This window comes from Xanthobacter sp. 91 (assembly GCF_000702385.1).
Lineage (GTDB): Bacteria > Pseudomonadota > Alphaproteobacteria > Rhizobiales > Xanthobacteraceae > Xanthobacter > Xanthobacter aminoxidans.
Genome location: NZ_JNIB01000001.1, coordinates 1,350,012 through 1,407,682, shown reverse-complemented (window position 1 = coordinate 1,407,682; position 57,671 = coordinate 1,350,012). Strand labels below are relative to the sequence as shown.

40 protein-coding genes (2 of these 40 cut by a window edge) are annotated in these 57,671 nt (G+C 69.1%); 23 read left to right on the top strand and 17 right to left on the bottom strand.

Going from position 1 to position 57,671, the window contains the following annotated elements:
* The 3 genes from A37E_RS0106680 to nifH all read right to left on the bottom strand — a co-directional run.
* Nucleotides 1-622 carry the 5' portion of an electron transfer flavoprotein subunit alpha/FixB family protein gene (locus tag A37E_RS0106680; RefSeq protein WP_029555903.1) on the bottom strand. The gene continues 488 nt to the left of window position 1, outside the view, so only the first 622 of its 1,110 coding nucleotides appear in the window; its start codon is at nt 620-622; its stop codon lies off the left edge, out of view.
* A gap of 60 nt (nt 623-682) precedes the next feature.
* A complete protein-coding gene (locus A37E_RS0106675) occupies nt 683-1,531 on the bottom strand; it encodes an electron transfer flavoprotein subunit beta/FixA family protein (RefSeq protein WP_029555902.1) in 849 nt (282 codons plus the stop codon).
* Nucleotides 1,532-2,083: 552 nt separating this feature from the next.
* Complete coding sequence (gene nifH, locus A37E_RS0106670) at nt 2,084-2,968, bottom strand: nitrogenase iron protein (protein WP_029555901.1); 885 nt, start codon at nt 2,966-2,968, stop codon at nt 2,084-2,086.
* A gap of 516 nt (nt 2,969-3,484) precedes the next feature.
* On the opposite strand from nifH, the gene A37E_RS0106665 reads away from it, so the two are divergent.
* The 15 genes from A37E_RS0106665 (at nt 3,485) to lpdA (ending at nt 21,185) form a co-directional block, all read left to right on the top strand.
* A complete protein-coding gene (locus A37E_RS0106665; protein WP_024281020.1) occupies nt 3,485-3,919 on the top strand; it encodes a response regulator in 435 nt (144 codons plus the stop codon).
* 6 nt (nt 3,920-3,925) lie between these two features.
* A complete protein-coding gene (locus A37E_RS0106660) occupies nt 3,926-4,363 on the top strand; it encodes an ArsC/Spx/MgsR family protein (RefSeq protein WP_029555900.1) in 438 nt (145 codons plus the stop codon).
* Between the two features lie 2 nt (nt 4,364-4,365).
* Nucleotides 4,366-6,030, top strand: a complete 1,665-nt coding sequence (locus A37E_RS0106655; RefSeq protein ID WP_029555899.1) for a nitroreductase family protein — start codon at nt 4,366-4,368, stop codon at nt 6,028-6,030.
* A 32-nt stretch (nt 6,031-6,062) separates the two neighbouring features.
* Complete coding sequence (locus tag A37E_RS0106650) at nt 6,063-6,860, top strand: ankyrin repeat domain-containing protein (protein ID WP_081837484.1); 798 nt, start codon at nt 6,063-6,065, stop codon at nt 6,858-6,860.
* A gap of 91 nt (nt 6,861-6,951) precedes the next feature.
* Nucleotides 6,952-7,794 carry a ModD protein gene (gene modD / locus A37E_RS0106645; RefSeq protein ID WP_029555897.1) on the top strand — a complete coding sequence of 281 codons (843 nt, stop codon included), beginning with the start codon at nt 6,952-6,954 and terminating at the stop codon, nt 7,792-7,794.
* Nucleotides 7,795-8,175: 381 nt separating this feature from the next.
* The gene (nifV, locus tag A37E_RS0106640) at nt 8,176-9,423 is read left to right on the top strand and encodes a homocitrate synthase (RefSeq protein ID WP_029555896.1); all 1,248 of its coding nucleotides are present in this window, start codon (nt 8,176-8,178) and stop codon (nt 9,421-9,423) included.
* Nucleotides 9,424-9,426: 3 nt separating this feature from the next.
* Entirely contained in the window at nt 9,427-10,206 is a 780-nt protein-coding gene (cysE, locus tag A37E_RS0106635; RefSeq protein ID WP_029555895.1) for a serine O-acetyltransferase, read from the top strand.
* 69 nt (nt 10,207-10,275) lie between these two features.
* Entirely contained in the window at nt 10,276-10,617 is a 342-nt protein-coding gene (nifW, locus tag A37E_RS0106630; RefSeq protein WP_029555894.1) for a nitrogenase stabilizing/protective protein NifW, read from the top strand.
* 750 nt (nt 10,618-11,367) lie between these two features.
* On the top strand, nt 11,368-12,333 hold the full coding sequence (mdh, locus tag A37E_RS0106625) for a malate dehydrogenase (RefSeq protein WP_029555893.1): 966 nt from the start codon (nt 11,368-11,370) through the stop codon (nt 12,331-12,333).
* 252 nt (nt 12,334-12,585) lie between these two features.
* The gene (sucC, locus tag A37E_RS0106620) at nt 12,586-13,788 is read left to right on the top strand and encodes an ADP-forming succinate--CoA ligase subunit beta (RefSeq protein WP_029555892.1); all 1,203 of its coding nucleotides are present in this window, start codon (nt 12,586-12,588) and stop codon (nt 13,786-13,788) included.
* Entirely contained in the window at nt 13,788-14,672 is an 885-nt protein-coding gene (gene sucD, locus A37E_RS0106615; RefSeq protein WP_024281008.1) for a succinate--CoA ligase subunit alpha, read from the top strand. The genes sucC and sucD overlap by 1 nt, the downstream gene beginning before the upstream one ends.
* 365 nt (nt 14,673-15,037) lie before the next feature.
* Nucleotides 15,038-17,992, top strand: a complete 2,955-nt coding sequence (locus A37E_RS0106605) for a 2-oxoglutarate dehydrogenase E1 component (protein WP_029555891.1) — start codon at nt 15,038-15,040, stop codon at nt 17,990-17,992.
* 38 nt (nt 17,993-18,030) lie between these two features.
* Complete coding sequence (locus A37E_RS0106600; RefSeq protein ID WP_024281006.1) at nt 18,031-18,357, top strand: YciI family protein; 327 nt, start codon at nt 18,031-18,033, stop codon at nt 18,355-18,357.
* A gap of 27 nt (nt 18,358-18,384) precedes the next feature.
* The gene (gene odhB / locus A37E_RS0106595) at nt 18,385-19,608 is read left to right on the top strand and encodes a 2-oxoglutarate dehydrogenase complex dihydrolipoyllysine-residue succinyltransferase (protein ID WP_029555890.1); all 1,224 of its coding nucleotides are present in this window, start codon (nt 18,385-18,387) and stop codon (nt 19,606-19,608) included.
* A 173-nt stretch (nt 19,609-19,781) separates the two neighbouring features.
* Complete coding sequence (gene lpdA, locus A37E_RS0106590) at nt 19,782-21,185, top strand: dihydrolipoyl dehydrogenase (protein WP_029555889.1); 1,404 nt, start codon at nt 19,782-19,784, stop codon at nt 21,183-21,185.
* Between the two features lie 168 nt (nt 21,186-21,353).
* Here lpdA and A37E_RS26825 read toward each other — a convergent pair whose 3' ends face one another.
* The 3 genes from A37E_RS26825 to A37E_RS0106575 all read right to left on the bottom strand — a co-directional run bounded on the left by A37E_RS26825 (nt 21,354) and on the right by A37E_RS0106575 (nt 24,769).
* Nucleotides 21,354-21,491, bottom strand: coding sequence for a hypothetical protein (locus A37E_RS26825; RefSeq protein ID WP_156026258.1), 138 nt, complete (start codon nt 21,489-21,491; stop codon nt 21,354-21,356).
* Between the two features lie 223 nt (nt 21,492-21,714).
* Nucleotides 21,715-22,254: a CAP domain-containing protein gene (locus A37E_RS0106580; protein ID WP_029555888.1), complete on the bottom strand. Its 540-nt coding sequence runs from the start codon at nt 22,252-22,254 to the stop codon at nt 21,715-21,717.
* 124 nt (nt 22,255-22,378) lie between these two features.
* Complete coding sequence (locus A37E_RS0106575; protein ID WP_051678842.1) at nt 22,379-24,769, bottom strand: DUF3772 domain-containing protein; 2,391 nt, start codon at nt 24,767-24,769, stop codon at nt 22,379-22,381.
* A gap of 404 nt (nt 24,770-25,173) precedes the next feature.
* Here A37E_RS0106575 and dapE point away from each other — a divergent pair, with 404 nt between their 5' ends.
* Both dapE and A37E_RS0106565 read left to right on the top strand, forming a co-directional pair.
* The gene (gene dapE, locus A37E_RS0106570) at nt 25,174-26,355 is read left to right on the top strand and encodes a succinyl-diaminopimelate desuccinylase (RefSeq protein ID WP_038192716.1); all 1,182 of its coding nucleotides are present in this window, start codon (nt 25,174-25,176) and stop codon (nt 26,353-26,355) included.
* 12 nt (nt 26,356-26,367) lie between these two features.
* On the top strand, nt 26,368-27,138 hold the full coding sequence (locus A37E_RS0106565; RefSeq protein WP_029555885.1) for an alpha/beta hydrolase: 771 nt from the start codon (nt 26,368-26,370) through the stop codon (nt 27,136-27,138).
* A gap of 195 nt (nt 27,139-27,333) precedes the next feature.
* Here the strand turns inward: A37E_RS0106565 and A37E_RS0106560 are convergent, their stop codons facing one another.
* Complete coding sequence (locus A37E_RS0106560) at nt 27,334-28,659, bottom strand: lytic murein transglycosylase (RefSeq protein ID WP_029555884.1); 1,326 nt, start codon at nt 28,657-28,659, stop codon at nt 27,334-27,336.
* A 296-nt stretch (nt 28,660-28,955) separates the two neighbouring features.
* Between A37E_RS0106560 and galU the strand changes: the two genes are divergently transcribed.
* Nucleotides 28,956-29,855 carry a UTP--glucose-1-phosphate uridylyltransferase GalU gene (galU, locus tag A37E_RS0106555; RefSeq protein WP_029555883.1) on the top strand — a complete coding sequence of 300 codons (900 nt, stop codon included), beginning with the start codon at nt 28,956-28,958 and terminating at the stop codon, nt 29,853-29,855.
* Between the two features lie 178 nt (nt 29,856-30,033).
* On the opposite strand, the gene A37E_RS0106550 is transcribed toward galU, so the two are convergent.
* The 10 genes from A37E_RS0106550 to A37E_RS0106505 form a co-directional block, all read right to left on the bottom strand.
* Nucleotides 30,034-33,513, bottom strand: coding sequence for an indolepyruvate ferredoxin oxidoreductase family protein (locus A37E_RS0106550; RefSeq protein ID WP_029555882.1), 3,480 nt, complete (start codon nt 33,511-33,513; stop codon nt 30,034-30,036).
* A 194-nt stretch (nt 33,514-33,707) separates the two neighbouring features.
* On the bottom strand, nt 33,708-34,700 hold the full coding sequence (locus A37E_RS0106545) for a nickel/cobalt transporter (protein ID WP_038192715.1): 993 nt from the start codon (nt 34,698-34,700) through the stop codon (nt 33,708-33,710).
* 44 nt (nt 34,701-34,744) lie between these two features.
* Nucleotides 34,745-35,380 (bottom strand): DUF1007 family protein, encoded by a 636-nt coding sequence (locus A37E_RS0106540; RefSeq protein ID WP_029555880.1) that lies wholly within the window; start codon nt 35,378-35,380, stop codon nt 34,745-34,747.
* Nucleotides 35,381-35,545: 165 nt separating this feature from the next.
* On the bottom strand, nt 35,546-36,487 hold the full coding sequence (locus tag A37E_RS0106535) for a prephenate/arogenate dehydrogenase family protein (protein WP_029555879.1): 942 nt from the start codon (nt 36,485-36,487) through the stop codon (nt 35,546-35,548).
* Complete coding sequence (gene hisC, locus A37E_RS0106530) at nt 36,484-37,626, bottom strand: histidinol-phosphate transaminase (RefSeq protein ID WP_029555878.1); 1,143 nt, start codon at nt 37,624-37,626, stop codon at nt 36,484-36,486. Before hisC ends, A37E_RS0106535 begins: the two co-directional genes overlap by 4 nt.
* Before the next feature lie 26 nt (nt 37,627-37,652).
* Entirely contained in the window at nt 37,653-38,528 is an 876-nt protein-coding gene (locus A37E_RS0106525) for a chorismate mutase (RefSeq protein WP_029555877.1), read from the bottom strand.
* Nucleotides 38,529-38,733: 205 nt separating this feature from the next.
* Nucleotides 38,734-39,462 carry a hypothetical protein gene (locus tag A37E_RS0106520; protein WP_029555876.1) on the bottom strand — a complete coding sequence of 243 codons (729 nt, stop codon included), beginning with the start codon at nt 39,460-39,462 and terminating at the stop codon, nt 38,734-38,736.
* Between the two features lie 17 nt (nt 39,463-39,479).
* Complete coding sequence (locus A37E_RS0106515; protein ID WP_029555875.1) at nt 39,480-40,748, bottom strand: cytochrome P450; 1,269 nt, start codon at nt 40,746-40,748, stop codon at nt 39,480-39,482.
* Complete coding sequence (locus A37E_RS0106510) at nt 40,735-42,474, bottom strand: di-heme-cytochrome C peroxidase (protein WP_029555874.1); 1,740 nt, start codon at nt 42,472-42,474, stop codon at nt 40,735-40,737. The genes A37E_RS0106515 and A37E_RS0106510 overlap by 14 nt, the downstream gene beginning before the upstream one ends.
* A 148-nt stretch (nt 42,475-42,622) precedes the next feature.
* Nucleotides 42,623-43,759 (bottom strand): hypothetical protein, encoded by a 1,137-nt coding sequence (locus A37E_RS0106505; protein ID WP_029555873.1) that lies wholly within the window; start codon nt 43,757-43,759, stop codon nt 42,623-42,625.
* A gap of 337 nt (nt 43,760-44,096) precedes the next feature.
* On the opposite strand from A37E_RS0106505, the gene A37E_RS0106500 reads away from it, so the two are divergent.
* The 5 genes from A37E_RS0106500 to A37E_RS0106480 form a co-directional block, all read left to right on the top strand.
* Complete coding sequence (locus A37E_RS0106500; RefSeq protein WP_029555872.1) at nt 44,097-45,575, top strand: hypothetical protein; 1,479 nt, start codon at nt 44,097-44,099, stop codon at nt 45,573-45,575.
* A gap of 292 nt (nt 45,576-45,867) precedes the next feature.
* The gene (locus tag A37E_RS0106495; RefSeq protein ID WP_029555871.1) at nt 45,868-55,113 is read left to right on the top strand and encodes a type I polyketide synthase; all 9,246 of its coding nucleotides are present in this window, start codon (nt 45,868-45,870) and stop codon (nt 55,111-55,113) included.
* 52 nt (nt 55,114-55,165) lie between these two features.
* Nucleotides 55,166-56,356: an efflux RND transporter periplasmic adaptor subunit gene (locus A37E_RS0106490; RefSeq protein WP_051678840.1), complete on the top strand. Its 1,191-nt coding sequence runs from the start codon at nt 55,166-55,168 to the stop codon at nt 56,354-56,356.
* A gap of 10 nt (nt 56,357-56,366) precedes the next feature.
* Nucleotides 56,367-57,512, top strand: coding sequence for an ABC transporter permease (locus tag A37E_RS0106485; protein WP_024280980.1), 1,146 nt, complete (start codon nt 56,367-56,369; stop codon nt 57,510-57,512).
* A protein-coding gene (locus tag A37E_RS0106480; protein ID WP_081837482.1) for an ABC transporter ATP-binding protein crosses the window boundary here: on the top strand, nt 57,509-57,671 show its 5' end (the start). The gene runs 599 nt beyond the window's last position; the window shows 163 of its 762 coding nt (coding positions 1-163); the start codon lies at nt 57,509-57,511; the stop codon falls past the right edge of the window. Before A37E_RS0106485 ends, A37E_RS0106480 begins: the two co-directional genes overlap by 4 nt.

Here is a 57,671-nt window from a genome sequence, read left to right as displayed (position 1 = left end):
TGACCCGGCCGATGGGCTTCTCCACCCGGATCGGCATGGGCATCACGCGCGGGCGCACCGTCGCCATCTGCGGGCGGTAGTTCAGCGTGTAGATGGTGCAGAGGAGCGAGCCGCCGAAGGTCGGGCGGGTGGCGGCCAGCGAGCCGTCGGCGTCCACGTCCAGCTCGGTGGAATCGGCGGTGAGGCCGGTGAGCAGCGTGGTCGCCACGGCGCCGGCGAGGTCGCGGCCGAGCGTGGTGGCGCCGAGCAGCAGGATCTCCGGCTTGTAGGTATTCACGAGGTCGGTCATCGCGGCCGTATAGGCCTCGTTGCGATAGTCCGTGAGCACCGGGTCGGCCACCACATAGGCGAGGTCGGCGCCGTAGCAGAAGGATTCGGCCACCGCGCCGCGCACGGTCTCGCCCTCGGCACCGACCACGACTGCGGCCAGTTCCACGCCCAGCTTGTCGGCGAGCTTGCGGCCCGCGCCCATGAGTTCCCAGGACACGGGATGGACCTGGCCACGCTCCTGCTCGATGAACACCCAGACGTGCTTGTACGCCTTGAAGTGTTCCGGCAGCTCTTTCTTGGTGGACGCACGTCCACCGGCGGCGGGGGCTGGGGGTGTCTTGGGCTCGCTCATGATGGTCGGCTCACTGATCTTGGTGCAACGAAGGGCGCGCGGGCTCTGCGGCGGAGGCCGTCAGAAGCCGCGCGCCAGCGCGGTCAGGTCGGCTTCCAGACTGGGCTGGCGGGAGAAGATTTCGGCGATCAGCGCCTCGGAGAGGTTGCCGCCCTCGCCGGCCTCGATGAACTTGGCCTTCTCGGAGCGCGCGCTCGGTGCGAACACGCGCTTCACGATGGTGGGCGAGCCCTTGAGGCCGCACATGTTGAGATCGGTGACGCCGGCGTCCTTGGCGTTCCACTTCACCACCTCGGCGCGGGCGGCGCGCAGGGCGTCCACCATGGTGCCGCGGCGCATCTCGTTGGTGGCTTCCAGCATGGCGACCAGGCAGGGCAGCTTGGACTTCAGCACCTGCGTGCCGCCCTCGGCGCGCCGCTCCAGGGTGATGGTGCGCTCGGCGGGATCGAACTCGGCGATCTTCGCCACATAGGTGATCTGCATCAGGCCAAGACGCTTGGCGATGCCGGGGCCGACCTGGGCGGTGTCGCCGTCGATGGTCTGCTTGCCGGTAAAGACAAGATCCGGCACGCCCCAGGTCTGGCCGACCTTGGTGATGGCGGTGGCCAGCGCGAAGCTGGTGGCCAGCGTGTCCGAGCCGGCGAAGAAGCGGTCGGTCAGCAGCACGGCGCGGTCGGCACCGAAGGTCAGGGCCTTGCGCAGGGAATCTTCCGCGGAGGGCGGGCCCATGGTGAGCACCGTGACTTCGCCGCCGAACTTGTCGCGCAGCCGAAGCGCTTCTTCCAGCGCGAACAGATCATAAGGGTTGATGATCGTCGGCACGCCCTGCCGCATGATCGTGTTGGTGACGGGATGGACGCGGATCTGCGCCGAATCCGGAACCTGTTTGATGCAGACGACGATGTGCATGAATTCGCTCCGAGCCAAACCCAACGGCTCCTGAGCCCTGACTGGCAAGCGGCGTGCCAAGCCGGCGTCACTTGTGAATCGCTCGCATTTTCAGTGATTTGTCATGCCGATCAGCCGATTGTCGGGTCTCGACGACACGCGAATACATGGAACAACGCGCGTCCGTGTCGGGAAGGTGACAGATGGGCGTCGCTGTGGGGTGATGAGCGGAGTGTCGTATTTGCGCACATCGGCGGCGCGTCGCGAACGCGACGTCGGGGCTGATCGGCGATGTGTCGGGGAGGGGACGATGGGCCGAAGCCCCTTGGGGGCGAGGAGGCCGCAATGCGTGAGGGAAGACTTTGAAGTATTGGCCGTCGCCGCGGGGAGGTTCTCGCAAAAGGTCCCCCGCCTTGCGGCGAGGGACCGGAACCTAAAATAGTCTTCAGCGTACGGTGTGTGAAAAGGCGTATTCGCAAAGGTCACGCCCTGTCCCGTTGAAATGTGCGCGGCAGGCCGCGGGGACGGACGTCGGGTGGACGGGCCGGCGGGGGCCGGCCCGTCGATCCTCGTTCAGCCGACGGCGAGTTCGGCGGCGGTCTTGCCGATCTGGCTCTCGTCCACGGCCTTCATGATGCCGTGCTCCATGAGCAGGTCTTCCAGCTCGTCCATGGTGATCGGGGTCGGGATGATGCCGTTGCCCGAGTTGCCATGCACCTTGGTGGCGAGGTTGCGGTAGTGCTGGGCCTGCGCGGAATCCGGCGCATACTCGATCACCGTCATGCGGCGCAGCTCGGCGTGCTGCACGATGTTGTCGCGCGGCACGAAATAGATCAGCTGCGTGCCGAGCTTCTTCGCCAGCGACTCCGCCAGCTCGTACTCCTTGTCGGTCTGGCGCTCGTTGCACACCAGGCCGCCCAGGCGCACGCCGCCGGAGTTCGCATACTTCAGGATGCCCTTGGAGATGTTGTTGGCCGCATACATGGCCATCATCTCGCCGGACATGACGATGTAGATTTCCTGCGCCTTGTTCTCGCGGATCGGCATCGCGAAGCCGCCGCACACCACGTCGCCCAGCACGTCGTAGGACACGTAGTCGATGTCCTCGTAGGCGCCGTTCTCCTCAAGGAAGTTGATCGAGGTGATCACGCCACGGCCGGCGCAGCCGACGCCCGGCTCCGGGCCACCCGACTCCACGCAGCGGATGTCGTTGTAGCCGACCTTCATCACGTCCTCGAGCTCGAGGTCTTCCACCGAACCCGCGTTGGCGGCCAGCGAAAGGATGGTGTCCTGCGCCTTGGCGTGCAGGATCAGGCGGGTCGAGTCCGCCTTCGGGTCGCAGCCCACGATGAGGATGCGCTGACCAAGCTCGGTCAGGGCCGCAAGCGTGTTCTGGGACGTGGTGGACTTGCCGATGCCACCCTTGCCGTAAAACGCGATCTGTCGCAGCGAAGCCATCTTGCTCTCCTTCGAACCTACTTTGGAAGACCACCGCGCGAATTGGCGCGAGGCCGTTTCTCTCGTCAGCAATATCGATCGGAAACGCCCCGCGGGTTACGGGAAGGAGCGCATCGCTGGCGGCGGCCTAGGCGTGCACTCAGCCCTCACTCGCTGTTGCGCCATGGCAGGAGCAACCAGCGTGCCACTCGCCCCAACACCCCGCAGGCCTTTGATCTCAATCAAATTCCGGGGGTGCGAGGGGGCCTTCCTTGGTCTTTCGAATGGTGTGTCGAACCCGACAGGTACGGGTCGTGTGTCGGGATTGGGACATATGCCGTGCGCTCGACGCGCCGTCGCCGGAGCAATCCCGTCCAGGACTGTGGTTGCGGGCGAGGAACGGAACTTGCTTGACGGTCCATCAACCCGCTCGCGCGCGGACGGCCGTGGTCCCGAACCCGGCCCGCCGCAGCAGGCGGGCGGTGCCGACGACGGGGATCGGCGCGCGATAAACGCAAGTCATGAGCGAGGCGACAGATGCAGATCGGCGTTGAGACGTCCAAGGCGGTGGACCAGCGGCGTGTCTTCGTGGTGGACGAGGACGAGATCACTCGCGCGGCGCTCCAGTTCATGCTGCACGACGAGATCGAGACCCACGAGCTCGCCACCCCCGAGGAGGCCTATGAGAAGGGTCAGGGCTGGCTGATGCCGCACGTGGTCCTGCTCGGCGTCGGCCTGCTCAAGGCGCGTGGCGATGCGTTGATCGGCGAGATGAAGACGAAGTTTCCCGGCGTGCGCATCCTCATCGTCACCGACAAGTCGGAAGAGGCGGTGGCGGTGAGCGGGCTGAAGGCCGGCGCCCATGGCGCGGTGGTGAAGCCGCTGACGCTGGAGGGCGTGCGCAAGAAGGTGGATACGGTGCTCGGCCGCGACGGCGGCGCGCAGCTCGTGCAGCTCTCCGTGATGAAGTAGGGCGCCGTGGCCCACGTCACCTTCTGGGAGAAGCCGGGCTGCGGCACCAATGCCCGGCAGAAGCTCGCCCTCGCCAATGCCGGCCACACGCTGGACGTCCGCAGCCTCCTGACCGAGCCGTGGACGGCCGAGCGCCTGAAGAGCTTCTTCGGCGCGACGCCGGTCGCCACCTGGTTCAATCCGGCGGCGCCGAAGGTGAAGTCGGGCGAGGTCAAGCCCGAGGCGGTGGAGGCCGAGGCCGCCATCGCGCTGATGCTGGCGGAGCCATTGCTCATCCGCCGCCCCTTGGTGGAGGTGGAGGGCGCCCGCTGCGCCGGCTTCGACCGTGAGCCCGTCACCTCCCTGCTGGGGTCGGTCGCGCCGGGGGCGAGGCCGCTTGAGGGCTGCTCCCATCCCGGCGAGGCCCATCCCTGTCCGGACCCCGGCGAACGGAAGGCGTCCTGAACATGAACGCGCTGCTGCCCCCCGCGCGTCCCTTCGAGGCGGCGCTGGCCTACCACGCCCGCACCAAGCACAGCCTGAAGGGTTATGCCGCCGGCCCCGAGACGCTGGACTGGGACATGCAGCCCAATCCGTTTCGGGAGTATGAGGGCGCGCCGCGCACCGCCCTGCCGCTGGCGGCGGAAGGACTCGACGTCTCCTTTTCGGAAATGGTGTCGGGAACGGTGGCGCCCGCGCCGCTGGACCTTGCCGGCGTCGCCTTGCTGCTGGAACTCTCTTTCGGCCTTGCGGCCTGGAAGCAGCTCGGCCCCGACCGCTGGGCTCTGCGCTGCAATCCCTCCAGCGGCAATCTGCACCCCACCGAGGCTTATGTGATCGCCGGGCGCATCGCCGGTCTCGACGATGGCGTGCACCACTATGTCAGCCGCGACCATGCGCTGGAGCATCGCTTCGCGCCGTCGGGACCGGATGTGGTGGTGGTGGCGGGCGCCTCCGGCTTCGCTATGGAGCAGAGGTTCGGGCCGGCCGGCGGGGCGCCGTCTCTGTTCCTCGCGCTGTCGTCCATCCATTGGCGCGAGGCGTGGAAATATGGCGAGCGCGCCTTCCGCTATTGCCAGCTGGATCTCGGCCACGCGCTGGCCGCCGTGCGCTATGCCGCCGCGTGCCTCGGCTGGACCGCGCGACTGGTGGAGACCATCCCCAGCGCCGACATCGCCCGCCGCATCGGCCTCGACCGGGCGGCGGACTTCGCCGGGGCCGAGCGGGAGGATCCCGACATCCTGATCGCGCTGGCTCCGGCCGGCGGCGATCTGTCGGCTTTGCCGCCGCTGCCGTCGGGGGGGCGGTGGATGGGGCGGGCCAATGTGCTGGACCGGCATCCGCTCTATCGCTGGCCGGTGATTGATCAGGTGAGCCTTGCCACCCATCGCGCCGGCGCCGATGCGGAGGAAGCGGCGACGGCTCCCGCCCTTCCGCCTCGCGCGGCGACCGGCGAGGCGCGGGCGGCGTCGGTCATCCTCGGCCGGCGCAGCGCCCAGCGCTTCACGGCCAAGGGCAGCATCATGCCCCGCGACGTGTTCCTCGGCCTCATGGATGCGCTGCTGCCGCGCGCGGCGGCGCCGTTCGATGCCGCCCCCTTCGAGGCCCGCGTCCATCCGCTTCTGTTCGTCCACCGGGTGGAGGGGCTCGCCTCCGGCCTCTATGCCCTGCCGCGCCGGGACGGCGTGCTCGCCGCTCTCAAGGCCGCGCTGCGCTCCGACTTCACCTGGGAAAAGCCGGAGGGCGTGCCGGCGCACCTGCCGCTCTATCGGCTGGTGGAAACCGACTGCCGCGCCATCGCCCGCACCGTGAGCTGCCATCAGGCCATCGCCAGCGACAGCTCGTTCGCCCTGGCCATGCTGGCGGAGTTCGAGCCGCTGGTGACGGCGGAGGCGTGGCGCTACCGCCAGCTCCATTGGGAGGCGGGCATGGTCGGCCAGTCGCTCTATTTGGAAGCGGAGGCGGCGGGCTTCCGGGGCACCGGCATCGGCTGCTTCTTCGACGACGATCTGCACCAGCTGCTGGGGCTCGAAGGCGGGGCCTTCCAGTCCATCTACCACTTCACCGTCGGGCGCGCCGCCGTCGACGACCGCATCACCACCGAGCCGGCCTATCCAGGCCGGGGCGCCTGAGCGGGATCGGCGCCGGATTTGGGGAGACCATCATGAAACAGCGCACGCCCTTCCGCCGCATCGGCGTCGCGGAGGCGGTGGCCATCGTCGGCACGGGCAAGGCCCTGCTGCTCGATGTGCGCGACGCCAATTCCTACGCCGCCGGCCATGTGGCGGGCGCGCGGAACATGGCGTTCGGCAATCTCGGCGACATCATCGGCATGACGCCGAAGGCGCAGCCAGTGGTCATCTATTGCTATCACGGCAATGCCAGCCAGGAGTATGCGCAGGCCTTGTCGGATTTCGGCTTCTCCGACGTGACGAGCGTGGACGGCGGCTATGAGGCCTGGTCCAACCACGCGCAGGCGCAACAGTCCGCCGCCGCGCTCGATCCGGCGCTCTCGGCCTGGATCGCCAGCCGTGGCTTTCCCCCGGACGGGCTGAACGCTACCGCCGAGAACGGCATGACGCCGCTGATGAAAGCCTGCGCGGAGGGGCTCGGCGAGACGGTCGCGGCCCTCATCGCTGCCGGTGCCGCCCTCGACATCCGCAATGCGGACGGCAACACCGCGCTGTGGATCGCCTGCGTGGGGGATCATCTCGACATCATCGACGCGCTCGTGGATGCGGGCATCGCCATCGACAGCGCCAACGACAATGGCGCCACGGCGCTGATGTATGCGGCCTCCGCCGGCAAGGCCGGCGTGGTGGAGAAACTGCTCGCGCGTGGGGCTGATCCGCGGCCGGAGACCCTGGACGGCTTCTCCGCGCTGGACCTCGCCTCCACCATCGAATGCCTCACGCTGCTGCGGCGCGCGACCAAAGAGGCCCGGGCCGCGGCACCGGTCTGACGTCCAAGTGTCGCGTCGCGCTTTGTCTCGTGGACCCTGCGGTCTGCCCACGCTAATCCTGCTGTATCGGGACTGAGCGAGGATACGGCGCATGACCTACCGCTGGTGGACACAGGCCATGGTGGACGCCCTCCTCGCCGAGGATGCGCCCTATGGCGATCTGACGACCGAAAGCCTCGGCCTCGCCGGGCGCGACGCGCGCCTCTCCATGGCCGTGCGCGGCGACACCACGCTCTGTGGCGTGGAGCTGGCGCGCGAACTGTTCCTCACGGCCGGTGCCAAGGCCGATCTGCTGGCGGCGAGCGGCGCGCGGGTGCCGCAGGGCGACACCTTCCTCCTCGCCGAGGGCGCGGCCGGCCCCATCTTCCGGGCGTGGAAGGTGGCGCAGACGCTGGTGGAATATCTCTCCGGCATCGCCACCCTCACCGCCGACATCGTGGCCGCCGCGCGGGCGGTGTCGCCCGAGGTGGCGGTGGTGACGACGCGCAAGACCCTGCCCGGCGCCAAGGCGCAGATGATCGCCGCCATCCGCGCCGGCGGCGCCTTCCCGCACCGGCTCGGCCTCTCCGAGACGCTGCTGCTGTTTCCCGAACATGCCGCCTTCCTCGCGGACCCCGCCGAGGGCATCGCGCTTTTGCGCCGAAAGGCGCCGGAGAAGAAGGTGGTGGTGGAGGTGAAGACGCCGGAGGAGGCCGAGGCCGTGCTCCCCGCGCGGCCGGACGTGCTCCAGTGCGAGAAGATGACGCCGGACGACATCCGGCAGGTGGTCGCCCTCACCGCGGAACATTCTCCCGGCACGAAGGTGGCGGCGGCCGGCGGCGTCAACCTCTCCAACGCCGCCGCCTATGCCGCGGCCGGCGCCCATGTGCTGGTGACGTCGGCCCCCTATTGGGCGAAGCCCGCCGACGTGAAGGTGGTGATCGGCCCGGCCTGAGCGGCGCCTGCCGCCGGCTCTCGCACCGGATGATCTGCCCTCACCCGTGAATTCGTCCGGCCCCGGCAAGAAATGACCGGACGGGAATGGGCGACTACGTAATTATACGTATGTTCGATACCGACAACACGGTGTGTCGCACGTGTCTCGTCTGTCGTGATCCTGTCGAACCTCGGACAAGCTTGCCGGCTGTCGGCTTTGCGACAGCTGGGCGCTCCCTGATTTCCATCGATTCCAGAATGGCTTGCGGCAATGGCACGCGGTTTGCGTGATCTCTGTCAGGCGCTGCTGGCGAATGGTGGGCGGCTTCGATGCTCCGGCTCACCACAGGCGCGGTTCAGGGCCAAGGGACTTAGGGTCACGGGACTTGAGGAAGACACCATGCTCGCGAAGTCTCCATCGGTGACATCTGGGCGCTCCGGCCGGTCCTCGGCGGAGGCTGGCGGTTCGGCGGCAGGGGCTGCGGCCGCCCGCACGGTCTTCCTCAACGACACCACGCTCCGCGATGGCGAGCAGGCGCCGGGCGTCGCCTTCACCCGCAAGGAGAAGATCGAGATCGCCGAGGCGCTCGCCGCCGCCGGCGTGCCCGAGATCGAGGCCGGCACGCCCGCCATGGGCGACGAGGAGATCGAGACGCTGCGCTCCATCGTCTCCCTCAAGCTGCCGCTCCGCGTCGCCGCCTGGTGCCGCATGAGCGAGGAAGACCTGTTCGCGGCGGTCTCCGCCGGGGTCAGCTACGTCAATCTCTCCATTCCCACTTCCGACCGCCAGCTCAAGGGCAAATTGAACCGCGACCGCGACTGGGCGCTCGCAGCCCTGAAGCATGTGGCGACGCTGGCCACCAAGCTCGGCTTCACGGTGGCCATCGGCTGCGAGGACGCCTCCCGCGCCGATCCCGATTTCCTGTGCCGGGTGGCCGAGGTGGCGCGGGAGGCGGGCGCGTTCCGCCTGCGCCTCGCCGACACGCTGGGCGTGCTCGATCCCTTCTCCACCTATGCGCTGGTGCGGCGCGTCGCCAATGCCACGGACCTCGAGATCGAGTTCCACGCCCACGACGATCTGGGCCTTGCCACCGCCAACACCCTCGCCGCCGTCACCGGCGGCGCCCGCCATGCCAGCGTGACCGTGGTCGGGCTCGGCGAGCGGGCCGGCAATGCGGCGCTGGAGGAAGTGGCCATCGCCCTGCGCCAGACCGCCCGCGCCGAAAGCGGCATCGACCCGCGCGCCCTGCGCCCGCTGGCCGAGAAGGTGATGGCCGCTGCCGGCCGCGCCATGCCGCGCACCAAGGCCATCGTGGGCGAGGACGTTTTCACCCACGAGAGCGGCATCCATGTTGCCGGCCTGCTGAAGGATCGCGGCACCTACGAGGCGCTGAACCCGGAACTGCTCGGCCGCTCCCACCGCGTGGTGCTGGGCAAGCATTCCGGCCTTGCCGCCATCTCCAAGGCCCTCGCCGACGAGGGGCTGGCGGTGGACGAGGCGCGGGGTCGCGCCATCCTCGCCCGGGTGCGCGACTTCTCGGTGCGCACCAAGGAGACGGTGACGCCCCAGGTGCTGCGTCGCCTCTACGAGGACAGCTTCACCGAAGAAGCGCTGAAGCGCCGCCACGCCGCCGTGATGGGAGCCTGATCCATGATCATGGGAAGCCCCAAGTGGCACGGTACCGAGGTGCCCCTCGCCACGGCGACCGCGCTGGATGCGCCGGCTGCGTCCTTCACGGTGTGGCAGCTGATCCGCGAGGACGTGAACTGCGTGAAGGCGCGGGACCCGGCGGCCCGGCACACGTTCGAGATCGTGCTCACCTATCCCGGCGTCCACGCCATCATCTGGCATCGGCTCGCCAGCCGGCTGTGGCGGCGGGGGGTGAAGTTCCCGGCCCGCTTCCTCTCCTGGCTGGGCCGTTTCCTGACCAATGTAGACATCCACCCCGGCGCCACCATTGGCCGGCGCTTCTTCATCGATCACGGCGCGTGCGTGGTGATCGGCGAGACCGCCGAGATCGGCGATGATGTCACCCTGTACCATGGCGTGACCCTGGGCGGCACGTCCTGGACGGCGGGCAAGCGCCATCCCACCCTGCGCAACGGCGTGCTGGTGGGCGCGGGCGCCAAGATCCTCGGGCCGATCACGGTGGGGGCCGGCTGCCGGGTCGGCGCCAATTCGGTGGTGATCGAGGATGTCCCGCCGGCCATGACGGTGGTGGGTATTCCCGGCCGGGTGGTGAAGCCCACCTCGGACCGCCGCAAGCTCGGCGACGGCCGCATCGACCTTGAGCACCATCTGATGCCGGACCCGGTGGGCGAGGCCATCGTCTCCCTGCTGGACCGGATCGAGTTCCTCGAGGCCCGCCTCACCCACCTGCAGGGCGAGCGCCAGCGCGGCCGGCCGGCGAGCGCGGACGAGGCGGCCTGACATCCCGGATTTGGGTTGACCAGACTTGGGTTGACCAGACTTGGGCTGATCGACAGGAGAAAGAGCGACATGTCCATCATCGACAAGCTGAAGTCTCTCGGAAGCGCCGAGGAGTTCTTCGAGGTGCTGCAGGTGGAATACCAGCCGGAAGTGCTGCAGGTGCTGCGCCTCCATATCCTGCGGCGCATGGGCCAGTACCTCGTCTCCGCCGAGTTCGACGGCATGAGCGAGGAGGAGATCTATTCCGCCGCCCAGACCATGCTGGGGCAGGCCTATGCCGACTTCATCAAGTCCAACCCCATGGCGGAACGGGTGTTCAAGGTGCTGAAGGAGCACGATCCGAACCGCCCGGCGGCACCCGCCACCAAGCCCGCCTTCGTCCAGCTCGGTTCGCTCAAGACCGGAAGCTGAGACTGTCTCGTCCCGCCCCTCCGCGCAGCCGCGGGGAAGCATGCGGGGCCACCCTTCCGCCGGAGTGCCCCGAAGTGCTCCGGCTGGCTGCCCTCTCCCTGCTTTTTGTTCGTTGATATTGACGTTGTTTTATTTTTTTCATCCGGCTGGTCGCTCGGCCGTGTGCGGGGAGAGGGCAGATTTCCTCAAGGACCGGCGCCGATGCGCGCTGATGACCATCGCGCGGATGATCCCGGCCGCGTGCCAAGACCCCCGGGGCCGATCCCCGCGGTGGGCCGGCGTCCGGACCCGGCGCATGGGTGGCGCCAGAACCGCCCAGATCCCTTACGCAAGGCCAGAGGCCGTGTGATCCTGCCCCATTCGGGCGGACTATGCCGGCCCCCGCGCGCCTTCCCCCTCTGGCTTTCCGGGCTTTTCCAGATCGCACGGCGCTGCGCCTGTCCCTTGCCGCCTCGCCCTGCCGCCGGGCGGCACGAGCGTCATGCCGCCCGAGCGGTCGGAAGTGTTGCCGCTTCGGGCGTGGCCGGTGGTAGGCCGCTGCACCGCTCTGCGGGATGGTTTTCCGCATGGTGCAAATCAGCAGAAAATCGGCGTAAAACGACCCGTTTTTGCGGCAAAATCCCGCTCGATGCCACTATTTGTGCAGTGCGGCCGGCTTGAACCCCCGGACGGATGGGAGTAGTCAAGCGCCGCGTTCCTGCGGCGGCTCGTCTCATGTGCCGGCTCCGCAGCGGTTACCGGGGATTTGGGATGGCCCGCAACAAGATCGCCCTCATCGGGGCCGGCCAGATCGGCGGTACGCTCGCCCTTCTGGCTGGACTGAAGGAACTGGGCGACATCGTGCTGTTCGACGTCGCCGACGGCGTTCCCGACGGCAAGGCCCTGGACCTCGCCCAGCTCGCCCCCGTGGAGGGGTTCGACGCGGGCATCTGGGGCGCCTCCAGCTATGATGCCATCGCCGGTGCCGATGTGGTGATCGTCACCGCCGGCGTGCCGCGCAAGCCGGGCATGAGCCGCGACGACCTCCTCGCCATCAACCTCAAGGTGATGGAGCAGGTGGGCGCGGGCCTGCGCAAATATGCGCCTGACGCTTTCGTCATCTGCATCACCAATCCGCTCGATGCCATGGTCTGGGCGCTCCAGCGCACCAGCGGCCTGCCGCCGGAGAAGGTGGTGGGCATGGCCGGCGTGCTGGATTCGGCCCGCTTCCGCTTCTTCCTCTCCGAGGAGTTCGGTGTCTCGGTGGAGGATGTGACCGCCTTCGTCATGGGCGGGCACGGCGATACCATGGTGCCGCTGGTGCGCTATTCCGCCGTGGGCGGCATCCCGGTGCCGGACCTCATCCGCATGGGCTGGACCAGCGAGGAGCGCATCGCCGCCATCGTCCAGCGCGTGCGCGACGGCGGGGCGGAGATCGTCAACCTGCTCAAGACCGGCTCGGCCTTCTACGCGCCGGCCGCCGCCGCCATCGCCATGGCGGAGAGCTACCTGAAGGACAAGAAGCGCCTGCTCCCTGTCGCCGCACGGCTCGATGGGGAATACGGGCTCAGGGACATCTATCTCGGCGTGCCGGCCGTCATCGGCGCGCGGGGTGTGGAGCGTATCGTGGAGGTCGATCTCGACCGGTCCGAGCGCGCCATGTTCGAAAGATCGGTCGCCGCAGTCGAAGGACTGGTGGAGGCCTGCCTGAAGATCGCACCCGGCCTCGGGAAGTGATCTCGCTCATGACGGCGTGCCGCAAGGCGCGCCGTTTTCGTGCCGGGGTACAACCGGCGTGGTGAAGGAGACGAGTGTTCCCCTCCTCGGGGGAGACCGCATCCTCGCTCCAGTCCTTCGGGCCGGGGCGGTGGCGCGGGTCCCCCTTCTGCGGTGGAGGCGGTCTTGACCGGGCGGTCCCGCAATTGCGCGGGACCCGGGACGGACCGGGGCGGGGAAAGGGACACATCGCAACCCTGAGGGACACGGAAGATGAATATTCACGAGTATCAGGCCAAGGCGCTGCTGAAGAGCTTCGGCGCCCCGGTCTCGCGCGGCATTCCCGTGCTGAAGGTCGAGGAGGCGGAAGCCGCCGCCAAGGAGCTGGGTGGCCCGCTCTGGGTGGTGAAGTCGCAGATTCACGCCGGCGGCCGTGGCAAGGGCAAGTTCAAGGAGCCCGAGGCCGGCGAGAAGGGCGGCGTGCGCCTCGCCAAGTCCGTGGATGAGGTGAAGGAGTTCGTCGGCCAGATGCTCGGCCGCACCCTCGTCACCATCCAGACCGGCCCGGCCGGCAAGCAGGTGAACCGCCTCTACATCGAGGAAGGCTCGGACATCGAGAAGGAGTTCTACATCTCCCTGCTCGTGGACCGCGTCACCTCGCGCGTGGCCTTCGTGGTCTCCACCGAAGGCGGCATGGACATCGAGGAAGTCGCCCACTCCACCCCTGAGAAGATCGTCACCTTCTCGGTGGACCCGGTGACCGGCGTGCAGGGCTTCCACGGCCGCAAGATCGCCAAGGCCCTCGGCCTGTCCGGCGAACTCGCCAAGCAGGCCGGCAAGCTGGCCGAGGTGCTCTACACCGCCTTCGTCGAGACCGACATGGCGATGCTGGAGATCAACCCGCTCATCGTCACCAAGGACGGCAACCTGCGCGTGCTCGACGCCAAGGTGTCCTTCGATTCCAACTCCCTGTTCCGCCATCCCAAGCTCGTCGAGCTGCGCGACCTGACGGAAGAGGACGAGAAGGAGATCGAGGCGTCCAAGTACGACCTCGCCTACATCGCCCTCGACGGCACCATCGGCTGCATGGTCAACGGCGCGGGCCTCGCCATGGCGACCCTCGACATCATCCAGCTCTACGGCGAGAGCCCGGCGAACTTCCTCGACGTGGGCGGCGGCGCCAACGAGGAGAAGGTGACGGCGGCGTTCAAGATCATCACCGCCGACCCGAACGTGAAGGGCATCCTCGTCAACATCTTCGGCGGCATCATGAAGTGCGACGTGATCGCCAACGGCGTGATCGCGGCGGTGAAGGCGGTGGGCCTCCAGGTGCCCCTCGTGGTGCGCCTCGAAGGCACCAATGTGGAAGAAGGCAAGCAGATCATCCGTGACAGCGGGCTCAATGTGATCCCCGCCGATGATCTCGATGATGCGGCGCAGAAGATCGTCGCGGCCGTGAAGAAGGAAGCTGCGTGATGTCCGTGCTGATCGACGCCAACACCAAGGTCATCACCCAGGGCTTCACCGGCAAGAACGGCACCTTCCACGCCCAGCAGGCCATCGCCTACGGGACGAAGATGGTCGGCGGCACCTCGCCCGGCAAGGGTGGCACCACCCACCTCAACCTGCCGGTGTTCGACACCGTGATCGAGGCCAAGGAAGCCACCGGCGCCGATGCCTCGGTGATCTACGTGCCGCCTCCGGGCGCCGCCGACGCCATCCTCGAGGCGATTGACGCGGAGATCCCGCTCATCGTCTGCATCACCGAGGGCATTCCGGTGCTCGACATGGTGAAGGTGAAGCGCGCCCTGTCCGGCTCCAAGAGCCGCCTCATCGGCCCCAACTGCCCCGGCATCGTCACCGCCGGCCAGTCGAAGATCGGCATCATGCCGGCCAACATCTTCAAGACCGGCTCGGTGGGCATTGTCTCGCGCTCCGGCACGCTGACCTATGAGGCCGTGTTCCAGACCACCCAGGAAGGCCTCGGCCAGACCTCGGCGGTCGGCATCGGCGGCGACCCGGTGAAGGGCACGGAATTCATCGACGTGCTGGAGATGTTCCTGGCCGATCCCAAGACCGAGTCCATCGTCATGATCGGCGAGATCGGCGGCTCGGCCGAGGAAGATGCGGCGCAGTTCATCGCCGATGAGGCGAAGAAGGGCCGCAAGAAGCCGATGGTGGGCTTCATCGCCGGCCGCACGGCCCCTCCCGGCCGTCGCATGGGCCATGCCGGTGCCATCATCTCCGGCGGCAAGGGCGGCGCCGAGGACAAGATCGCGGCCATGGAGGCGGCGGGCATCCGCGTGTCGCCCTCGCCGGCGCGCCTCGGCAAGACCCTCGTCGAGGTGCTGAAGGGCTGAGGGCCGTCCCCCGGCCCGGCCGGGGGATCGCCAACAGGATTGACCGGGGGGCGGGGACCTGGGCGAAAGCCTTGGAATTCCGCTCCCGCAAGGGCATCCGCCGCGCAATCGCCATGAAGTTCGGCGACTGGCGAGCGCGGTTCGGACGGGGCGAGGCGCCGGCCTTTCGGCCGGTGGCCGCCCTGCCCATATGAAGGTTGTCGAGCACTGCTGTCGAAGGCCGCCACGAGCCTCGCAGGGGTGACGGGGCGTCCGGCAAGGGCCGGGCGCCGGATTTGTGGCAGACGAGCGGCCTTGGGGCTTCATTTTCCGCGCGAAATGCGCTCAAGGAGAGTGAGGCGCCACGGTCTTCCGGGAACAAGCCCATGTCGCGCGCGGAACAGAACGACGTATTCCTGAACACCTCCTTCCTCTATGGCGCCAATGCCGCCTGGATCGAGGATCTCTACGCCCGCTATGAGACCGATCCCAATTCGGTCAGCGCTGAGTGGCAGGCCTTCTTCGCGGCGTTGAAGGACGATCCCAACCAGGTGATAGAGAACGCCCGCGGCGCCTCCTGGAAGAAGCCCAACTGGCCGGTGCACGCCAATGGCGAGCTGGTCTCGGCCATGGACGGCCAGTGGATCGAGGTGGAGAAGGCCATCGCCGACAAGGTGAAGGCCAAGGCGCAGAAGTCCGGCGTCGAGTTCTCCGCCACCGAGGTGCAGCAGGCCACCCGCGATTCCGTCAAGGCGCTGATGATGATCCGCGCCTACCGCATGCGCGGCCACCTGCACGCCAATCTCGACCCGCTCGGCCTGACACCGCCGCGCGAGGCGCCGGAGCTGGATCCGGCCTCCTACGGCTTCTACGAGGCCGACCTCGACCGCAAGATCTTCATCGACCACGTGCTGGGCCTCGAATTCGCGACCGTCCGCCAGATGGTCGCCATCCTGCGCCGCACCTATTGCGCCTCCATCGGCGTCGAGTTCATGCACATCTCTTCCCCGGAGGAGAAGGCCTGGATCCAGGAGCGCATCGAGGGGCCGGACAAGGAAGTCACCTTCACCCGCGAGGGCAAGCGCGCCATCCTCAACAAGCTGGTGGAGGCCGAGGGCTTCGAGAAGTTCCTCGATGTGAAGTTCACCGGCACCAAGCGCTTCGGCCTCGACGGCGGCGAGAGCCTGATCCCGGCGCTGGAGCAGATCATCAAGCGCGGCGGCAATCTGGGCGTGAAGGACATCGTGTTCGGCATGGCCCACCGCGGCCGTCTGAACGTGCTGACCCAGGTGATGGGCAAGCCGCACCGCGCCCTGTTCCACGAGTTCAAGGGTGGCTCCTGGGCCCCCGACGACGTGGAAGGCTCGGGCGACGTGAAGTATCACCTCGGCGCCTCGTCCGACCGCGAGTTCGACAACAACAAGGTCCACCTGTCGCTGACCGCCAACCCGTCGCACCTCGAGATCGTCGATCCGGTGGTGCTGGGCAAGGCCCGCGCCAAGCAGGACCAGCTGGGCGACACCGAGCGGACCAAGGTGCTGCCGCTGCTGCTGCACGGCGATGCCGCCTTCGCCGGCCAGGGCGTGGTGGCCGAGTGCCTCGGCCTCTCCGGCCTGAAGGGTCACCGCACGGGCGGTTCGATCCACTTCATCATCAACAACCAGATCGGCTTCACCACCAATCCGCGTTATTCGCGCTCCTCGCCCTATCCGTCGGATGTGGCGAAGATGATCGAGGCGCCGATCTTCCACTGCAACGGCGACGATCCGGAATCCGTGGTGTTCTGCGCCAAGGTGGCCACCGAGTTCCGCCAGCGCTTCCACAAGCCGGTGGTGGTGGACATGTTCTGCTACCGCCGCTTCGGCCACAACGAGGGTGACGAGCCCGCGTTCACCCAGCCGAAGATGTACAAGGTGATCCGCCAGCACGCGAGCGTGCTTGAGCTGTACACCAAGAAGCTGGAAGCCGAGGGCGTGGTGACTGCCGGTGAGGTGGACACCATGCGCAATGCGTGGCGCGACCGCCTCGAGGCCGAGCACGAGGCCGGCCAGGCCTACAAGCCCAACAAGGCCGACTGGCTCGACGGTCGCTGGGCCGGCTTCAAGCCCACCCACGAGGATGACGATCCGCGCCGCGGCAACACCGGCCTGCCGGAAGACGAGCTGAAGGCCATCGGCGCGAAGATCACCACCGTGCCGGAGGGCTTCCAGGTCCACCGCACCATCCAGCGCTTCCTCGACAACCGCAAGAAGGCGATCGAGGACGGCAAGGGCATCGACTGGGCGACCGGCGAGGCGCTCGCCTTCTCCTCCCTTCTGCTGGAAGGCCACCCGGTCCGCCTGTCGGGCCAGGACGTGGAGCGCGGGACCTTCTCCCAGCGCCACTCGGTGCTGCTCGACCAGGAGACCGAGGCCCGCTACAAGCCGTTCAACCACCTCTCCGAGACCCAGGCCAAGTACGAGGTCATCAATTCGATGCTCTCGGAAGAGGCGGTGCTCGGCTTCGAGTACGGCTACACGCTGTCCGAGCCCAACACCTTGGTGCTCTGGGAGGCGCAGTTCGGCGACTTCGCCAACGGCGCGCAGGTGGTGTTCGACCAGTTCATCTCCTCGGGCGAGCGCAAGTGGCTGCGCATGTCCGGCCTCGTCTGCCTGCTGCCGCACGGCTATGAGGGCCAGGGTCCGGAGCACTCCTCCGCCCGCCTCGAGCGCTATCTGCAGCTGTGCGCCGAGGACAACATGCAGGTGGCCAACGTCACCACCCCGGCCAACTACTTCCACATCCTGCGCCGGCAGATGAAGCGGGAATTCCGCAAGCCGCTCATCCTGATGACGCCCAAGTCGCTGCTGCGCCACAAGCGGGCGGTGTCCAACCTGTCGGACATGGTGACCGGCACCACCTTCCACCGCGTGCTGTGGGACGACGCCCAGTCGCACCCGGACGAGAACACCATCAAGCTCCAGCCGGACGACAAGATCCGCCGCGTCGTGCTGTCCTCGGGCAAGGTCTATTACGACCTGCTGGAGGAGCGCGAGAAGCGGGGCGTGGACGACGTCTACCTGCTGCGCGTGGAGCAGCTCTATCCGTTCCCGCTCAAGACGCTGGTGCAGGAGCTCGGCCGCTTCAAGAATGCCGAGGTCGTGTGGTGCCAGGAGGAGCCGAAGAACCAGGGGTCCTGGGCCTTCGTGCAGCCCTATCTGGAGTGGGTGCTGGAGCAGGCGGGCGGTGCCGCGCGGCGTCCGCGCTATGCCGGCCGTCCGGCGTCGGCCGCCACGGCCACCGGCCTCATGTCCAAGCACATGGCGCAGCTCAAGGCCTTCCTTGAGGAAGCCCTGGGCTGATCCGACACCCGAAGAACCGCCCCGAAAGAGGACGCGCCGTGCCGCACTTCCTGCTCCGCCTCTCCCCGCCGCGCCCGAGCTTTCCCTCGGACGCGAGCGCGGCCGAGATGGACGCCATGGGCGCGCACTTCGCCTTCTGGCAGGCCGAGGCGGAGGCCGGCACGGCCCTCGCCGTCGGTCCGGTGGCGGACCCGGCGGGCATCTGGGGGATGGCCGTCATCGAAGTACCCGACGAGGCCGCCGCGACCGGCCTCTCGCTTCGGGATCCCGTCATCAAGGCGGACCTGGGCTTCACCTATGCGGTGATGCCCATTCTGTCGCTCATCGAGCGCCGGGCGCCACGCCCGGCCCAAGCCGAAGTCTGAGGGAGGCCCCCTCAAGGGGCGAACACAATGACCGAGATCCGCGTGCCCACCCTGGGCGAGTCCGTTACCGAGGCGACCATCGGCAAGTGGTTCAAGAAGCCCGGCGAGGCCGTCAAGGCCGATGAGCCGCTGGTGGAGCTCGAGACCGACAAGGTGACCGTCGAGGTGCCGGCTCCGGCCTCGGGCGTCCTCTCCGAGATCATCGCCAAGGACGGCGAGACCGTCGGTGTTGGCGCGCTGCTCGGCAATATCGGCGCCGGCTCGGGCGCCGAGGCCGCTCCGGCCGCTGCCGCCGCAGCTCCCGCTCCCGCCGCTGCACCCGCGCCGGCTCCTGCCGCCGCTCCCGCCGCCGCTGTTGCGGCCGGCAGCAACGGCCCGGCCGTTGGCCGCATCGCCGCCGAGACCGGTGTGAACCCGGCCGACGTCGCCGGCTCCGGCAAGGACGGCCGCGTCACCAAGGGTGACATGCTGGCCGCCATCGCCGCCGGCGCCTCGGCCGCCGCCGCGCCCGCACCGGTTGCGGTGCGCGCGCCCTCCGCGCCGACCGACGCCGCCCGCGAGGAGCGGGTGAAGATGACCAAGCTGCGCCAGACCATCGCGCGCCGCCTGAAGGACGCCCAGAACACCGCCGCCATGCTCACCACGTTCAACGACGTGGACATGACCGCGGTGATGAGCCTGCGCAGCCAGTTCAAGGATGCGTTCGAGAAGAAGCACGGCACCAAGCTCGGCTTCATGGGCTTCTTCACCAAGGCGGTGATCGCGGCGCTGAAGGACATCCCGGCGGTGAACGCCGAGATCGACGGCCAGGACCTCGTCTACAAGAACTACTACAACATCGGTATCGCGGTGGGCACCGAGAAGGGCCTCGTGGTTCCGGTGGTGCGCGACGCGGACCTGCTCTCCGTCGCCGAGATCGAGAAGGCCATCGCCGGCTACGGCCGCAAGGCGCGTGACGGCAAGCTCGGCATCGAGGAGATGCAGGGCGGCACCTTCACCATCACCAACGGCGGCATCTACGGCTCGCTGATGTCCACCCCCATCCTCAACGCGCCGCAGTCGGGCATCCTCGGCATGCACCGCATCGAGGAGCGCCCGGTGGTGATCAAGGGGCAGATCGTGATCCGCCCGATGATGTACCTCGCCCTCTCCTACGACCACCGCATCGTCGACGGCCGCGAGGCCGTGACCTTCCTGGTGCGCGTGAAGGAGACCCTGGAAGATCCCGCGCGTCTCGTGCTGGATCTGTGAGGATGTGAGGGGAGCCCTAAGGGCTCCCCTTTGCCTTTCCGGCTTGGTGGCCGGCGAATTCCTATCGGGCTGTGGCAGCCCACATCACCTTGATCGGAGCCGGCCGCCCGGCATCGCGATGGATGCGGTCCCGGAGCGGACGACGGCGTGATCGAGGTCTGGAGACTTCATCGATGTCCTACGATCTCACCATCATCGGCACCGGCCCCGGCGGCTATGTGTGCGCCATTCGCGCGGCCCAGCTCGGCCTCAAGGTCGCGGTGGTGGAGAAGCGCGGCACCCATGGCGGCACCTGCCTGAACGTGGGCTGCATCCCCTCCAAGGCGCTGCTCTATGCCTCCGAGCTGTTCGAGGAAGCCGGCCACAAGTTCGGCGAGATGGGCATCGGTGTCCCGGCTCCCAAGCTCGATCTGCCCGCCATGCTGGCCTTCAAGGACCGCGGCGTGGACGGCAATGTGAAGGGCGTCGAGTTCCTGCTGAAGAAGAACAAGGTCGACGTCTACATGGGCGCCGGCAAGATCCTCGGCCCCGGCAAGGTGGAAGTCACCCTCAATGCCGACGGCAAGGTCGAGGTGCTGGAGACGAAGAACATCGTCATCGCCACCGGCTCCGACGTTGCCCCGCTGCCGGGCGTGACCATCGACGAGGAGCGCATCGTCTCCTCCACCGGCGCGCTGAAGCTGCCCAAGGTGCCCGGCAAGCTCGTCGTGGTGGGCGCGGGTGTCATCGGCCTGGAACTGGGCTCGGTGTGGCGCCGCCTCGGTGCGCAGGTCACCGTGGTGGAATTCCTCGACCGCATCCTGCCCGGCATGGATTCGGACGTGGCCAAGTCCTTCCAGCGCATTCTCGACAAGCAGGGCTTCACCTTCAAGCTCGGCACCAAGGTCACCGGCGTCGACACCAAGGGCAAGACGCTCAAGGTCTCGGTGGAGCCCGCCGCCGGCGGCGCCGCCGAAGTGCTTGAGGCGGACGTGGTGCTGGTCGCTATCGGCCGCATCCCCTTCACCGCCGGCCTCGGGCTGGAGGAGGCGGGCGTCGCCAAGGATGCGCGCGGCCGCGTGGTCACCGATCACCACTTCGCCACCAACGTGCCCGGCATCTACGCCATCGGCGACGTGATCGTCGGCCCCATGCTCGCCCACAAGGCCGAGGACGAGGGCGTGGCGCTGGCGGAGCAGCTGGCCGGCAAGGCGGGCCACGTGAACTATGATGTGATCCCCGGCGTGGTCTACACCTTCCCGGAGGTCGCTTCCGTCGGCAAGACCGAGGACGATCTGAAGGCCGCGGGCGTCGCCTACAAGGTCGGCAAGTTCCCCTTCACCGCCAACGGCCGCACCAAGGTGAACAACACCACGGACGGCTTCGTGAAGATCATCGCCGACGCCGCCACCGACAAGGTGCTCGGCGCCCACATCATCGGCCCCGAGGCCGGCGAGATGATCCACGAATGCGCGGTGCTGATGGAGTTCGGCGGCTCGTCGGAAGACCTCGCCCGCACCTGCCACGCCCATCCCACCCGCTCGGAAGCGGTGAAGGAAGCGGCCATGGCCGTGGAGAAGCGCGCCATCCACATGTGAGGGCACGGCGGGTTTCAGCCCGCGCGGCGCCTGAGCGTGGCCAAGGAACAGAAAAGGCCGGCGGGGCATCCCGCCGGCCTTTTGCATTCCGCGCATAAAAAAGCCCCGGCCCGAGGGCCGGGGAACGGAGGTTCCTTCCGGGAGGAAGCCGAGGCGCGCGCGCCGAAATCAGCCGCCCTTCTGGGTCACCGGATTGCTGGCGGTGGTGGTGGTGTCGCCGACGGAGGCGTTGGTCATGCCCGGGCACGCGAGCGCCGGGCCGGCGAGGACGCTCAGGGCGCACACGACGAAAGCGATCCGCTTCATCTTCCTCTCCTGCCTGTCACGTATCAACGCGCTGATTAGGCCAGAGAAAGGCCCGGCGGGAAAGCCCTCCGCCCGTACCGCACGATCACGAACATGCGCAGCTTGGCTGTCACGCCATCGGCCTCGGCCTTCGACCGAGGCCGTGCGGGCCACGCTCAGGCGCCGCGCGGGCTTGACCGAAGGCCCGTGAGTCAAGCGCACGGGCCTTTAGGGCAATAGTCCCTCAGCGCGAGGCGTCGTCCGGCTGGGCGAGGATCAGCGCCCAATAGACCTTGTATTTGGAATTGGGGGCGTTGGCCGTGGCGATGCCCATGCGGGTCACGCCCGGCTCCAGCATGTTCTTGTTGTGCGAGGGGGAATCGCGCCAGCCGGAGAAGGCCTCGGCCAAAGTGTGGTAGCCGGCGCCCACATTCTCCACCGCCCGCTTCGCGTCATAGCCGGAGGCCTTGATGCGGGTGATGAAATTGCGCCCGCCCACCTCGTGGGAGAGGTTGTCCGCCTTGGCCATGGCGTTGGCCTGGTCCTGGGCGAGGCGGCTCAGCGTGTCGTCGATGGTCACCGCCGGCAGGCCGCGCGCGGTCCGGTAGTCGGAGAGGAGGGAGGCCGCGGCGGCGGCGTCCACCGGCTTACCGGTCTTGGCGAGGTTGATGTAGAAGGCCGGCTGGGTGTCGATCTGCTCGGTGGTGGCGCAGCCGGCGAGGACGGCGAGAAGCGCAAGGCCGGCACCGGCGAGGAGGGAGCGGCGGAGGATCTGTTCGCGCATGTCTCGGCTTCCGGCTGGCCTTTTCGGGCGGGCTTTCGGGGGGGCGGCCCCCCTGCATTCCCCCTGTCTTGTGCGCCGGGAGGGTTGAGGAAGCGTTAGCGCGCCCGGCCCTCCCGGCCCCGGCCTATTGCAGCGGATCGGGCGGCGACGGCGGCGGGGGCACCATGTCGCGGGGGGCGCGGGCCAGCGCCGCCCAGGGCTGGGCCACCATGCCCACATGCGCCTTGCGGAAGCGCGAGAGCACCTGGAAATGCAGGTCGCTCTTCACGGTCAGCGCATAGTCCACGTTGGCCACCACGCAGCGCAGCTCGAACACGATGCCCGCGTCGGCGAACTTCATCAGGAACACGCGCGGCGGCGGCGTCTGGAGCACCTGCGGATGGTCGCAGGCGCAGCCGACCAGGATGTCGCGCACCTCCTCCGGGTCGCTGTCATAGGAGACGGTGACGGCGACGATGATGCGGCCGGTGGTGTTGGAATGCGTCCAGTTCTTCACCATGCCGGTGATGAGGTCGGCATTGGGGACGATCACCGTGGCGCGCTCGAAGGTCTCGATCTCGGTGGAACGCACCGAGATGCGTCGCACATAGCCTTCCTCGCCCTTCACGTTGATGGTGTCGCCCACCCGGATCGGTCGCTCGGCGAGCAGGATCAGGCCGGAGACGAAGTTCGACACCACCGACTGAAGGCCGAAACCGATACCGACCGAGAGGGCACCGGCGACCAGCGCGATGTTCTCGAGGTTCAGCCCCAGCTGCCCCATGGCGACCATCACGGCGATGATGGTGCCCACATAGCCGACGATGGTGGAGATGGAGGACTGCAGCGAGGGCTCAAGCCCCGTGCGGGGCAGGAGGGCGCTCGACACCCATTTCTGCAGGCCGCGCGCCGCCGCGAGGCTGACGAGCAGCAGCAGCACGGCATAGACCACGCTCCACAGCGTGATGGTGGCATTGCCGATGCGCACGCCGAAGGAGACGCGCTCCACCGTCTCCATCATGTCGGCGGTGGAGGTGCCCCAGCTGCCGACGATGAGGAAGGCGGCGACGACAAAGAGCTGGAGCTTGAGCAGGCCGGAGGCGATGACGCCGATCAGTTCCACCCGCTCCGGCTTGAGGCCGAGCATGCTGGAGATCATCCGCGCGCGATGGGTCTCGGCCGAAAGCCCCTCGCCGAAGAAGGCGTCGATGAGGGCATAGAGCAGATAGAGCACGCCGAGCACGGCGGCGGCGATGACCATGCGCGCGGCGACGAAGGCCGCGAAGCTGATGTAGCCGGCCACCAGCGCGCCGATGAGGGCGAACACCGCCACCCACACGAACAGGCGGATGTAGCGCGGCGGTGCCGGTGCCGGGCCGGTGGCGGCGATGGCCGCGGCGTCGGTGGTCGCCGAGTCCTTCGTCGTATCCGCATCGGCCTCCGCGCGGGCGGCGCCGACGAGGAAGCGCGAGATGAAGCCGGCGATGAGCAGCGACATGATCGCGCTCGTCACCACCGTCAGTCCCACGGGCGCGAACAGCACCCGGTGCAGGGCGTTGAGCGCGGCGGCGATGGCCAGCGTCCACACGGTGAAGGAGAAATAGCGGAAGGTGAGGGCTGCGGCGCCGTCCGAGAGCGGCGGCAGGCGGCGCCACGGCTCGTTCGGCGCCAGGAAGGCGCGGCCCACGGCGTTGCCGATGGCCTTGATGAAGATGGCGATGAGGATGCCCTGCACCAGCTCCTCGGCGCGGGGCGGAATGATCTCGAAGGCGCCGATGAAGGCGATGGCGGCCATGGCCGCGGCCGGCGCGACCGTGGCGTTCAGGAACAGGACCTTCATCGCCTCGCGCGCCGCGCGCAGGCGGGTGAAGCTCTCGCCCGCGGCCGGCGCGGGGGTGCGCAGGCGCTTGCGCAGCAGGCGTCCGCCCGCCACCACGGCCGCCATGATGGCGAGGCCGCCGATGACGATGCCGATGACGGCCAGCGGCGACAGGCGCCGCACCGAATAGGCGCGCCAGTCGTTGCCGAAGTAGCGCAGGGCGCGGAACTCGGAATTCAGCGCGTTGAAGGCGTTGGTCCACAGGTCGGGGTCGAGGACGGAATCCACCCGCTCGAACAGCTGGCCGGTGAACAAGGCGCGGCGGCGCGAGCTGATGCGGTCGGAAATCTGGTCGCCGCGCAGCACCAGCGCGCGGTTCTGCTTCAGGACGGCGCCGAGTTCGGCGGAGATCTTGGTGAGCCGCTCGCGGTCGGCGGCGACGGTCGGCTCTTCGGTGGCGCCCTCGGCGGGCTTGGGGCCGAGGCCGCTGAGCCGGCTCTCCGCGTCGGCGACGCGGGGAGCGATCTGGTCGGAGACGGCGGCGAGGTCCTTGCGGGCCGGATCGAGGCGCTGGCGCAGTTCGTCGAGGTCGCCGGGGCGCAGGCCCTCCACCGCGAGGGCGGCGTCGATGGAATCGAGGGCGGAGCGGGCCGCCTCCATCTTCTCGCGGGCGGCGACGATGGTCGGATCGGGCGGCACCGGCGCGGGCTTGGCCACCGGCTGCGTCGGCGTGGCATCGCCGGCGGCGGGCGCGGGGGTGCCGGCTGCGGCGGGGGCGCGGCGGCGGCATTGGGCGTGGCGGCGGCGGGCGCAGCCTGTCCGTGGCCCTGTGTCTGGCCCTGTCCCTGCTGTTGTCCCTGCGCCGGCGGGCTGGCAGCCTGCTGGGCGCCGGCCTGGGCCAGGGGGAAAACCGACAGGGCGAGCGCGACCAGAAAGGCCGCGGACGTCTTCACCTTCATATTGAACCTCCGCGGCGGCGTTCCTGTCGCCCGAAGGCGGCAGCCTCGTGGCGGATGGGGGATAAAGGCGTAAAGGTCGCCCCAAACCGCGACAAAAGCGCTGGAAAGACCCGCACCTTTGCCGCTATCTCGTCATCCCCCGGTAGCGATGAGGCTTTCCTGATGACCGCCGATGCTTCCGTCAAGCCCGAGCTGCGGGCAAACGTCCCCGATGCGCTGACGCTGGCGACCGAACTGATCCGGGCGCCGTCCGTCACCCCCGATTCGGGCGGCGCGCTGGAAATCGTCGCCCGCCGTCTGGAGGCCTTCGGGTACCATGTGGAGCGCCTGACCTTCGACAGCGGCGGCATCCCCATCCCCAACATCTACGCCCGCATCGGCACCGGCTCGCCCAACCTCTGCTTCGCCGGCCATGTGGACGTGGTGCCCGAGGGCGATCCCGCCCACTGGCTGCATGGGCCGTTCGCCGGCACCGTGGAGGATGGCAAGCTCTTCGGCCGCGGCGCGGTGGACATGAAGGGGGCGGTGGCCGCCTTCCTCGCCGCCGCGCTCAGCCATGGCCGGCCGGAGACCGGCAGCCTCTCCTTCCTCATCACCGGCGACGAGGAAGGCCCGGCCCTCGACGGCACGGTGAAGGTGGTGGAGTGGCTGAAGGAGAGGGGCGAGGTCATCGACCACTGCGTCCTCGGCGAGCCCACCAACCCCAACGCCATGGGCGATGCCTTCAAGGTGGGCCGGCGCGGCAGCCTCTCCGGCATCCTCACGGTGAAGGGGGTGCAGGGGCACGTCGCCTATCCGCACCTCGCCGACAATCCCATTCCGCGCCTCCTGAAGCTGGTGGGCGAGCTGACGTCGGCGCCCCTCGACCACGGCTCGGACTTCTTCCCGCCCTCCAATCTGGAGGTGGTCTCCATCGATGTGGGCAATCCGGTGTTCAACCTGATTCCGGCCGAGGCCACCGCCCGCTTCAACGTGCGCTTCAACGACCTCTATTCGCTGGAGACGCTGAAGTCCGAGATCATCCGCCGGATCGACGGCGCCGGCCTTACCTACGATCTCGCCTTCCAGCCCGGCGCCAGCCAGAGCTTCCTCACCGCCCCCGGACCCTTCGTGGAGCTGGTGGCGGATGCGGTGGAGGCGGAGACCGGCCGGCGGCCGGAGGCCTCCACCTCCGGTGGTACCTCGGATGCGCGCTTCATCAAGGACATCTGCCCGGTGGTGGAGTTTGGCCTCGTCGGCCAGACCATGCACAAGGTGGACGAGGCGACGCCCGTCGCCGACCTCGAGGTGCTGACCCGCATCTATTCCCGCATCATCGCGCGCTATTTCGCCACCTTCGCCTGAGCGGACGCCCCCATGACCGAGCCTATTCCCGGCGAAACCGCCTCCACCCTCGACGTGGATGGCCGCGCCATCGCCATCCGCGCCATCCCCGGCGCGGCGCCCGGCCTGTTCTGGCTGGGCGGCTTCAAGTCGGACATGACCGGCACCAAGGCCGAGCACCTCGCCCGCTGGGCGCAGGCGCGCGGGCAGGCGAACGTGCGGTTCGACTATTCCGGCCATGGCGCCTCGGGCGGGGCGTTCGAGGAGAGCACCGTCTCGCGCTGGCTCAACGAGGGGCTGGCGGTGTTCGACCACGCCACCTCCGGCGAACAGGTGGTCATCGGCTCGTCCATGGGCGGCTGGATCGCGCTGCTGCTCGCCCGCGCCCTCGCGGCGCGGGGGGAGAAAAGGCTGAAGGGGTTGGTGCTGGTGGCGCCGGCGCCGGACTTCACCGAGGCCCTCATGTGGGACAAGTTCCCGCCCCCGGTGCGCGAGCTGATCGAGACCTCCGGGCGCTTCCTCAAGCCGACGCTCTATGGCGAGGACCCCTATGTCATCACCCGCGAGCTGATCGAGGACGGGCGCCGCCATCTGCTGCTCGGCACGCCGTTCGCGGTGGGCTGCCCGGTGCGCATCCTTCAGGGCGCGCGGGACGAGGACGTGCCGTGGGAACACGCCATGCGCCTCGTGAGCTGCCTCGCCGAGGACGACGTGGTGTTCTCCCTCATCAAGGACGGCGACCACCGCCTGTCCCGCCCGGAGGATCTGGAGCGGCTGACGGAGGCGGTGGAAGGGCTGGTGTGAGGGGCGCGTCGCTGCCGATCGAGGCGTGCGGGGAAAAGCGATACGAGAACCTTCGTCATGGCCTCGCTTGTCCCGGCCATCCACGTCGTTCCGATGGTGCAAAGGTTCTGCGCCCGCGCCCGGCCGTGCCACCTGGATGCCCGGGACAAGCCCGGGCATGAAGAAGAAGCGGGGCGACGAAGCTGGCTACGCCCCTCAGCGGCGCATCTGCTGGAGCAGTGCGAGGTCGGGATAGCCGTCCGGCAGCAGGCCGGCGCGGGCCTGATAGTCCTGGATGGCGACGCGACTCTTCTGGCCGAGGATGCCGTCCACGTTGCCGATGTCGTAGCCCATCTGGGCGAGGCGGCCCTGGATTTCCTGCCGCTCGGCCTTGGAGAGGCCGCGCTCCTCCTTCGGCCAGGACTGGACGAAGGCGCCGCCGCCGCGCAGCCGGTCGGCGAGATGGCCGATGGCGAGGGCGTAGGCGTCGGCCGGATTGTACTTCAGGATGGCGTCGAAGTTCCGCATCATCAGGAAGGCGGGACCGTTGGCGCCGCCCGGCAGCAGCAGATAGGCGGTATCGGTGGGGCGCGGGAAGGCGACGCCGTTGGCGCGGCGCACGCCGAGGGCGTTCCATTCGCCCAGCGTCTTCTTGTTGCTGCGGCTGGCGAGGCGGTAGTCGAAGCCCTGCGGCAGCGCCACCTCATAGCCCCACGCCTTGCCGAATTCCCAGCCGTCCAGCTTCAGATTGTTGGCGGTGGAGGCGATGATGTCGGGGATGGAATCCACCACGTTGCGCTTGCCGTCGCCGTCGAAGTCCACGGCGAAGCGCTGGAACGAGGTGGGCATGAACTGGGTGGGGCCGAACGCGCCCGCCCACGACCCCTTCAGATGGTCGTAGGGCACGTCGCCCTTTTCCAGGATCTGCAGGGTGGCGATGAACTCGTCGCGGAAATAGTCCTGCCGCCGGCCGATGCAGGCGAGGGTGGCGGTGGATTCCAGCACGTTGCGCCGGCCGATGCCGTCCGGGTCGCCATAGGTGGATTCGATGCCCCAGATGGCGGTCACGGCGTAGCGGTCGACGCCATAGGCCTTTTCCGCCCGGTCGAAGATGGGCTTGTAGCGCTCCAGAATCTCGCGGCCCTTCTTCACGCGCGTCTCGGTGACGAGCATGTTCACATAGGCGCCGATGGGCTTGGAGAATTCCGGCTGGCTGTCGAGATAGTCCATGATCTTCATCTGCGGTTGCAGCGAAGCGGTGTACGTCTCGAAGGTGCGGCGGGAGACGCCCTTGGACTGGGCCAGCGGCCACAGATTGGCGATGCACTGGGGAAAGTTCGCCTCGGCCTGGGCGATGGCCTGCGGCGTCATCAGCGGATGGCCGGCGCCGGCCGGCGGGGTCTGCTGGGCCGGCGGGAAGCCGAAGATGGAGCCGGTCGTCTGGGCCTGTCCGGCGGCGGGGCTGACGAGACCGGCAAACAGCGCGAGCGTCACGGCCACGCCGCTTCCGAAGGTGGTCCTTTCGCGCGTCGTCGATGCCATCTTGAAAACCTTCCGTTTCCGGCCTGCCGCGAGGGCACCGGGGTGATCGTCTGAGGCTCCTACTGGGCGGCAATATGGTTGCGTCGCGGTTAATGGATGGCAAGTTTCAGCGGCTGGTATGCTGTTGGGGCGGCATTAACCGAAGTTGGGGAACACGCCCGAGATCTCTGCCGTTGCCACTCGGCTGCCATAGGGGCAGGAAAGGTTTCCAGGCGGCGGCGTGCCGCGCAGGGCGCCGTCCGCGCCGAGCTGTGCTAGACGACGGGCGTGGGTATTCAGGAGGGGCATTACTCAAGATGCGTAGACCCATTCGCAAGGCGATCCTACCCGTCGCGGGCCTTGGCACGCGCTTCCTTCCGGCGACCAAGGCGGTGCCGAAGGAGATGCTGACGGTGGTGGACCGGCCCGTCGTGCAGCACGTGGTGGACGAAGCCCGCGCCGCCGGCATCGAGCACATCGTTTTCGTCACCGGCCGCAACAAGGCGGTGATCGAGGACCATTTCGACCGCCAGTTCGAGCTGGAGCGCACGCTTCAGGAGCGCGGCAAGGTCAAGGAGCTGGAACAGCTCGACCGCGACACGCCCAAGGCCGGCACCACCTCCTTCACCCGCCAGCAGCTGCCGCTGGGCCTCGGCCATGCGGTGTGGTGCGCGCGCGACATCATCGGCGACGAGCCGTTCGCGCTGCTACTGCCGGACATGCTGCACATGCCCAAGGCCGGCAATGGCAACGGCCACGGCTGCCTCGGCTCCATGGTCGAGGCGTACAACGAGACCGGCGGCAACGTGGTGGCGGTGTACGAGGTGCCGGACGACCAGACCCACCAGTACGGCATCGTCGGCACCGGCGCCGATGCGGCGAAGGGCGCCAAGGCCATCACCCAGATGGTCGAGAAGCCCAAGGCCGGCACCGCACCGAGCAACCTCGCCATCTCCGGCCGCTACATCCTCCAGCCCGGCATCTTCGACCTGCTCGCCAAGCAGGAGCGCGGCGCCGGCAACGAGATTCAGCTCACCGATTCCATGCTGAAGCTGAAGGAAACCGAGCCGTTCTACGCGGTGCGGTTCGACGGCTCGGTCTATGACTGCGGCTCGAAGATCGGCTTCCTCATGGCCAATGTGGCCTATGCGCTGTCCCGCCCCGACATCGAGGGCGAGTTCCGCGCCGAGCTGAAGGCGATGCTGGGCGGGAACTGAGGGCGCTCGGCGCCCCCGACCGCTGTCAAATGAACGGTGTCATGGCCGGGCTTGTCCCGGCCATCCACGTCGGGCCGAAAGAGCCTGGCGGCCGCGGATTTATTCCCAGCGGAACCACGTGGATGCCCGGGACAAGCCCGGGCATGACGGTGGCGCGGGGCGGCGAGGGCGGTTTAGCCTATTCCGCCGCCACCGCCGTCGGGGCCGGCGGGTTGCGGAAGCGGGCGAGGAGGTCCTTCTCCTCGGCCTTCGCGGCTTTTAGGTGCCGCACCTTCACAGGACCGAAGCCGCGGATCTTCTCCGGGATGGAGGCGATGGCGACGGCGAGCGCATGGTTGGCGGGATCGAGCTTCGCCAGCAGCTCGCCCACCGTGCGCTCATACTCCGCGATCAGCGCCCGCTCGGTCTTGCGTTCTTCCGTGTAGCCGAACACATCCAGCGCCGTGCCGCGCAGGCCCTTCAGCTTCGCCAGCAGGGAAAAGCCCTTCATCATCCACGGCCCGAGGGTGATCTTGCGCGGCTCCCCCGTCGCGTCGTTGCGGCGGGCGAGGAGCGGCGGGGCGAGGTAGAACTCGAACCTGAGATCGCCGTCGAAGGCCGCGTCCGCCTGGGCGCGGAAGGCGCCGTCGGCATAGAGCCGGGCGACCTCGTATTCGTCCTTGTAGGCCATGAGCTTGTAGAAATTCTTCGCCACCGCCTCGGCGAGACCGCCACGGCCGGGCGTCTTGGCCTGCTCGGCCGCGCGCACCTTGTCCACCAGCGCGGTGTAGCGGGCCGCATAGGCGGCGTTCTGGTAGCGCGTGAGATCGGCCACGCGGCGGGCGATCACCTCATCGAGGCTCTGGGAGAGGCGCCGGGCGTCGCTGGAGACCGTGCCCTTGGGCGTCGCGATGGCCTCCACCGCCTTGGGATCGTGGGCGGCGCGGCGGCCCCAGAGGAAGGCGGCCTTGTTCATGGCCACCGCTTCCCCGTTCAGCTCGATGGCCCGCTCGATGGCGGCGGCCGAGAGGGGCAGGGCGCCGAACTGGTAGGCGTAGCCCACCATGAAGATGTTCTGCGCCAGCGCATTGCCGAACAGCGCCTGGGCGAGGCGGCTCGCCTCGATGAAGTGGGTCTGCGGCTCGCCCACCAGATCGCGGATGGTGCGCTTGATGCGCTCGGTGGGCAGCGAATAGTCGGCATTGCGGGTGAAGTCGCCGGGCAGCACCTCGTGGGTGTTCACCACCACGATGGTCTTGCCCGGCTTCACCGCCGCCAGCACCTTCTTGGTGCCGGCCACCACCAGATCGCCGCCCAGCACCACGTCCGCCCCGCGCGCCGGCACGCGGATGGCGGTGATGTCGGCGGGGTCGTTGGCGAGGCGGATGTGGCTGTAGACGGCGCCACCCTTCTGGGCGAGGCCGGCCATGTCGATCATGCCGCAGGCCTTGCCTTCCAGATGCGCCGCCATGCCGAGGATGGCGCCGATGGTGACGACGCCGGTGCCGCCCACCCCGGTGGCGATGACGCCATAGGTGCCGTGGATCTCGGGATGTGCCGGCTCCGGCAGCTCCGGCCAGCTGTCGGCGCCGGCCGCCGCGCCCGCGCTCTTCTTCGGCTTGGCGCCCTTCACGGTGACGAAGGAGGGGCAGAAGCCGTTCACGCAGGAGAAGTCCTTGTTGCAGGACGACTGGTCGATCTCGCGCTTGCGGCCGAATTCGGTCTCCAGCGGCTGCACGGAGACGCAGTTGGACTTCACCCCGCAATCGCCGCAGCCCTCGCAGACGCGCTCGTTGATGAGCACGCGCTTGTCCGGATCGGGAAACTGGCCGCGCTTCCTGCGCCGACGCTTCTCGGAGGCGCAGGTCTGGTCGTAGATCATCACCGTGACGCCGGGAATGGCCGCCAGCTCCCGCTGCACGGCGTCCAGCTCGTCGCGGTGGTGGATGGTGAGGCCTGAGGGCCAGAGCGTATTCGCGGGGTATTTCCCCGGCTCGTCGGTGACGACGACGACCCGCTCCACCCCTTCCGCCGCCACCTGCCGGGCGATGACCGGGACGGTGAGGTCGCCGTCATGCTTCTGGCCGCCGGTCATGGCGACGGCATCGTTGAAGAGGATCTTGTAGGTGACGTTCACCTTGGCGGCGCAGGAGGCGCGGAGCGCCAGATAGCCCGAATGGTTGTAGGTGCCGTCGCCGAGGTTCTGGAAGACGTGGCCGCGCTTGGAGAAAGAGGATTCGCCGATCCAGTTGGCGCCCTCGCCGCCCATCTGGGTGAAGCCGGTGGTCTCCCGGTCCATCCATTGCACCATGTAGTGGCAGCCGATGCCGGCATAGGCGCGCATGCCCTCGGGCACCTTGGTGGACGAATTGTGCGGGCAGCCGGAGCAGAAATAGGGAATGCGGGTCGCCACGTCGGAGGTGGCGGCGAGCACCCGCTGCGCCTCCTCCAGCTCCGCCACGCGCGCGGCGATGTCCGGGATGTCGCCATAGGCGAGGAGCCGGCGGCCGAGCTGGATGGCGATGTCGTTGGGGTCCAGCGCGCCCTTCACCGGGAACAGCCAGCGGCCCTGCTCGTCCTTCTTGCCGATGCAGACGGGCTGGTTGGCGGTGCCGTACAATTCCTCGCGCACCTGCACCTCGATGAGGGAGCGCTTCTCCTCCACCACCATGATGAGGTCGAGGCCCTTGGCGAACTCGTAGAGGCCCTGCGTCTCCAGCGGCCAGGGGCAGGCCACCTTCCAGATGCGGATGCCGAGATCGTTGGCGCGCACCTCGTCGATGCCCAGCTCGTCCAGCGCGAGGCGGACGTCGAGGTACGACTTGCCCACGGTGGCGATGCCGATGCGCGGGCGGGCGCCGCCGGAGGTGATGAAGCGGTTGAGGCGGTTGGCGCGCAGGAAGTGCAGCACCGCGTCGCGCTTGAACTCCTGAAGCCGCTCCTCCTGCGCCAGCGGCGTGTCGCCGAGGCGGATGTTGAGGCCGCCGGGGGGCATCTCGAAGCCCAGCGCCGGCTCGATGCGCACGCGATCCAGCCGCCCGTCCACGATGCCGGTGGACTCGATGGTGTCCTTCACCGCCTTGAGGCCGACCCAGGTGCCGGCGAAGCGGGAGAGCGCCCAGCCGTAGAGGCCGTAATCGATGATCTCCTGCACGCCCGCCGGGTTCAGCACCGGTATCATCACGTCGACGAAGTGGAATTCGCTCTGGTGGGCGGTGGTGGAGCTTTCGCAGGTGTGGTCGTCGCCCATGAGGGCGAGCACGCCGCCATGGCGGGAGGTGCCGGCGTTGTTGGCGTGGCGGAACACGTCGCCGGAGCGGTCGACGCCCGGCCCCTTGCCGTACCAGAGGCCGAACACGCCATCGAACTTGCCTTCCCCGCGCAGCTCCGCCTGCTGGGAGCCCCAGAGCGCGGTGGCGGCGAGATCCTCGTTGAGGCCGGACATGAACTTGATGTCGTTGGCCTTCAGGACCTTCTCGGCGCGCAGGAACTGCTGGTCGAGCCCGCCGAGGGGGGAGCCGCGATAGCCGGTGACATAGCCGGCCGTGTTGAGGCCGGCGCGCCGGTCGCGCTCCTTCTGCATCAAGGCGAGGCGGACCAGGGCCTGCGTGCCCGACACGAACACGCGCTCCTGGGACAGGTCATATTTGTCGTCGAGCGAAACAGGCTTCAGAGCCATCGCGACGCCTCCAGCGGGGCCGGGCAGGGGACGGCGTCGCGTGGAAATCACGCGCACCGTTCGCCTTTAGGCTGGCACGGAGTGTCGCACCCGGCAATTTCGTTGTTCCAATTCAAGGCGCAACGAAATTGCCGAAAAGCTGGGCGTGACGAATTTTGGTGCATCGCAACCGAATTTGGCTGCGCTGCGGGAGCTTAGCCCGGCAGCAGGCGCTCGCTTTCGAGATAGCCGGTGAGCAGGCCGAAGCCGAACAGCATCACCAGCAGGGCGGCGCCAAGCTCCACCCCCAGCCGGGCCATGACGGACCATTTGGTGTCCCGCCCGGCGATGCGCACGGCGAGCCGTTTGCCATAGACGGCGATGGCGGCGATGGCCGTCACGGTGGCGGCGGTGCCGAGGCCCATGGCGAAAGCGGAGGCGACGCCGCTCAGGAACACGCCCTGCGACAAGGCGAAGGTGAGCACGAGGATGGCGCCGGAGCACGGCCGCGCCCCGGCCGAGACCACGGCGACGGCGGCGCGCTTCCATCCGCCCTGTCCGGCGAGAAGCGCGGGGTCGGGGGCGTGCTTGTCGCCGCAATCGCAGTCGGCGGCATGGATGTGGCCGACATCCCCCCGCGCCGCAGCAACCAGGGCGCGGCCCTTCACGATCGCGAGATAAAGCCCGAACAGGCCGATGCCGCCATAGGCCGCGACCTCCACCACCGTCATGGCCTGCGCCATGGAGACGGCGGTCGCCCCCAGCGCCAGCGCGAGGATGCCGACGAACAGGATGGCCGCCACCGCCTGCACCATGCCGGCAGCCAGCGACAGGGCCGCGCCCCGGCGCAGCGTGCCGCCATCGGCGAGGAGATAGGAGGAGATCACCGCCTTGCCGTGTCCGGGGCCGGCGGCATGGAACACGCCGTAGGCGAAGGACAGGCCGGCGAGGAGGAAGGTGGCATTGCCATCCTTTTTGGCCGCGCGCACAGCCCCCACCAGCGCGCGGTAGAATTCCGACTGCTTGGCGAGGATGAAGCCGGTGATGCCGGAGGGCGGCGCGCCGCCGCCGCCGAGGCCGAAGGGCGTCGCCTTTGGTCCGCCGCCCCCGGGCGGGCCGAAACCCTGCGCGAAGGCGAGGTCTGGATAGAGCACCAGCGCCACCAGCAGGGCGAACAGCACCACGGCGCCGAGCCCTAGAACGATCATCCCCGCCCGGCGCATCCGCCCGGGGACCGCCGCAGGGAACCCGCTCACGGGCACTTCACCGTGATCTTGTCCGCAAACTGGGCGCCGTAGGTGCTGCCCGCCGTGAGCCCGGCGAAGAAGGCCTCATTGAGCGTCGAGCTGGCCGGCGGCTCCGGCGAGGTGACTTCCTGCGTGCAGCCGGCCGGCGCCGCGACCATCTTCACCGGATCGTTGTCGGCGAAGGAGAAGGAGACGAACACGGTCGGATCATAGATCTCGATGGTGGCCGCCCCCTTCACCGCGATGGGCTTGGCCAGCGGCAAGGTGAAGTGCAGGGTCAGCAGCTCGTTCTCGTAGGTGAGGTAATAATCCACCGGGTCCTTGAAGGCTAGCTTGCCGGTGGCGGTCTTCCCCCGGACGAAATAGTCATATTCCTTCAGGGAGGTAACATTCACTTCGGCGAGCGGCTTCAGCACGTCGTCGCCATAGCTGCCGTCCTTCTGCTTTTCCAGCCCCTGCAAGGCGAAGGCGGTGAAGGCGTCGTCGAAGGTCCAGGCCTGCTTGAGGGCGGTGAGCTTGCCGTCGGCGCCGTAGACCACCTCGGTCTTCATGGTCACCCAGACGTGGGGATGGGCCTCCGCCACCCCGGGCAGGAGCGCCGCGGCGAGCAGCATGACGACGGGCAGCAGGCGCGCCAGCATCCGAATCTACTTCCTTGTGTCGGGGCGAACCCCTCTCAGGTCGCGCGAGACTTCGGCGGAATGGTGACGCCGGTCCCTACAGGCCCCATGACACGCGGGTGTGACAGGGCCTGCCTGTGCGTCATATTCCGTGCGTCACATTGGCCGGCGCGCTTTTCCCGAGGGTCAGCTGTCCTCGTGCTTCGGCTTTTCCGCCGCGCGGCGGCCGAAGTCGGGGGCGGCGGTTTCCTGGCCCTGCTCGATGATGGAGCGGCGGATGGCGCGGGTGCGGGCGAAGTGCTCGAACAGCACATCCCCGTCGCCGTAGCGGATGGCCCGCTGCAACGCCGTCAGATCCTCGGTGAAGCGGCCGAGCATCTCCAGCACCGCCTCGCGGTTGGTCAGGAACACGTCGCGCCACATGGTGGGGTCGGAGGAGGCGATGCGGGTGAAGTCGCGGAAGCCGCCGGCGGAGAACTTGATGACCTCGGAGGTCAGCGTTTCCTCCAGATGCGCCGCCGTGCCCACGATGTTGTAGGCGATGAGGTGCGGCACATGGCTGGTGATGGCCAGCACCAGATCATGGTGCTGGGCGCTCATGGTCTCCACGTTCGCCCCCGCCGCCCGCCACAAGGCGACGATGCGCGCCACCGCCTGAGGGTCCGCCCCTTCGGGCGGGGTGACGATGCACCAGCGGTTCTCGAACAAGGTGGCGAAGCCCGCGTCGGGGCCGGAGAATTCCGTTCCGGCCACCGGATGGGCGGGGATCAGATGGGCGTGGGCCGGCACATGGGGGGCCATGGCCTCCACCACGAAGCCCTTTACCGATCCCACGTCCGAGAGGATGGCGCCGGGCTTCAGGCGCGGCCCCACCACCTCGGCGACCTTGCCGGAGGCGCCGACCGGCACGGCGACGACCACGATGTCGGCGCCGTCCGCGGCCTCCCCGGCGTCTTGCGTCATCACGTCGGCGAAGCCGAGCTGCCGCACGCGTTCGCACACGGCGGGGTCGGCGTCGGCGACGACGAGGGTGCCGGCGAGATGCTTCTCCCGCGCGGCGCGGGCAAGCGAGGATCCGATGAGACCCGCGCCGATGATGGCGAGGCGCGGCACGAGGGGCTGGATCACTTGGGGGTCCCCGCCGCTCCGCCGGCCATGAACTCGGTCAGCGCGGCGACCACCAGCTCGTTGGCCTCCTCAGTGCCCACCGTCATGCGCAGGGCATTGGGCAGGCCGTAGCTCGCCACCTGCCGCAGCACCAGGCCGCGGCGCATGAGGAAGGCATCCGCCTCCTTCGCCGTGCGGCCGGGTTCCTCCGGGAAGTGGATGAGCAGGAAGTTGGCGACAGACGGCGTCACCTTCAGCCCGAGCGCCTCGATCTTGCCGGTGAGCCAGGGCAGCCACTTGGAATTGTGGGCGACCGACTTCTCCACATGGGCGGCATCGGCAATGGCCGCCGCGCCCGCCAGCAGGGCCGGGGTATTCATGTTGAACGGCCCGCGAATGCGGTTCATGGCGTCGATGACATGGGCCGGGCCCACCGCCCAGCCGATGCGCAGCGCGGCGAGGCCGTGGATCTTGGAGAAGGTGCGGGTCATGAGCACGTTCTCGGCGGAGAGCGCCAGCTCCAGCCCGGTCTCGTAGTCGTTGCGGCGGACGTATTCGGCATAGGCCGCGTCCAGCACCAGCAGCACGTTGGAGGGCAGGCCCGCGTGCAGGCGCTTCACCTCGTCGAACGGCAAATAGGTGCCGGTGGGGTTGTTCGGGTTGGCGAGGAAGACGAGCCGCGTCTTCGGCGTCACCAGCGCGAGCAGCGCGTCCACGTCGGCCGTGAGGTCGCGTTCCTTCGCCACCACAGGCACGCCGCCGGCGGCCAGCGTCGCGATCTTGTAGACGAGGAAGCCGTGCTCCGAATAGATCACCTCGTCCCCCGCGCCCACATAGGTGTGGGTCACGAGGTTCAGGATCTCGTCCGAGCCGGCGCCGCAGATGATGCGCTCGGGATCAAGCCCATTGGCCTTGGCGATGGCCTCGCGCAGGGCGCGGGCGGAGCCGTCGGGATAGTCCTCCAGCTTGAGGCCGGCCTCGGCGAAGGCGGCGACCGCCTTCTCGCTCGGGCCGAGGGGGGTCTCGTTGGAGGAGAGCTTGAACACCTTCTCCACCCCCGGCGCGTGGCTCTTGCCGGGCACATAAGCCTCGATGGCGAGCACGCCCGGCTTCGGCTCAGGCCGGCCGGTGGGGATCGGGTCGTTCAGCACGGCGGACATCTCGGGTAACTCCAGACAATCTTTCTTCACGGCCGGGCGGCGGGGCGCACCACCTTGTGGGTGGCGGCGTGGCTGCCCACCTCGGCGACGGCGCGAATGCCCGCGCCCGCTTCAGTGAGGGCGCCCGTCACCTCGTCCACGGCATGGCCGGGGGGCAGGGACACCAGCAAAGCGGCGCCGTCGAGGGCTTCATCCGGCGCCACCACCACCTCGGCGAAGGCGGGTATGGCACGGCCGGCGGCCGCGCTCCATCCCGTCACGCGCAGCGAATAGACGCGGACCTCGCGCACGGCGGCATCCGCGATGGGGTGGGACACCACGAACACCGGCAGGCCGGCGGGGTGGTCGTCGCGCTCCACGAAGGGCAGGCGGGCGATGATCTTGGGCGCGCCTTCCGCCTCCAGCGCCGTCCACCAGGGGTCGGCGGCCGAGGGAGAGGGGGCGGCGGCCAGCAGGCCGAGATCGCCGCGCGAGCCGGCCACCGCATCGATCACTCCGCGGGCGCCCATGTGGGGCAGGAACGGCACGGTGAAGCCGAAATGGAAGCGCGCGCTGTCGCGCATGGGCGCCTCGCCGCCGGAGAGGTCGGCGTGCACGGAATAGGGCGCCTGCACATAGGTGAAGGTGGCGATGATGACGCGCCAGATGCTCTCCACCGTGTCGAGCGGCAACAGGCCGTGGTGGCGCTCCACCAGCCGGCGCATCATGTCCGCCTCGCGGGCGGGGCGGAAGGCGGAGCCGCCCTCGGTGCCCTGGGTGTGCTTCACCTGCACCAGGCGGTCGATGATCTCGCTGCGCTCCATGAGCAGCTGGTGCATGGCCGCGTCGATGCGGTCGATCTCGGAGCGCAGGTCGGCCAGTGAGAGCGGAGCGTCGGAGAGGGGAGCGTCGTTGTGTGTCATTGGCGTTCGCGCGTCTGGAGCGCGACGCCCTGGCGGATGAAGTCCGTCCGCCGGATGAAACGCCCCTCCAACTCGGGGACGGAGACCGCGGGACCCGATCCGCCTGCGTCGCAGGCTTCCGGCACGCCCTCCAGCCGGCGAGGCTTACCGGGAACGGGCGCGGGAATCAAAACTTTGTTGCGCGCCGTGCCGGTATCCAGGCGCTCTAGCGCTTGAAATAGCCCTTCACCAGATGCTGCGCGACGAAGGCGTCGATGGCGGCGTGGATGGTGTCCCAGCGGGGCAAGGCGTTCGCCGGCACCTCCACGGCGGCGGACCAGACGGGCGTCTGGAACCAGAGCTGCGCGCGGGCGTCGGCGGCATCGGGGCTTGCCGGCAGGCGGGCGAGCACGCCGCGATCCTCGGAGATGCGCACCAGATAATCGCCGCCCGCTGCCGGAAACAGCTCCAGATCGTTGAGGAAGCCCTGCCTTTTATCCTCCCGCCGCACGCTGGCGATGGTCTTGGTCATGCCGGCGAAGTCGGGGTGGGGGCCGAGGTAGAAGGCGGTGACGCGGATGGTCGGGTCATCCCCAGCCGGTGCGGCTTCCGAAGTCCCTGCCGCACGCGGCGGCGCGACGCCCGGGGTCGCTGCATGGGCTGCCATAGCGGTGGCCATGTCCGAGAGGGGGAAGGCGAAGGCGGTCTCCCGGCTGCGGATGAGGCAGCCCAGCAGGCCCAGCTCCGGCGGCGCGAGGGCATAGCGCGCGGGGAAGGCGAAGAGGTCGTCCCCGGCGCGGTAGAAGAGCGTCTCGCCATATTTGGCGACCGCCGCCTGCCGCGCCTCCTGCGCCTCTTGCACCTTGCCCGAGGGCTTTGCGGCAGGTTTGGCCGCAGGTTTCGCGGCGGGCGCGGGCTGGCAGAGCGCGGGAGGAATGTCGGGAACGGGAGCCATCCCCGAACTATAGGCCCTTAGGTCAGGCCGATGCGATAGGTCTGGGGAAACGGCGTGCCCGCCATGTCCACCGGCGCCAGCGGGTGGGCGGTGGGGCGCAGCAGCACGCGCTTCACGATCTCGGGGATCATGGTGCCGCCCACATAGCGGCCGAGGCATTCGTGGTGCCCGTAGCCGAAATGCAGGTAGGTGTGGAACGGCCGATCCGGCTTGAAGGCGTCCGGCTCCGGCACGAAATCCGGGTCGAACATGGCGGAGAGGCTCAGGGGGAGCACCACCGTGCCTTTGCCCAGCACCTTCTCCCGCGCCGTGCCCTTGGCCAGCGTGTAGGTGGACGCGGCCTCGCGGAACATGAAGGCGACGATGGGCGAGAAGCGCAGCGCCTCCCACACATAGCCGTCGAACACGGCGTCATCGCCCGCCTTGGCGGCTGCCCGCGCATCGGCCAGCACTTCCGGCCGGGCGAAGAGTTCGGCAAGGGCGTTGATGGCGGCTTCCGCCGTGGTCTCGATGGCGCCGATGAGCAGGCCGCCGATGTTGATGACCACCCGGTCCATGCCGAAATGGTCCGCCGCCGGCAAATTCAGGCTGAGGATGCGGGTGAGGCTGTCGTCCGGCGCGGTGCCGGCCTTGATCTCGGCGATGCGCGCGGGGATGAGGGCGGCGAACAAGGCGCGCAGCTTCACCCGGCTGTCCTCCGCCGCCTTATGGATGGCGTCGGCGTCCGGGCGGTCGTCGTAGGGCAAATTGTTGAACTGGTCCATCTGGTTGGCATAGGACCAGTCGAGCAGGTCGGCGTCCGGCCCCTTGATGCCGAAGAAGCGCTGCACGATGCGCAGGGGCACGAGCCGCGCCAGCTTCTGCACCGCCTCGATCTCGGACCCCGCCGCATTCAGCGCGGCGTCGGCGATCTCGGCCACGGCGGCGCGGATCTTCGGCAGGTCGTCCCAGGCGAGGATGGCGCGCATCACGGACTTGTCGCGGTAGTTCACCACCGTCTCGTCCATGGCGAGCATGAAGTCGCCCATCTTCGGCTTGTAGAGATCGACGGTGAACACCTTCGGCACGGACAGGATCTCGATCACGTCCGCCCGCTTGGCGATGAGCGTCACCTCGCTGGTCTCGTAGACCGGGGCGTGGGCGCGCAGCTCGGCGAAGAAAGGGCGGGGCTCGCTGGAAATCCAGCCCCGCGCCAGCGGCCAGCGCTCGGCGGGGCGGACGGCGGCGAGCTTGTCGAGATAGGGCGTGTAGGGACGCACGCGCGCCGCGGCCTCAGGGACGGACATTGGGCCCCTCCAGGATCTTGAGGTATTCGATGATGGCATAGCGATCCTCGGGGGAGAGCTTCGCCCCGGTGGGGAAGGCGTGGCCGCGATTGGAATTGCCGGGCAGGGCGGTGTCGAAGCGCGACACGCGCACCCGCTCCGCCTCGGGGATCGAGTCGTAGGACGAGACGAAGCCCAGCTTCTCCGCGTCGAAGCGCTTCGAGCCCACATAGAACACCGCCGGGCGCTCCTCCTCGGGGGAGAGCAGGTCATAGATGGTGGGCACCGAACCGTTGTGCAGGAACGGCCCCGTCGCCCACACGCCGGCCAGCGGGCCGGCCTTGTAGCTCGGCGGCAGCAGCCAGCCGGATTGCGGCGTGTCGCTGCCGGGGGCGAAGCGCCAGCCATAGGCGGCCTTGCGGGCGTCGCCGGTGATGCCGCGGGCGCGCAGATTGTTCTCGGTGAGGGTGGTCACCGCCGCCAGCAGCAGCGAGCCGGCGAGCACTTCCTTGCCGTCCTGGGAGTGCGGCGCGGCCCCGAGCAGGGGCGCGAACGGGCCGGGCTTGGCGTAGCGGGTGATGAAGTTCATCGCCATCTTCGGGTCGGTCTTCACGGTGTCGATGTTCACCATGGAGACGGCCAGCCACTGCCGCCCGCCCTCGGTTTCGGCGGCCGGGGTGAGGCGATAGTCGGGGCCGCCGTGGCAGCCGGCGCAATTGGCCTTGAACAGCTCGGCGCCGCGCTTCGCCTTGGCGGCGTCCACCTTGCCCAGCTCCTTCTCCGGCCACGGCGGCGGCTTCAGCGTGGAGACCCAGGCTTCCAGGTGGACCAGATTCTCGCCGAGGGCGGTGGAGCTGGCGTCCCTGAGGTTGCCGTTGGCGAAGTCCGGATGGCCGAACACGCCCAGCACCTCGCCGAGATTGCGGCCGAGCGGGTTGCCGGCGACGCCGTTCCACTGCACGTAGCGCTGCCAGGGCGTGGTCCATAGGAAGGGGTAGCTCACCGGCGCGTCGGGGATGCGGTAGTTGGCCGGCTCGTTGAGCGCGGTGGCGGAGACCGCGTTCAGGATGTGGCCGAAAGCATCAAGCCGCCCGCGCCCGTAGGGCACCGGCGTCCAGGAGGCGGCCTCCAGCCGCCGGATCTCGGTGGCGAGAGCTTCCAGCGCCGGGCGCACGGCCTTCGGGTCCATGGCCACGAGCCGCGCCGCGAAGCGGTGGAACTTGGCGGGATCGGCGAGGGTGATGTCGAGCGCCTTGCTGAGGCGCGCCATCAGAAGCTGGTAGTCACCCTGCGAGGCGCCTCCATCGATGCGGATGCGCGCGCCGGTCTTCGCCTCGATGTCGGCGGTGTGGCAGGCGGCGCAGGTGAGGCCGACCATGGGGCCGAGCGCGCTCGTGCCGGGGCGCGGGTCCTTCACGAAGCCGATGGGCAGGCCGTCCGGATTGAGGGCCGAGGGGCCGTCCGCCGGCAGGAAGCCCATCTCCGCCACATGGGCGGGATCGAGGAACGGCTTGTCGGACAGCGGCTGCTCCAGCGCCCGCAGCATGGCGTAGGGCATCAGCTGGGAGCCCTGGGAGGTGAAATAGAACTGCTCGCGCATCTCCTTCGACCAGCCCTGGTCGAGCGGCTGCGCCTTGCCCGGCTCGGCCGGCGCCTCGTTGCGCGACATGATGGCGTCGGTGAGGGCGGCCAGCCCCAGAAACCCGATGATCCCCGCCCCGAGGATCAGACCCTTGCGCCCCAGCATTCTTGCCCCCGGATCGTCCTGCGTCTGCGGCCCCTGCCGGAAGACGCCCGTTTGAACCCCTCAATCGTGAGCGGCCGCGCCATCTCGGGCGCGGCCGTATGATGTCCACGCGCCATGAATGCGCGATGAACCGGTGCGCGATGAACCGTCAGACCAGCGACAGGTCGACGCTCTCGCGCAGCCGCGCGACGAGTTCGCCCTGCCGGTTGGTGCCGGTCTTCTCGTAGAGCGCCTTCAGCTGGCTGCGCGCGGTGGAGAGCGCCACGTTGCGCTGCTGGGCGAAGTCGGCGAGGGAGGCCCCCACCGCCAGCGCCGCCGCCAGCGCCGCCTCGGAGGGCGTGAGCTTGAAGGTGGTCTGGATGCGCCGCGCCACGTCCGCCCCGCCGCGTCCCGGCTGGCGCACCACCACCGCGATCTGCGAACGGGTGGCGAGGCGCGGGCTGCCCTCGCCCGCCGGCAGCGGATGCAGCGACACCCGGTAGGGGCCGGCATCCTCGCCCGCGCGCGGCACTTCCATGTGCTCGGCATGGGTGATGTTGGCCTCGCCCCGCGCGGCGGCCAGCGCCAGCGCGACGGCGGAGGCCACCTGCCGGGAGGCGCGGTCGTCGCGGAAGGCGAGCTTGCCCTGCCGGACAGTGATGTCGCCGGACTTCACCATGCTCTCGCCGGCCCGGTTGACGTGGGCGACATGCATCTCCGCATCCACCAGGAAGATGCCGGCATCCACGATGTCGAGGGCGGCGGCGATGTCGCCCACCTTCGCCTTCGCCTCGTCGAGCAGCGCGTAAAGCTCGAATGCACGCCGCAGGTGCGGCACCACGAGGCCGAGCTTCTGCCGCTCCGCCTGCCCGAACGGCCCCTGCGCCCGCCCGCGCATGGCGCAGATGGTGGCCATCACGTCGGCTTCCTGGGCGAAGTAGGAGACGAGCGAGTGCTCGATGTCCATGGGCTCCACCACCTCGCGGAAGAGCGCGGAGGCGCGGAACTGGTCGGGGTCCACACCGTCCTCGCCGCAGATGACGCGGCCGGGATTGGAGAGGATGTAGGAGAGGCGGGGGTCTTCCGTCGCGTGGCGATAGAGGAAGGTCTTGTAGTCGTTGTGATCGTGGCCCCACACGCGCCAGGTGGGCTTGGTCTGCTGCTTGAGGCTGAAGACCGCGAGCTGGCCGACGCGCCCGTCGATGAAGCGGGTGACGCCTTCGAGCAGGATGCCCCACTGACGGGGATCGCCGGAAAGCTCGTAAACGTCCCCGACGAGGCGGGAGTAGTGATCGAGTTCGCCCATGTCCGTCCCATTTTTCGCGCGGCGATATCTCCGGCCGGGCCGGCGATCGCGTCGCCATGATCCGATGGGCCGCCATGGTCCACCCCGCGAGGACCGGACGGCGACTTAGAGTGTGCCTTGAGGCTTGCCCTGGCGCCCGCCGATGCCGACGGGCGGCCCACGGAGATCGTGAGCGCAGCATTGCACAACCACCTCAAGCTGCAAGACGTCCGAAAGGGGGTCATCCCCCATTCGGATGATGCTGACCGAACCGTTGAAATGGTGACGTATGGGGGAGCCCCGGGGCGGGGGCATCAGAGGAGCGTGCCCGAGAATGCGTGTCGAAAGGCCCCTTGAGATGACCACCGGAAGCGACGAGCAGCGCCCCTCGACCCGGGAGGCCATCAGCGCGCGCGTCCGGAGCCTTGCCATCGAGGCGGGGGCGCGGCCGAGCGACCATGGCTTCGGCCGCATGTTCCCGACGCTGGCGACGCCCTCGCGCGGCATCGGCGAGGGACCGCGGACGCTGAAGGACCTCGCCCGCCTCGCCACCGCCATGGGCGCCTGCGCCGAGGCGCCGAGCGGGCGGCCGCCGCGCCGCCGCGCCGAGGGCGATGCCGACATTCCCGCCGCCTATGCCTTCCTGGTGGAGTTCGTGCTCAACGATCTCGTCTGGGAACGCCGGCCGGCGGAGGAGGCGCAGCTCGCGGGCGCCCCGGCCTTCGTTCCTCTGGGCACCTTCTCCACCCTGTTCAACCGCCGGTCCGGCTGCCTCGACCTCGAATCCATCTATGACGCGCCGCGCGATCCCGCCGCCGTGCGCCGGATGCTGCTGGGGGAGGTGTGGCGCAATCCGCTGGGCGAGCCGGCGCTGCCGCCGCGCAAGGGCCCGCGCAACGACCTGCCGCGCCTGCCCCGCGCCCTCGACCCGGCCCGCGATCGCGTGCCGCGCATGAGCGACGCGCGCAACGATCGCAGCCTGCCACTCAGCCAGCTCCACGTCGCCTTCCTCAAGGCGCACAACGCTCTGGTCGCCACCGGCCGCTCCTTCGAGGCGGCGCGCCGGGCGCTGCGCCAGCGCTATCAATGGATGGTGCTGTTCGACCTCCTGCCCAAGATCGCCGATCCGGCGGTGGTGGAGGAGGTGATGAGCGAGGGGCCGCTGCTGTGGCGGCAGGATCGGCCGGGCGACATCTTCATACCGGTGGAATTCTGGGCGGCGGCCTTCGCCATCGCCCCCAGCCTCGCCCGGCCCAGCTACGACTACAACCGCCACCTGAGGGACGCGGAAGGGGCGGCGCTCTCCACCCGCACCGCCCTTGGCCCCTCCGGCTCGGGCCCGGACGGCCTGCCGGCGGATCGCATCATCGCCTGGGAAGGCTTCCTGCCACTGGAGGCGGAGGCGCCGCAGCGGGCGCGGCGGCTCGACACGATCCTCGCCGGCGCGCCGGACACGGTGGAGGCGTCGGCGCTCCGGCACCTGTCGCGCGGCTACCGGCTCGGCCTGCCGAGCGGGCAGGCGGTGGCGCAGCATCTCGGCCTCCGGCCGCTGCGCGACGACACGCTGCTCGCCGCACTGCCCGAAGCCCAGCGCGTTGCCGCTCTGCCGTTCTGCGAGGCGACGCCGCTGTGGTTCTACATCCTCGCCGAGGCGGGCGATCCGGCCGGGCCGGCGGGCAAGCATCTCGGCCCGGTGGGCAGCCGCATCGTCGCGGAGGCGCTGTGGACGCTGGCGCGCCATTCGGATGCTTCCATCCTCGCGCCGGGGGAGCTGCGCGACTTCGACCGCTTTACCCTGAGCGATCTCGTGCTGCTGGCGGCGGAAGAGGACGGCTGAGCCCGCCTCCATCATCATCGCCGAAAAGGCCGCCGGCGCGCTGCGTGCCGGCGGTCTTTTCGCGTCGGCACAACCGCAGGGAGGTGTGGCCGCGGACAGGCTTCAGTATTGGCGCATTCATTTCATTCACGCTGCCCGGAAATGAAGCAGAATGACCGGTAGTCTGGTAAATATACTTCGTATCATAATACCATTTAAAAGTATTTATGCGTTCACTCAAGAATTGGTGATGACAACATTTTTGGTATGAGCCTATTTTGCGGTGCGGGATCACACGGAAGGGGCGCTTCCGATGGACAGTGTCGATCTGCTCGACGGCGAGCTGAAAGCCGTCGCCTCCCACACGCTTGCCGAACCCCGGCTCACCGAATCCCTGGCCGTCGCCGTGGTCGGCATCGGCTGCCGCTTTCCCGGCGGCATCGCGAGCGGGGCCGATTATTGGTCCTTCCTCGTCGGCAAACGATGCGGCATCCGGGAAATTCCGGCCGATCGCTGGAATTACCGCAACTATTACGATGCGGACCCCGAATGCGCGGGGCGCTCCTATTCCAAATGGGGCGGTTTCCTCACCGGCGACGTGTTCCACTTCGATCCCGCCTTCTTCGACATGGCCCCGCGCGAGGTCATGTCCATGGACCCGCAGCAGCGGCTGCTGCTGCAGGTGGCGTTCGAGACCGTCGAGGATTCGGGCATCACCCTGCGCACGCTGCAGAAGAAGCGCACCGGTGTTTTCGTGGGCATCTCCACGTCCGATTTCAGCTATTCCCAGCGCTACCGGCGCGTCGCCACCGACATCTTCGCCGGCACCGGTTCGGCCTATTCCATCGCCGCCAACCGCATCTCCCACCGGCTCGACCTCAACGGACCGAGCATCGCCCTCGACACCGCCTGCTCGTCGGCGCTGGTGGCGGTGGATCAGGCGATCCGCCATCTCTCCATGGGCACCTGCGACGTGGCCCTGGCCGGCGGCGTGAACATGATGCTGGACCCCGGCCCGTTCGTCGCCTTCTCCAGCGCCAACATGCTGTCCGCGACGGGCGCCATCTACACCTTCGATGCCCGCGCCGACGGCTTCGTGCGCGGCGAGGGCTGCGGCCTTGTGCTGCTGAAGCCGCTCGCCCGCGCGGTGGCGGACGGCGACCGCATCTATGGCGTGCTGCGCGGCTCCACCGTGAACCAGGACGGCCGCACGCCGACCCTCACCGCCCCCAGCGACGTGGCCCAGACAGCCATGCTCAACAGCCTCTTGGAGCAGACCGGCATCGATCCGGAAGACGTGGGCTATGTGGAGGCCCACGGCACCGGCACGCCGGTGGGCGACCCCATCGAGGCGAGCGCCATCGGCCGCGTGTTCGGCGCCGGCCGCGTGGACCGGCCGGTGCTGGTGGGCTCCTTCAAGCCCAATCTCGGCCATCTGGAATCCGCCTCCGGCATCGCCGGCCTCATCAAGATCGTGCTCTCGGCGCACCACGGCATCGTGCCACCGAACCTCAATTTCGAGCGGCCGAACCCCAACATCCCGTTCGACGCCCTCGGCCTGAAAGTGCCGGTGGAGCCGACGCCCTACGATGCCGAGGACGGGGTGCGCCTCAGCGTGGTCAACTCCTTCGGCTTCGGCGGCACCAATGCCTCGGTGGCGGTGGAGAGTTGGCACGGCGGGGGACGCGCCGCGAAGGCCGTGCCCGCGCGGGCCGTGCCCTCGGATGATCCCGCCTTCATTCCCCTCTCTGCCAACGGCAAGCCGGGGCTCGCCCTCTGGGCCGAGGAAATGGCCGAGGCGGTGGACATGGGCGGCGCCCTCGCCGGCGTGTCCTATGACAGCCTCTCGCAGGTGCTGAAGACCAGCCGCGACCATCTGAGCGAGCGCGCGGTCCTTCTCGCCGACCGCGCCGCGCAGGATCTGCCGTACAAGCTGCGCATGCTGGCGCTGGGCGCCGATGCGCCGGCCGAGGAGGCGGAGGCCGTCGCCCCCTACGTCATCACCGGCCGCGCCCGTCCGCGCCGGCTCGCCTTCACCTTCTCGGGGCAGGGCGGACAATGGTGGGCCATGGGCCGCAAGCTGCTCACCACCGAGCCCACCTACCGCGCCTTCGTGGACGAATTCGACGCCGTGCTGAAGCCGTGGACCGGCTGGTCCGTGGTGGAGGAGGTGCTGAAGGCTGAGGACAAGACCCGCATCAATGATGCGGACGTGACGCAGGCCTCCATCTTCACCATGCAGGTCGGCCTCTACCGCATGTGGCGCGAGCGCGGCCTCACCCCGGAACTGCTGGTGGGCCACAGCTTCGGCGAGGTGGCGACCACCTACATCGCCGGCTGCATCGACCTCGAAACCTGCGCGAAGATCATCTACCACCGCGGCCTCATCCCCCACGGCAGCACGCGGCGCGGCGCCATGGCGACGCTGGGCGTCACCTACGACCAGCTCGCGCCCCTCCTTCCGGATGACGGCAGCGTGGTGGTGGCGGCCTATAACGGCCCCACGGCCCAGACCATCTCCGGCATGGAAGCGCCGGTGGATGCGGTGCTCGCCGAGGTGCGTCGGCTGTTCCCGGATGTCACCGCCCGCCGCCTCACCATGGATTTCGGCTGGCACTCGCCCCACCTCGACGATTGCGAGGCCAAGTTCCGCGCCGGCCTCGGCGAGATCGACTGGAAGCCGCCGTCCATCCCCATCGTCTCCACCGTCACCGCCATGCTGGAGACGCGGTTCGACAGCGAATACTGGTGGCAGAACCTGCGCCAGCCGGTGAATTACAAGAAGGCCATCGATTTCTGCCTCGATCTCGGCATCGACGCCTTCCTGGAGCTGGGGCCGCACCGCACGGTGACGCCGCTCATCCACGGCATCGCGCAGGAGCGCAACGCCTCGGTGGTGGCCATGCCCTCGCTGGAGCGGCAGGGCGATGATCGCCTCGTCATGGCCCGCTCCATGGCGAGCCTTTATGTGAACGGCGTCGCCTTCGACTGGACCGAGGCGGCGAAGGATGCGGAGGCCGACGCCCCCGCCCGCGCGGAGCATCTGGCCCTGCCGCGCCGCCCCTGGGCCAACGAGCGGCTGGTGCAACTGCCGCTTGAGGCCAAGCAATTCCTGTTCGATGCCGACCGCCACCCCTTGCTCGGCTGGCGCGAGAGCGGGCCGGAGCCGTCCTGGACCAACGAACTCACGCTGAAGAGCCTGAAGTATCTCGCCGACCATCGTCCCGGCGGGGACTGCCTGTTCCCGACCGTCGGCTATGTGGAGATGATGGCGGCGGCGCTGCGCGAGCTGTTCGGCGCCGCTCCGGTGGAACTGCGCGACTTCAAGATCATGGAGGCGCTCTCCATCGGGTCCGACGACGTGGTGCTGCTGCGCACCTCCTATGATCCCGTCACCAGCCGCCTGCGCATCTCTTCGCTCAAGCGCGACACGGAGGAGGACTGGCGCCTGCGCGTGGAAGCCTATGGCTGGCAGCATGCCTTCACGCTTCCGAAGGCGAAGTTCGACCCGGCCGTGCTCTCCGGCACCCCCGCCATCACGCGGGAGGATTTCTATCGCCTCACCGCCCGCCACGGGCTCGATTACGGCCCGAGCTTCCAGGCGGTGGAGGCGCTGTGGCTGCCCGGCCCGCGCCATGCGGTGGCGCGCATCGTCAGCGCCGAGGCGGCGCGGCGCACCGGCTTTGTCGCCTTTCCCGGCCTGTTCGATTCCGTGTTGCAGGCCGGCCTCGTGGTGGACGACGTGGATGCGGGCCTCTGGATTCCCGGCGAGCCTTTGCCTGACATGGAGGAGGTGGGCGGCAAGTATCGCCTCATGCTCCCGGTGGGCATCCGCAAGGTGATGGTGGCCGGCCCGCTGCCGAGCGAGGTGATCTGCGAGTTCTTCACCGATCCGCGCGACGACACCGGCATCTATCGCGTCTACGCGCCGGACGGCACGCCGCTGCTGGCGGTGGAGAACCTCCAGGTGAAGACCCTCGGCGCGCTCAAGGCTGCGACCGGCGAGGGCGCCGTCGTCATCGACGAGACCTATGAGAGCGATGCCGACAAGCCGCCGGCCCCGCTGCGCACCGGCCGCTGGCTGCTGGTGAGCGGCGATGCCGCCGAGACCGCGCCACTGGTTGCGACGCTTCAGGCGCAGGGCTCGACGGTGGAGACCATGGACCCGGCGCCCCTGTTCGCCATGGAGGCGGACGCCTTCACTGCGCAGGTGGAAGGCATGCTCGCGGCGCCGGAAGGGCTCGTTGGCATCATCTATGCCGCCACTGCCGGCACACATCTCGGCGACCCCGAAGCCCTCTCCACCGAGGCGCTGCTGGCGGCGGTGGAGCCGGCTGCCAATGGCCTCGTCACGGTCGGCAAGGCGCTGGACCTTCTGCGCACCGCGTCCCTGCGGCCCACCCTCGTGGTGCTCGGCCGCGCCGGGCGGCGGGTGCCGGGCGACGGCGCCATGACCACGGACGGCCTCGCCGATGCGCCGCTCCTCGGCCTCACCCGCACCATCGCCAATGAATGCCCCGAATTCGCCGTCCGCCATGTGGACGCGGACGCCGCGGCCTTCGCCGCCGGGGCGACGCTGGCCCAGGCGGTGGCGGAGGAGAGCGCGGAGGCGGAGATCGTGCTGCGCGGCGCCGGCCGCCTCGTGCCGCGCCTGCGCCAGAGCGAGCTTTCCGCCCAGGCGCCGAAGCATCGCTTGATCGCGGCGGCAACCGACCGCTCCAACTTCACCGTGACGATGACCCAGCCCGGCGTCATCGACAATGTGGTGCTGCGCGAGTGCCGTTATCCCGCCCCCAAGGCGGGCGAGGTGGTGGTCGAGGTTGCGGCCGTGGGCCTCAACTTCCGCGACATCATGGCCGCCACCTCCATCCTGCCGGACGAGCAGGATGGCGAGGGCGCGTGGTGGCGCAATCTCGGCCTCGAATTCGCCGGCACCATCCAGAGCGTGGGCGAGGGCGTGACCGGCTTCAAGGTCGGCGACCGGGTGATGGGCATGGGCAAGGGCTTCCTGCGCCGCTTCGCCGCCGCCGATGCCCGCTTCCTCATGCATGTGCCGGATCATGTGGACCTGAAGGACGCGGCGACCCTGCCGGCGGCCTTCATGACCGCCCATTATTCCCTCGTGGACATCGGCCGCCTGCTGCCGGAGGAGCAGGTGCTGGTGCATCTCGCCACCGGCGGCGTGGGCCTCGCAGCCATTCAGGTGGCGCGCAACATCGGCGCCGGGATCCTCGCCTCCGCCGGCTCGGATGCGAAGCGCGATCATCTGCGCGCGCTGGGCATCACCTGCGTGATGAACTCGCGCAGCCTCGAATTCGCCGAGGACGTGCGCGCGGCCACGAGCGGGCGCGGCGTGGACGTGGTGCTGAACGCGCTTTCGGGCGCCGGCATCGACAAGGGGCTGGAATGCCTCGCGCCGTTCGGCCGCTTCGTGGAGATCGGCAAGCGCGACCTCGCGCAGGACAAGCCCATCGGCCTCAAGTCCCTCTATTACAACAATTCCTACTCCGTCATCGACCTCTCCACCATCGCCGACGAGCGCCCCGCGCGGCTCTCCTCGTTGCTGCGGGCGGTGGAAGCGGAGGTGGCGCGCGGCACGTACCGGCCGCTGGTGGCGACGCGCTTCCCCGTGTCGCGGGCGGCGGACGCCATGCGCCTGTTCGCCAAGGCGCAGCACATCGGCAAGGTCGTGCTCACCTTCGACGAGCCGGAGGTGGAGGTGGAAATCGACCTCGCCCAGCCCATGCAGCTCTCGGGCGAGGCGAGCTATCTCGTCACCGGCGGTCTGCGCGGCTTCGGTGTCGCGGTGGCGGATTATCTCAGCAAGGCCGGCGCCGGCCGCCTGCTGCTCGCCGGCCGCAACGGCACGCCGGATGAGGATGCGGCGCCGGTCATCGAAGCCATCAAGGCGCGGGGCACCGAGGTGGTGCCGCTCGCCCTCGATGTCACCGATCCTGAAGCGGTGGAGGCGGTGATCGCCGCGCATGCCGCGTCCGACAAGCCGCTAAAGGGCATCGTCCATGGCGCGGCGGTGATCGAGGACGGCTTCCTCGCCCAGCTCGACGCGGCGCAGATCAGCCGCGTCATCCGCCCCAAGGTGGGCGGCGGCTGGAGCCTCCACCGCGCGGTGGCGAAGCACGGCGTGGCGCTGGATTTCTTCGTCAGCTTCTCCTCGCTGGCGCAGGTCATCGGCAGCCCCGGACAGGCGAACTACACGGCGGCCAACGCCTTCCTCAATGCGCTCGGTTCGTTCCGCAAGGGGCGGGGTTTCGCCGGCTCGTCGGTGGCGTGGGGCTCCATCGCCGGCTCGGGCTTCGTCTCCCGCTCCGAGGCGCTGGGCAATTATCTCGAAAGCATCGGCATGAAGCCGGTGCCGGACACGGAAGCTGCCGCCTCGCTCGGCACGTTGCTGCGCGCGGAGGAGGAGAACCCCGCCTTCGCCCGCGCCGACTGGTCCGCCATCGCCCGCGCGCTCTCCCGCACCGCCGCGACGGGGCGGGTGAAGCCGCTGCTGGCGCAGCGTTCCGCCGGCCGCTCGCGCATCCAGGCGGATCTTCTCGCCGCCCCCCGCGAGCAGTGGGACGCCATGCTCGCTGACCTCATCCGCGGCGAGGTGGCGAAGGTGCTGAAGGTGGCCGCCGCCGATATCCCGCCCGACCGGCGCCTGTCGGAACTGGGGCTGGATTCCCTCTCCTCCTTCGAGCTGAAGAACCGCATCGAGGCGCATGTGGATGTGAACATCCCCGTGGCCAAGTTCCTGCAAACGCCCACCATCACCGGCCTCTCCGGCGTGGTGGCAGCCACCTTCGAGGCGGCGCAGAAGGCCCGCGCGGCCAGCGCGGAAGCCCTCGCGGCCGGTGGCGAAGGGGCGGCCGGAAGCGCCGGCCCGCTCGCCTTCCGCCCGCTGGTGCGGCAGGAGGCGATGCTGGCCCTCGCCACCCGCTCCATGACCACGCAGGCCGTGCGCGGCGCGTTGGAGGTGGCGGCCTCGCGCGCCGTCCCGGCCGGGCTCGTCTTCGAACAGCTCGCGCAGGCGCTCTCCGACCTCGCGGCGGCGCAAGACGCCCTGCGCCTCACCGCCACCGAGACCGGCGCCATCGTGCTCAACGGCGCGCCCGATCTCGAATGGGTCGCCTCCGCCGAAGCCATCGCCCCGGTGACGCAGCCGGGGCCGCTGTGGCGGTTCGGCGTCTCCAAGGGTGAAGATGGCGCGCTCACGCTCCATGCCCGCGCCCACCGCGCGGCGGCGGATGCGCTCTCGCCCCATCTCGCCCTCGCTGCTTTGATCGCGGCCGTGGAGACGGTACCCGTCCCCGGCGCGCCCTTCACCGCGTTTGCGGCAGAGGGGCGTCCGGCCGATGGCGCGCCGGAGCAGGGGCGTCATCTCGCCTTCTGGAAGGAAGTGCTGCGCGCCGTGCCGCCCGCGCTCAAGACCGGCGTGCGCTCGCTGGCGCTGGCGCCGGCCGGCTTCGGCATCAATCGCGGGCCGGTGGGGCGCATCTCCGCCCGCATCGCCATGCCCGGCTTCGCCGCTTTGCCGGCGACCGAGCAGGAGGCGCTGCTGCTCTCCGCTCTCGCCCGCACCCTCGCGACGCGCCACGGCGCGACGGCGCTCGCCATCGAGTGCCATGACCCGGCGCGGCACGACGGGCTGCTCGGCCCGGTCTCCACCTCCGTGCCGCTGCTGCTGGACCGGCTGTGCGAAGCCGACCGGCTGGTGCGCCGCACCCACCAGCGTCTCGCCATGGCCCGCGATCACCGGCCCATCGATACGGCGGCGCTGGAATCCATCCTCGGCGCCAGGCTCAATGCCGCCGGGGCGGCGCTCCGGCAACTGGGCTTCTCCTATGTGGATGCCGCCTCCGCCGCGGCGCTCGCCGCGCTCGGCATCGCCGATCCGCTAGCGGCGCTGGCCGATCCGTTCAACGAGCTGCGCCTCGATGCGGTGGCAGAGGGCGATGGCGTGCGCCTCGTCCTCGCGCTCGACACGGCGGCCTTCGATGCCGGGGCCGGGCGCCCCTTCCTCGATGCCTTCGCCACGACGCTGGAGGCGCTCGGCGGCAGTGCCGCAAGCGTCTGCGACGCCACATGGCACGCTCCCGCCGAACCCCTGCGCCGCACGGCTGCGGCGGTGCCCGAGCCGGTGGCGGTGGCGTCCGCGCCGGTACATGTGAGCGGCGAGCGGGAGGTGCCCCTCTCGCTCAAGCAGGGTCTGCTGCTGCGCTCCTTCCTGAAGCCCGAGACCGGCCATGCCTGCCGGTCCGCCTGGACGGTCAACCGCGCCTTCCGCATCACCCCGCGCATGGATCTCGAACGCCTGCGCCGCGCGCTCAAGCTGGTGGAGGAGCGGCAGGAGGCGCTGCGCTCGCGCTTCGTGCTGGGCGACGACGGGCGTCCGCGCGTCTTTATCCTGCCCCCCGGCGAGCCGCCTTTGGTGGTGGAGGACATGCCGGAGGCCGGCGAGGCGGAAGTCGAGGCCCGCATCGTCGCCCTCATGGACGACGAGATGGACCCCTTCACCAACCCGCCCTATCGCATCACCGTCCTGCGCTGCGGGCCGGAGGGCGACGTGGTGGTGGCGCACGGACACCATACGGTGTTCGACGGCTGGTCCCTCGGCCTGTTCGTGGAAGAGCTGTTCCAGGCCTTCCTCGGCATCCCGTTGCCGCCGCCGGAGATGGATGTGGCGACCTACGTCAACACCTTCGAGCGGGCGACGGACCCCGCCTTCATGGCCGAGCGCGACGCCTATCTGCGCAGCCTCTATGCGGTGGACCCGCCCCCGGTGCCGCACTTCGGCCGCCGGGCCAAGGGCCTCACGCCGAACTTCGACCTCACCCAGGGCGGGCTGTCCGGCGAGATGTTTGCCTTCCTCAGTGTCGACGGCCAGCAGCGGCTGCAAACCCGTGCCCGGGCCGCCGGCGTCACCGAGACGGCGCTGCTCATCGCCGCCGTCGCCCAGACGGTGGCGGCGCGCGGCGGGGTGGATGACGTGATGCTCAACGTGCCCGCCGCCATGCGCACCGACCGCCGGCTCAACGGCTTCATCAGCTGGGTCGCCGGCTCGGCCTTGCTCCGGGCGCCGGCCCGCGCGCTGCCGAAGCTGGAGACGCTGGCCGCGAGCCTCGCCGACCAGCTCAACCGCGCCATGCCCTATGTGCCGTTCGAATATGCGGCGCTGGACGGCGCGGTGCATGACGAGGTGATCGCCGCCGGCTCGTATCTCGCCCTGTACCAGACCGGCATGCAGGCGCCGGACCGGTTCGCGCGGGGCGCCACCACCTCCACGCTGCAACGGCAGGGCAAGAGCGAGGTGCTGGACCTCGGCCACATCAAGGTCGCGCCCGTCAGCTCGCGGCTCATGCGCTACGCCATCAACGAGTTCGACCTGCGCTCCTTCCAGAGCACGGACGGGCTCGCCTACCGCCTCGGCTTCGACCTCACCGCCTTGACTCCCGCCGAAGGGCGCGGCCTCTTGGAGGAGGTGCTGGACCGGATGGAACTCGGCGGCGACGGCTGCACCGCCATCGTCGATGCGGACGAGGAGCAGCCCGCGTGAGCCTCTTCGAAGACTTTGCACCCCCCATCGTCGCGCGTCGCGGGGGGCGCTCGTGAAGCCGGAGCGCGTCCAGCCCGTTCACCTCAAGCCCGACCATTCGGCCGGGTGGCGGCGCTTCGCCGTGGTCATGCTCCTCATCCTCGCGGCGGGCGGCGCCGGCTTCTGGTGGTATGTGCTGCCGGTGCCGGTGGCGTACCACGAGGTGCGCCTGCGGATGATGAGCCTAGAGATCAACGGCCCCGGCATCCTCGACGCCATCAATCGCGTGGTGGTGACGAGCCGCATCCAGGGCTTTCTCAAAGTCATCGAGGCCGACCGCAACGACACGGTGAAGCGCGGGCAGGTGCTGGCCCGCCTCGAATCCGTCGACCTCCAGAACCAGCTCGCCGCTGCCCAGGCGGAGGCGAGCGCCGCCGGGCGCATGGTGACGGAGGCGCAGGCCGATCGCGCCCGCGCGCAGGCGGTGCTCGACAAGACCAAGATCGAGTTCGAGCGGCGCACGACCCTCGTGCGCCTCAACGCCGCCTCGCAGGCGGAGCTGACCACCACGGAAGCCGCCTTCAAGCAGGCCGAGGCAGACATGGCCCGCTCGGAGGCCGGCATCGAGCGGGCGCGTGCGCAGCTCCTCTCGCAGGAGGCCAATGTGAAGGTGCTGGAGGCGCGCCTCGGCGAGGCCACCATCAGCGCGCCGCTGGACGGCGTGGTCATCTCCCGCGAGCGCAATCCCGGCGACCTGCTGCTGCCGGGGGCCAATTTGATGCAGGTGGTGGAGCTGTCCTCCATCATCATTTCCGCCCGCTTCGACGAGTCCGCCCGCGCCACCATCAAGGCCGGCCAGCCGGCGCGCATCACCTTTGCCGCCGGTCCCGGACGGGTGTGGAACGGCAAGGTGCTGCGCCTGTCACGGCAGGTGGACCAGGAGACGCGCGAGTTCACCGCCGACATCACGCTGGATTCCCTGCCCGAGAGCTGGGCCATGGGCCAGCGCGCCAACGTGGCGGTGGAGGCGCAATCGCCGGAGCAGGTCATCGGCATTCCGGAATCGCTGGTGATCCGCCGCGACGGCCGGGCCGGCGTGTGGCTGGCGCAGCGCGGCCGCGCGGCCTGGACGCCGGTGACACTCGGCTACATCAGCGGCTCCAACGTGGTGGTGACGCGCGGGCTGAAGGAGGGCGACGTGGTGCTGGCCCCGGCGGGGCGCTACGCCTTCCAGCCGGTCAGCCTCGGCACGAAGCTGCCCTGAGGCCTCTCACATGAACATCGCCCTGAAGGACATGCGCTTTTCCGCCCTGCGCTTCGCGCTGACGGCGGTGGGCATCGGCATGCTGCTGGGGGCGACCATGGGGATGATCGGCCTTTATCGCGGCATCGTCCACGAGGCGCTGCTCATCATCAACGACATCGGCGCCGACCTGTGGGTGGTGGAGGGCGGGCGCTCCGGCCCCTTCGCCGAGACCTCGGCGGTGCCGGCCAATCTCGACCGGCGGGTGGAGGGCGTGCCGGGGGTGGATTCCACCCGCCGCTTCATCCAGTACAACCAGCAATACACGATCGACGGCAAGCCGGTGCGCCTCGCCGTGACCGGGGTGGACTACCCCAAGGATTCCGCCGCCTGGATCCCGCTCATCGACGGGCGCGCCTTCCGCTCCACCCGCTATGAGGCCATCGCCGACCAGTCCACGGGGCTCCTCGTGGGCGACGTGATCCGCCTCGGCCATGACGACTACACGGTGGTGGGCCTCACCAAGGGCCAGGTGGACATGGGCGGCGACGGCATGTTCTTCGTCACCATCCCGGATGCCCAGTCCATCAACCGCGTGCTGCCCTCCGAGGCGGTGCTGCTGAACCGCCTCGCCAAGGGCCGTTCGCGCATGGGGATGGGGGATGGCGGCTCCATCGCCGCGGTGATGGTGGAGCTGAAGCCCAATGCCGACGTGAAGGAGGTGCAGCGCCGCATCAAGGCGTGGGGCGACGTGGAAGTGCTGACCCAGGACGAGGAGCGCGACATGCTGCTGAACGGCCGCCTGTGGCGCCTCAGGGTGCAGATCCTCGCCTTCACCGCCATGACGCTGCTGGTGGCGGGCTCCATCATCGCGCTGACGATCTACATGCTGACGCTGGAAAAGATCAACCAGATCGCCCTTCTGAAGCTCATCGGGGCGCGGGACCGCGTCATCATCGGGCTCATCGTGCAGCAGGCGCTGTGGATCGGCGTGCTGGGCTATGGGGTGGCGCTCGCCATCTCCTTCACCCTCTATCCCAATTTCCCGCGCACCGTGCTGCTGCTGCCGGACGACCTCGCCTGGATCGCCTTCACCCTCTTCCTCATCAGCCTGTTCGCCAGCTGGTTCGCCATCCGCCGCGCCATGCGGGTGCGGGCGCAGGAGGTGCTGGCATGAGCGCCCTCGCGGGAACCGCCCCGGCCCCCCGCCTCGCCCCGCCGTCGCCGGACGTGGTGATGGAGGTGCGCGGCGCCAGCAAGATCTACCTCTCCGGCCCCAATGCGGTGGCCGCGCTCTCGGACATGACGCTGGCGCTGAATGCCGGCGAGCTGACCG

Coding starts and splice junctions, on each gene's coding strand:
- mdh (WP_029555893.1), top strand. CDS start 11,368: ATGGCCCGCAACAAGATCGCCCTCATCGGGGCCGGCCAGATCGGCGGT.
- A37E_RS0106665 (WP_024281020.1), top strand. CDS start 3,485: ATGCAGATCGGCGTTGAGACGTCCAAGGCGGTGGACCAGCGGCGTGTC.
- cysE (WP_029555895.1), top strand. CDS start 9,427: ATGATCATGGGAAGCCCCAAGTGGCACGGTACCGAGGTGCCCCTCGCC.
- lpdA (WP_029555889.1), top strand. CDS start 19,782: ATGTCCTACGATCTCACCATCATCGGCACCGGCCCCGGCGGCTATGTG.
- A37E_RS0106510 (WP_029555874.1), bottom strand. CDS start 42,474: ATGCTGGGGCGCAAGGGTCTGATCCTCGGGGCGGGGATCATCGGGTTT.
- A37E_RS0106655 (WP_029555899.1), top strand. CDS start 4,366: ATGAACGCGCTGCTGCCCCCCGCGCGTCCCTTCGAGGCGGCGCTGGCC.
- odhB (WP_029555890.1), top strand. CDS start 18,385: ATGACCGAGATCCGCGTGCCCACCCTGGGCGAGTCCGTTACCGAGGCG.
- A37E_RS0106560 (WP_029555884.1), bottom strand. CDS start 28,659: ATGGCATCGACGACGCGCGAAAGGACCACCTTCGGAAGCGGCGTGGCC.
- A37E_RS0106515 (WP_029555875.1), bottom strand. CDS start 40,748: ATGTCCGTCCCTGAGGCCGCGGCGCGCGTGCGTCCCTACACGCCCTAT.
- A37E_RS0106565 (WP_029555885.1), top strand. CDS start 26,368: ATGACCGAGCCTATTCCCGGCGAAACCGCCTCCACCCTCGACGTGGAT.
- sucD (WP_024281008.1), top strand. CDS start 13,788: ATGTCCGTGCTGATCGACGCCAACACCAAGGTCATCACCCAGGGCTTC.
- nifV (WP_029555896.1), top strand. CDS start 8,176: ATGCTCGCGAAGTCTCCATCGGTGACATCTGGGCGCTCCGGCCGGTCC.
- A37E_RS0106650 (WP_081837484.1), top strand. CDS start 6,063: ATGAAACAGCGCACGCCCTTCCGCCGCATCGGCGTCGCGGAGGCGGTG.
- A37E_RS0106675 (WP_029555902.1), bottom strand. CDS start 1,531: ATGCACATCGTCGTCTGCATCAAACAGGTTCCGGATTCGGCGCAGATC.
- A37E_RS0106545 (WP_038192715.1), bottom strand. CDS start 34,700: ATGATCGTTCTAGGGCTCGGCGCCGTGGTGCTGTTCGCCCTGCTGGTG.
- modD (WP_029555897.1), top strand. CDS start 6,952: ATGACCTACCGCTGGTGGACACAGGCCATGGTGGACGCCCTCCTCGCC.
- A37E_RS0106605 (WP_029555891.1), top strand. CDS start 15,038: ATGTCGCGCGCGGAACAGAACGACGTATTCCTGAACACCTCCTTCCTC.
- A37E_RS0106540 (WP_029555880.1), bottom strand. CDS start 35,380: ATGCTGGCGCGCCTGCTGCCCGTCGTCATGCTGCTCGCCGCGGCGCTC.
- A37E_RS0106580 (WP_029555888.1), bottom strand. CDS start 22,254: ATGCGCGAACAGATCCTCCGCCGCTCCCTCCTCGCCGGTGCCGGCCTT.
- nifW (WP_029555894.1), top strand. CDS start 10,276: ATGTCCATCATCGACAAGCTGAAGTCTCTCGGAAGCGCCGAGGAGTTC.
- A37E_RS0106550 (WP_029555882.1), bottom strand. CDS start 33,513: ATGGCTCTGAAGCCTGTTTCGCTCGACGACAAATATGACCTGTCCCAG.
- A37E_RS0106525 (WP_029555877.1), bottom strand. CDS start 38,528: ATGACACACAACGACGCTCCCCTCTCCGACGCTCCGCTCTCACTGGCC.
- dapE (WP_038192716.1), top strand. CDS start 25,174: ATGACCGCCGATGCTTCCGTCAAGCCCGAGCTGCGGGCAAACGTCCCC.
- A37E_RS0106520 (WP_029555876.1), bottom strand. CDS start 39,462: ATGGCTCCCGTTCCCGACATTCCTCCCGCGCTCTGCCAGCCCGCGCCC.
- galU (WP_029555883.1), top strand. CDS start 28,956: ATGCGTAGACCCATTCGCAAGGCGATCCTACCCGTCGCGGGCCTTGGC.
- sucC (WP_029555892.1), top strand. CDS start 12,586: ATGAATATTCACGAGTATCAGGCCAAGGCGCTGCTGAAGAGCTTCGGC.
- A37E_RS0106500 (WP_029555872.1), top strand. CDS start 44,097: ATGACCACCGGAAGCGACGAGCAGCGCCCCTCGACCCGGGAGGCCATC.
- A37E_RS0106505 (WP_029555873.1), bottom strand. CDS start 43,759: ATGGGCGAACTCGATCACTACTCCCGCCTCGTCGGGGACGTTTACGAG.
- hisC (WP_029555878.1), bottom strand. CDS start 37,626: ATGTCCGCCGTGCTGAACGACCCGATCCCCACCGGCCGGCCTGAGCCG.
- A37E_RS0106495 (WP_029555871.1), top strand. CDS start 45,868: ATGGACAGTGTCGATCTGCTCGACGGCGAGCTGAAAGCCGTCGCCTCC.
- nifH (WP_029555901.1), bottom strand. CDS start 2,968: ATGGCTTCGCTGCGACAGATCGCGTTTTACGGCAAGGGTGGCATCGGC.
- A37E_RS26825 (WP_156026258.1), bottom strand. CDS start 21,491: ATGAAGCGGATCGCTTTCGTCGTGTGCGCCCTGAGCGTCCTCGCCGGC.
- A37E_RS0106485 (WP_024280980.1), top strand. CDS start 56,367: ATGAACATCGCCCTGAAGGACATGCGCTTTTCCGCCCTGCGCTTCGCG.